At 62.4% G+C, this 55,955-nt stretch carries 54 protein-coding genes (2 of these 54 running past the window's edge); 22 read left to right on the top strand and 32 right to left on the bottom strand.

Annotation, left to right across the window (positions count from 1 at the left end):
• The 4 genes from H2509_RS15715 to H2509_RS15700 form a co-directional block, all read right to left on the bottom strand.
• Window positions 1–74: the 5' portion of a cyclase gene (locus H2509_RS15715; RefSeq protein ID WP_182166980.1), read on the bottom strand. 199 nt of this gene lie to the left of the window's left edge; only the first 74 of its 273 coding nucleotides appear in the window; its start codon is at window positions 72–74; its stop codon lies off the left edge, out of view.
• A 58-nt stretch (window positions 75–132) separates the two neighbouring features.
• Window positions 133–570: a translation initiation factor IF-3 gene (locus H2509_RS15710; RefSeq protein ID WP_182166978.1), complete on the bottom strand. Its 438-nt coding sequence runs from the start codon at window positions 568–570 to the stop codon at window positions 133–135.
• Between the two features lie 6 nt (window positions 571–576).
• A complete protein-coding gene (gene rlmN / locus H2509_RS15705; protein ID WP_182166976.1) occupies window positions 577–1,773 on the bottom strand; it encodes a 23S rRNA (adenine(2503)-C(2))-methyltransferase RlmN in 1,197 nt (398 codons plus the stop codon).
• 301 nt (window positions 1,774–2,074) lie between these two features.
• On the bottom strand, window positions 2,075–2,593 hold the full coding sequence (locus tag H2509_RS15700; RefSeq protein WP_182166974.1) for an invasion associated locus B family protein: 519 nt from the start codon (window positions 2,591–2,593) through the stop codon (window positions 2,075–2,077).
• 338 nt (window positions 2,594–2,931) lie between these two features.
• On the opposite strand from H2509_RS15700, the gene H2509_RS15695 reads away from it, so the two are divergent.
• Complete coding sequence (locus H2509_RS15695) at window positions 2,932–3,498, top strand: sigma-70 family RNA polymerase sigma factor (RefSeq protein ID WP_182166972.1); 567 nt, start codon at window positions 2,932–2,934, stop codon at window positions 3,496–3,498.
• 8 nt (window positions 3,499–3,506) lie between these two features.
• Here the strand turns inward: H2509_RS15695 and H2509_RS15690 are convergent, their stop codons facing one another.
• Window positions 3,507–4,052, bottom strand: coding sequence for an RNA methyltransferase (locus H2509_RS15690; protein WP_182166970.1), 546 nt, complete (start codon window positions 4,050–4,052; stop codon window positions 3,507–3,509).
• Between the two features lie 215 nt (window positions 4,053–4,267).
• On the opposite strand from H2509_RS15690, the gene H2509_RS15685 reads away from it, so the two are divergent.
• On the top strand, window positions 4,268–5,242 hold the full coding sequence (locus H2509_RS15685; protein WP_182166968.1) for an NADPH:quinone oxidoreductase family protein: 975 nt from the start codon (window positions 4,268–4,270) through the stop codon (window positions 5,240–5,242).
• A 43-nt stretch (window positions 5,243–5,285) separates the two neighbouring features.
• On the opposite strand, the gene H2509_RS15680 is transcribed toward H2509_RS15685, so the two are convergent.
• On the bottom strand, window positions 5,286–5,771 hold the full coding sequence (locus H2509_RS15680) for a GNAT family N-acetyltransferase (protein ID WP_209001998.1): 486 nt from the start codon (window positions 5,769–5,771) through the stop codon (window positions 5,286–5,288).
• Between the two features lie 39 nt (window positions 5,772–5,810).
• Window positions 5,811–6,614 carry an exodeoxyribonuclease III gene (locus tag H2509_RS15675; RefSeq protein ID WP_182166966.1) on the bottom strand — a complete coding sequence of 268 codons (804 nt, stop codon included), beginning with the start codon at window positions 6,612–6,614 and terminating at the stop codon, window positions 5,811–5,813.
• Between the two features lie 313 nt (window positions 6,615–6,927).
• On the opposite strand from H2509_RS15675, the gene H2509_RS15670 reads away from it, so the two are divergent.
• The 3 genes from H2509_RS15670 to H2509_RS15660 all read left to right on the top strand — a co-directional run bounded on the left by H2509_RS15670 (window position 6,928) and on the right by H2509_RS15660 (window position 9,444).
• On the top strand, window positions 6,928–7,665 hold the full coding sequence (locus H2509_RS15670; RefSeq protein WP_182166964.1) for a glycoside hydrolase family 25 protein: 738 nt from the start codon (window positions 6,928–6,930) through the stop codon (window positions 7,663–7,665).
• Window positions 7,666–7,768: 103 nt separating this feature from the next.
• A complete protein-coding gene (locus tag H2509_RS15665; protein WP_182166962.1) occupies window positions 7,769–8,482 on the top strand; it encodes an SH3 domain-containing protein in 714 nt (237 codons plus the stop codon).
• Between the two features lie 68 nt (window positions 8,483–8,550).
• Window positions 8,551–9,444 (top strand): transporter substrate-binding domain-containing protein, encoded by an 894-nt coding sequence (locus H2509_RS15660; protein WP_182166960.1) that lies wholly within the window; start codon window positions 8,551–8,553, stop codon window positions 9,442–9,444.
• A gap of 7 nt (window positions 9,445–9,451) precedes the next feature.
• On the opposite strand, the gene H2509_RS15655 is transcribed toward H2509_RS15660, so the two are convergent.
• Entirely contained in the window at window positions 9,452–11,506 is a 2,055-nt protein-coding gene (locus H2509_RS15655; protein WP_328805091.1) for a protein meaA, read from the bottom strand.
• A gap of 349 nt (window positions 11,507–11,855) precedes the next feature.
• On the opposite strand from H2509_RS15655, the gene ccrA reads away from it, so the two are divergent.
• The 4 genes from ccrA (at window position 11,856) to H2509_RS15635 (ending at window position 18,518) form a co-directional block, all read left to right on the top strand.
• Window positions 11,856–13,154 carry a crotonyl-CoA carboxylase/reductase gene (gene ccrA / locus H2509_RS15650; protein WP_182166956.1) on the top strand — a complete coding sequence of 433 codons (1,299 nt, stop codon included), beginning with the start codon at window positions 11,856–11,858 and terminating at the stop codon, window positions 13,152–13,154.
• Window positions 13,155–13,310: 156 nt separating this feature from the next.
• Entirely contained in the window at window positions 13,311–16,004 is a 2,694-nt protein-coding gene (locus H2509_RS15645) for a DUF3772 domain-containing protein (RefSeq protein WP_182166954.1), read from the top strand.
• Entirely contained in the window at window positions 16,001–16,510 is a 510-nt protein-coding gene (locus H2509_RS15640; RefSeq protein ID WP_182166952.1) for a CAP domain-containing protein, read from the top strand. The genes H2509_RS15645 and H2509_RS15640 overlap by 4 nt, the downstream gene beginning before the upstream one ends.
• Window positions 16,511–16,874: 364 nt before the next feature.
• A complete protein-coding gene (locus H2509_RS15635) occupies window positions 16,875–18,518 on the top strand; it encodes an AMP-binding protein (protein ID WP_182166950.1) in 1,644 nt (547 codons plus the stop codon).
• Window positions 18,519–18,828: 310 nt separating this feature from the next.
• Here the strand turns inward: H2509_RS15635 and H2509_RS15630 are convergent, their stop codons facing one another.
• From H2509_RS15630 to H2509_RS15615, 4 genes are all read right to left on the bottom strand, one after another.
• Window positions 18,829–19,029, bottom strand: a complete 201-nt coding sequence (locus tag H2509_RS15630) for a hypothetical protein (RefSeq protein WP_182166948.1) — start codon at window positions 19,027–19,029, stop codon at window positions 18,829–18,831.
• A 5-nt stretch (window positions 19,030–19,034) separates the two neighbouring features.
• Complete coding sequence (locus tag H2509_RS15625) at window positions 19,035–20,600, bottom strand: anti-phage dCTP deaminase (RefSeq protein ID WP_182166946.1); 1,566 nt, start codon at window positions 20,598–20,600, stop codon at window positions 19,035–19,037.
• 218 nt (window positions 20,601–20,818) lie between these two features.
• Window positions 20,819–21,970 (bottom strand): GNAT family N-acetyltransferase, encoded by a 1,152-nt coding sequence (locus H2509_RS15620; protein WP_182166944.1) that lies wholly within the window; start codon window positions 21,968–21,970, stop codon window positions 20,819–20,821.
• Complete coding sequence (locus H2509_RS15615) at window positions 21,957–23,363, bottom strand: lipopolysaccharide biosynthesis protein (protein WP_209001997.1); 1,407 nt, start codon at window positions 23,361–23,363, stop codon at window positions 21,957–21,959. Before H2509_RS15615 ends, H2509_RS15620 begins: the two co-directional genes overlap by 14 nt.
• A gap of 247 nt (window positions 23,364–23,610) precedes the next feature.
• Between H2509_RS15615 and H2509_RS15610 the strand changes: the two genes are divergently transcribed.
• The 3 genes from H2509_RS15610 to H2509_RS15600 are packed head-to-tail and all read left to right on the top strand — an operon-like array spanning window position 23,611 to window position 29,408.
• On the top strand, window positions 23,611–24,492 hold the full coding sequence (locus tag H2509_RS15610; RefSeq protein WP_182166942.1) for an ImuA family protein: 882 nt from the start codon (window positions 23,611–23,613) through the stop codon (window positions 24,490–24,492).
• A complete protein-coding gene (locus tag H2509_RS15605) occupies window positions 24,377–26,002 on the top strand; it encodes a Y-family DNA polymerase (protein WP_182166940.1) in 1,626 nt (541 codons plus the stop codon). The genes H2509_RS15610 and H2509_RS15605 overlap by 116 nt, the downstream gene beginning before the upstream one ends.
• 10 nt (window positions 26,003–26,012) lie before the next feature.
• Entirely contained in the window at window positions 26,013–29,408 is a 3,396-nt protein-coding gene (locus H2509_RS15600) for an error-prone DNA polymerase (protein WP_182166938.1), read from the top strand.
• 7 nt (window positions 29,409–29,415) lie between these two features.
• On the opposite strand, the gene H2509_RS15595 is transcribed toward H2509_RS15600, so the two are convergent.
• Complete coding sequence (locus H2509_RS15595; protein WP_182166936.1) at window positions 29,416–30,999, bottom strand: MBL fold metallo-hydrolase; 1,584 nt, start codon at window positions 30,997–30,999, stop codon at window positions 29,416–29,418.
• Window positions 31,000–31,214: 215 nt separating this feature from the next.
• On the opposite strand from H2509_RS15595, the gene H2509_RS15590 reads away from it, so the two are divergent.
• Window positions 31,215–32,981 (top strand): DEAD/DEAH box helicase, encoded by a 1,767-nt coding sequence (locus tag H2509_RS15590; RefSeq protein ID WP_182166934.1) that lies wholly within the window; start codon window positions 31,215–31,217, stop codon window positions 32,979–32,981.
• Here H2509_RS15590 and H2509_RS15585 read toward each other — a convergent pair.
• Together H2509_RS15585 and H2509_RS15580 are read right to left on the bottom strand one after the other, a co-directional pair.
• A complete protein-coding gene (locus H2509_RS15585) occupies window positions 32,978–33,331 on the bottom strand; it encodes a GNAT family N-acetyltransferase (RefSeq protein ID WP_182166932.1) in 354 nt (117 codons plus the stop codon). The genes H2509_RS15590 and H2509_RS15585 overlap by 4 nt on opposite strands.
• A 3-nt stretch (window positions 33,332–33,334) precedes the next feature.
• The gene (locus tag H2509_RS15580; protein WP_408022684.1) at window positions 33,335–33,748 is read right to left on the bottom strand and encodes a YchJ family protein; all 414 of its coding nucleotides are present in this window, start codon (window positions 33,746–33,748) and stop codon (window positions 33,335–33,337) included.
• Between the two features lie 78 nt (window positions 33,749–33,826).
• Between H2509_RS15580 and H2509_RS15575 the strand changes: the two genes are divergently transcribed.
• Window positions 33,827–34,792: an endonuclease/exonuclease/phosphatase family protein gene (locus H2509_RS15575; protein ID WP_182166930.1), complete on the top strand. Its 966-nt coding sequence runs from the start codon at window positions 33,827–33,829 to the stop codon at window positions 34,790–34,792.
• Window positions 34,793–35,070: 278 nt separating this feature from the next.
• Here the strand turns inward: H2509_RS15575 and H2509_RS15570 are convergent, their stop codons facing one another.
• Window positions 35,071–35,400 carry a c-type cytochrome gene (locus H2509_RS15570; protein WP_235975017.1) on the bottom strand — a complete coding sequence of 110 codons (330 nt, stop codon included), beginning with the start codon at window positions 35,398–35,400 and terminating at the stop codon, window positions 35,071–35,073.
• Between the two features lie 125 nt (window positions 35,401–35,525).
• Here H2509_RS15570 and ggt point away from each other — a divergent pair, with 125 nt between their 5' ends.
• Complete coding sequence (gene ggt / locus H2509_RS15565; protein ID WP_182166928.1) at window positions 35,526–37,265, top strand: gamma-glutamyltransferase; 1,740 nt, start codon at window positions 35,526–35,528, stop codon at window positions 37,263–37,265.
• Between the two features lie 12 nt (window positions 37,266–37,277).
• Here ggt and H2509_RS15560 read toward each other — a convergent pair whose 3' ends face one another.
• From H2509_RS15560 to H2509_RS15530, 7 genes are all read right to left on the bottom strand, one after another.
• Window positions 37,278–38,135 (bottom strand): class I SAM-dependent methyltransferase, encoded by an 858-nt coding sequence (locus H2509_RS15560; RefSeq protein WP_182166926.1) that lies wholly within the window; start codon window positions 38,133–38,135, stop codon window positions 37,278–37,280.
• 128 nt (window positions 38,136–38,263) lie between these two features.
• Window positions 38,264–38,797, bottom strand: a complete 534-nt coding sequence (locus H2509_RS15555; protein ID WP_182166924.1) for a dTDP-4-dehydrorhamnose 3,5-epimerase family protein — start codon at window positions 38,795–38,797, stop codon at window positions 38,264–38,266.
• Window positions 38,797–40,038, bottom strand: coding sequence for a class I SAM-dependent methyltransferase (locus H2509_RS15550; protein WP_182166922.1), 1,242 nt, complete (start codon window positions 40,036–40,038; stop codon window positions 38,797–38,799). The genes H2509_RS15555 and H2509_RS15550 overlap by 1 nt, the downstream gene beginning before the upstream one ends.
• Window positions 40,035–41,105 (bottom strand): CDP-glucose 4,6-dehydratase, encoded by a 1,071-nt coding sequence (gene rfbG / locus H2509_RS15545; RefSeq protein WP_182166920.1) that lies wholly within the window; start codon window positions 41,103–41,105, stop codon window positions 40,035–40,037. Before rfbG ends, H2509_RS15550 begins: the two co-directional genes overlap by 4 nt.
• 3 nt (window positions 41,106–41,108) lie before the next feature.
• A complete protein-coding gene (gene rfbF / locus H2509_RS15540; protein ID WP_182166918.1) occupies window positions 41,109–41,879 on the bottom strand; it encodes a glucose-1-phosphate cytidylyltransferase in 771 nt (256 codons plus the stop codon).
• Window positions 41,880–41,902: 23 nt separating this feature from the next.
• Window positions 41,903–42,676: a sulfotransferase family 2 domain-containing protein gene (locus H2509_RS15535; protein ID WP_235975029.1), complete on the bottom strand. Its 774-nt coding sequence runs from the start codon at window positions 42,674–42,676 to the stop codon at window positions 41,903–41,905.
• Window positions 42,677–42,885: 209 nt separating this feature from the next.
• The gene (locus H2509_RS15530) at window positions 42,886–43,635 is read right to left on the bottom strand and encodes a sulfotransferase domain-containing protein (protein ID WP_182166914.1); all 750 of its coding nucleotides are present in this window, start codon (window positions 43,633–43,635) and stop codon (window positions 42,886–42,888) included.
• 186 nt (window positions 43,636–43,821) lie between these two features.
• Between H2509_RS15530 and H2509_RS15525 the strand changes: the two genes are divergently transcribed.
• Window positions 43,822–45,051 carry a glycosyltransferase family 2 protein gene (locus tag H2509_RS15525; protein ID WP_182166912.1) on the top strand — a complete coding sequence of 410 codons (1,230 nt, stop codon included), beginning with the start codon at window positions 43,822–43,824 and terminating at the stop codon, window positions 45,049–45,051.
• Between the two features lie 70 nt (window positions 45,052–45,121).
• On the opposite strand, the gene H2509_RS15520 is transcribed toward H2509_RS15525, so the two are convergent.
• From H2509_RS15520 to H2509_RS15500, 5 genes are read right to left on the bottom strand one after another with little or no spacing between them, the layout of a single operon-like run.
• The gene (locus H2509_RS15520) at window positions 45,122–46,285 is read right to left on the bottom strand and encodes a methyltransferase domain-containing protein (RefSeq protein WP_182166910.1); all 1,164 of its coding nucleotides are present in this window, start codon (window positions 46,283–46,285) and stop codon (window positions 45,122–45,124) included.
• A 2-nt stretch (window positions 46,286–46,287) separates the two neighbouring features.
• Window positions 46,288–47,130, bottom strand: a complete 843-nt coding sequence (locus tag H2509_RS15515; protein WP_182166908.1) for a phytanoyl-CoA dioxygenase family protein — start codon at window positions 47,128–47,130, stop codon at window positions 46,288–46,290.
• Window positions 47,117–47,866 carry a WbqC family protein gene (locus tag H2509_RS15510; RefSeq protein ID WP_182166906.1) on the bottom strand — a complete coding sequence of 250 codons (750 nt, stop codon included), beginning with the start codon at window positions 47,864–47,866 and terminating at the stop codon, window positions 47,117–47,119. Before H2509_RS15510 ends, H2509_RS15515 begins: the two co-directional genes overlap by 14 nt.
• A complete protein-coding gene (locus H2509_RS15505) occupies window positions 47,863–48,384 on the bottom strand; it encodes a GNAT family N-acetyltransferase (protein ID WP_182166904.1) in 522 nt (173 codons plus the stop codon). The genes H2509_RS15510 and H2509_RS15505 overlap by 4 nt, the downstream gene beginning before the upstream one ends.
• 4 nt (window positions 48,385–48,388) lie before the next feature.
• Entirely contained in the window at window positions 48,389–49,135 is a 747-nt protein-coding gene (locus H2509_RS15500; RefSeq protein ID WP_182166902.1) for a cephalosporin hydroxylase family protein, read from the bottom strand.
• 123 nt (window positions 49,136–49,258) lie between these two features.
• Here H2509_RS15500 and H2509_RS15495 point away from each other — a divergent pair, with 123 nt between their 5' ends.
• On the top strand, window positions 49,259–50,395 hold the full coding sequence (locus H2509_RS15495; RefSeq protein ID WP_182166900.1) for a DegT/DnrJ/EryC1/StrS family aminotransferase: 1,137 nt from the start codon (window positions 49,259–49,261) through the stop codon (window positions 50,393–50,395).
• Between the two features lie 75 nt (window positions 50,396–50,470).
• On the opposite strand, the gene H2509_RS15490 is transcribed toward H2509_RS15495, so the two are convergent.
• On the bottom strand, window positions 50,471–51,151 hold the full coding sequence (locus H2509_RS15490) for a cupin domain-containing protein (protein ID WP_182166898.1): 681 nt from the start codon (window positions 51,149–51,151) through the stop codon (window positions 50,471–50,473).
• Window positions 51,152–51,336: 185 nt separating this feature from the next.
• Window positions 51,337–51,963 carry a glutathione S-transferase family protein gene (locus tag H2509_RS15485; protein WP_182166896.1) on the bottom strand — a complete coding sequence of 209 codons (627 nt, stop codon included), beginning with the start codon at window positions 51,961–51,963 and terminating at the stop codon, window positions 51,337–51,339.
• Between the two features lie 129 nt (window positions 51,964–52,092).
• Between H2509_RS15485 and H2509_RS15480 the strand changes: the two genes are divergently transcribed.
• Window positions 52,093–52,647, top strand: coding sequence for a TetR/AcrR family transcriptional regulator (locus tag H2509_RS15480; RefSeq protein ID WP_182166894.1), 555 nt, complete (start codon window positions 52,093–52,095; stop codon window positions 52,645–52,647).
• A gap of 152 nt (window positions 52,648–52,799) precedes the next feature.
• Complete coding sequence (locus tag H2509_RS15475; protein WP_182166892.1) at window positions 52,800–53,174, top strand: nuclear transport factor 2 family protein; 375 nt, start codon at window positions 52,800–52,802, stop codon at window positions 53,172–53,174.
• A 90-nt stretch (window positions 53,175–53,264) separates the two neighbouring features.
• On the opposite strand, the gene H2509_RS15470 is transcribed toward H2509_RS15475, so the two are convergent.
• Window positions 53,265–53,618 (bottom strand): winged helix-turn-helix transcriptional regulator, encoded by a 354-nt coding sequence (locus H2509_RS15470; protein ID WP_235975008.1) that lies wholly within the window; start codon window positions 53,616–53,618, stop codon window positions 53,265–53,267.
• A gap of 204 nt (window positions 53,619–53,822) precedes the next feature.
• Between H2509_RS15470 and H2509_RS15465 the strand changes: the two genes are divergently transcribed.
• The 3 genes from H2509_RS15465 (at window position 53,823) to H2509_RS15455 (ending at window position 55,522) form a co-directional block, all read left to right on the top strand.
• Window positions 53,823–54,200, top strand: a complete 378-nt coding sequence (locus tag H2509_RS15465; RefSeq protein ID WP_182166888.1) for a nuclear transport factor 2 family protein — start codon at window positions 53,823–53,825, stop codon at window positions 54,198–54,200.
• A gap of 81 nt (window positions 54,201–54,281) precedes the next feature.
• Entirely contained in the window at window positions 54,282–54,914 is a 633-nt protein-coding gene (locus H2509_RS15460) for a glutathione binding-like protein (RefSeq protein WP_182166886.1), read from the top strand.
• 89 nt (window positions 54,915–55,003) lie between these two features.
• Window positions 55,004–55,522 (top strand): GNAT family N-acetyltransferase, encoded by a 519-nt coding sequence (locus tag H2509_RS15455; protein ID WP_182166884.1) that lies wholly within the window; start codon window positions 55,004–55,006, stop codon window positions 55,520–55,522.
• A gap of 15 nt (window positions 55,523–55,537) precedes the next feature.
• Here the strand turns inward: H2509_RS15455 and H2509_RS15450 are convergent, their stop codons facing one another.
• Window positions 55,538–55,955 carry the 3' portion of a TetR/AcrR family transcriptional regulator gene (locus H2509_RS15450; RefSeq protein WP_182166882.1) on the bottom strand. It continues 164 nt past the right edge of the window, so only the last 418 of its 582 coding nucleotides appear in the window; the start codon falls outside the window, past its right edge; the stop codon is at window positions 55,538–55,540.

Raw genomic sequence — 55,955 nt, 5'->3', positions numbered from 1 at the left:
TTGCGGCCGGCGTCATACCCCTCGCGCCAGAGTTCGTAGTCCCTGACCGGGTGACGGACGATCATCCTGATCATCGCTTCCTCCGCTGTGGCGCCGCCCCAGCAGGCAGAGGATAGCACGATCCGGCCCCGGCTACTCGCGAGGACTCAAAATCCGCCACTTACCCGAAGTGCGCCCGGCGACAAGCCAGTAGGCGAGGCCTGCGGCAAAGCCGGCCGCGAGCGCGATGGTCGAACCGGGACGAAGCGCGGCCTCGCGCGCCGGATCGCCCAGCACCCAAAGGCCGAGGCCAATCAATCCGCCGGCAGCAATGTGGAAGATCACCGATTTCAGGCGCAAAAGCTCCGCCGCAAGGATCGCGGCAAAGGCGGGGATCGCGGCAATGCCGCCGATGACGAAGCCGGAGATCAGCCCGCTGCCGACCGTGGCTGCGAAGGCGACCGGATCGGCGTCGACGCCATGCGGCCTGAAAAATCCCCAGGAGAGAAACAACCCCGCCGCCGCCACCGCCACGGCATAACCGACGACGATCTTGACCAGTTGCCAGACAAGCCTGCCCGCATCCACCATCGAGAGTTACGCGCCCGCCTCGAGAGCTTCGCGCTCGCGCTTCCTCAGCCGCTCGGTCTCGGACTTGAGCTGGCCGCATGCGGCGAAAATGTCGCGGCCGCGCGGCGTGCGGATCGGCGAGGCGTAGCCCGCGCGGTTGACCACGTCGGCGAATTCCTCGATCCGCTCCCAGTCGGAACATTCGTAAGGCGAGCCAGGCCAGGGGTTGAAGGGGATCAGGTTGATCTTGGCGGGAATGCCTTTCAGCAGCCGCACCAGTTCCTTCGCCTCGGCAAGGCTGTCGTTAACGTCCTTCAGCATCACGTATTCGAAGGTGATGCGCTTGGCGTTGGACAGGCCCGGATAGGCGCGACAGGCATCGAGCAGCGCCTCGATGTTCCATTTTTTGTTGATCGGCACGAGTTCGTCGCGCAGGTCGTCGCGCACCGCATGCAGCGAAATCGCCAGCATGCAGCCGATCTCATCGCCGGTGCGCCCGATCATCGGCACGACGCCGGAGGTGGACAGCGTGATGCGCCGCCTCGACAGCGACAGCCCCTCACCGTCGGACGCGATCAGCAGCGCCTTCTTTACCGCGTCGAAATTGTAGAGCGGCTCGCCCATGCCCATCATCACGACATTGGAGATGAGCCGGCCCTCGGACGGCACGATGGCGCCCTGGGGCGTTTCCGCGTCGGGGAAATCGCCGAGCCGGTCGCGGGCGACCATGATCTGGGCGAGGATTTCCTCCGCCGTCAGGTTGCGCACCAGCGTCTGGGTGCCGGTATGGCAGAAGGTGCAGGTGAGCGTGCAGCCGACCTGCGAGGAAACGCAAAGCGTGCCGCGTCCTTCTTCCGGGATATAGACGGTTTCGACCTCGACCGGGCGGCCGGCGCCGCGCGGCGGAAAGCGAATCAGCCACTTGCGGGTGCCGTCGACGGAAATCTGCTCGGAGACGATCTCCGGACGCGCGAGCGAGAAGCCTTCGGCAAGCAGCTTGCGCAAATCCTTGGAGACATTCGTCATGGCATCGAAATCGGATACGCCGCGCACGTAGAGCCAGTGCCAGAGCTGGGCGATCCGCATCCGGATCTGCCGCTCCGGCACGCCGGCCGACAGAAGTGCGGCAGCGAGATCGTCGCGATCGAGGCCGATCAGCGACGGCGTTTCACTTGCTGGCTCAACCGGGGAGGACCGGTGCGCGATATCGAGCGTGACAGCCATTTCAGTTCCCGAAAACGGAGCCCGATGTCCGGCCCTGCAGCGGATGGCGGACGGAAGCCGCGCTCCTTCCGGCGCCCTTTCAAGGCATCGGCTCATCGGAGAGCGATTGCGTCATGGCCATCGGCAAGCGGCGCGAACAAACATTGCAAACGCGGAAACCCGCCCCGCGGCCGTTAACAGCCGCTGGCGGGATCCGCAATCACATCCATGTGGTCCGGCGACGGCCCGAAACCGGGGACACGCGAACCGCCGCGTCCCTATAGCGCAAATGCCGGCGCTTGTGATCCCCTAAAAGACCGGCTTATTGGCAGGCCTTATCGGCCGCATCGATTGCAGCCGTCACACCGGAAAGCGAATATTTGTAGCTCGTCTCGGTGTTGCGGCCGGAAACCGCCGATATCAGCATCTCGCGACCGGCCTTCATGGCGCCGACCAACTCACGCTCCTGGGCGGCGTTTTCCACCCACGCACCGTCGCCCTTGGTGAAGAGCGAGAACTTCTTGCCGTCGATATCGATCGTCACGGCAGAGCCTTCCTTGAACGGATAGCCGACCATCACCATCGGCTCGTTCGCGACGCCTTCGCCGGGCCTGTTCGACACGAAGAAGAACACGTCACCGTGATTTCTGTCGCTCGGCTTCATTTCCGTCGGCTTGGACAGGGCATAGCAGACCTTGCCCTTCGCGCCGCCGTAGGAATAGGCCGCCCAGTCCTTGAACTGGCTGATCAGGTTGGGCGTCTGAGCATTCGCCGCGGCGCCCGAAAGAGCGAGTGCCAGGATGGCCGGAACCAGGATTTTGACCGGGTTTCTTGCTTGCATCGTCTCCAAACCGCTTTTCTTGCGCTACCGATATGTATCGAACTTACGTTCGCCTATACACCTTGTTTTAAGGTTACCTTAAAGCGGGTTACCAAGGAGTTTACCGTCGCGCCTCGTCACAAAATGACCTCGCAGCGCAGCATGACCCGCCTGCCACGCAAACTCGGCCCAAACGCTGGCTGCAAAAATCGGGCGAGATTGTGACCCCATGCGGCAATGCGGCATCCGGCCGCCCTATCGTCTTGCGTTCTCTGCCCCATCCCCTTGAGGCCGCCGCGTTAATCTGCCACTGGTTAGAGCTCGACCATATCTTGGGCGGAAGCAAAACAGGATCTGCCGTGGCGGACGCGGACTATTTCAATCGCCTGATTCTCCAGGTGGCCGTGGCAAGGGACCAGGCCGCCTTCACGGCGCTGTTCGACCACTTCGCCCCGCGCATCAAGGCCTATCTCATGCGCCTCGGCGCGGATGCCGGCAGCGCGGAAGAACTGACCCAGGAAGTGATGATCGCGCTGTGGCGCAAGGCGGCGCTGTTCGATCCGGCCAAATCCTCCGCCGCGACCTGGCTGTTTCGCATTGCCCGCAACCGGCGCATCGACGCGCTGCGGCGCGACCGCTCCTCCGATCTCGACCCGGAGGACCCGGAGCTTCGCCCGGCCGCGCCCGAGGACGCAGACGAGGCCTTCGACGCACAGCTTCGCGAGGAACGCATCCGCGTCGCGCTCGGCGAATTGCCGGAAGAACAGGCCGCGCTCGTCCGGCTCGCCTTCTTCTCCGGCCAGTCGCACAGCCAGATCGCCGAGGTGACCAGCCTGCCGCTCGGAACAGTGAAATCCCGCATCCGCCTTGCCTTCGCGAGGCTTCGCAAGGCCCTGGAAGCGGACGACGCCGTCGATACCGAGTAGGAACCGGACTATCCCGGCAACCTGTGGCGGGCCGGGCGATAGTCGAGCTGGTCGCCGCGGTGGTTGACCCGCTCCTCGGTCGGGCCGCCGGAGCGAACCGGCCGCGGCGCGAACTGGCCATGGATGCGATAGCGGTCATACATGACGATGGCGCCGGCCATCGCCACGTTGATGCAAAACCGCGTCGGGATGCGGATGACGTGCTGGCAGCGCTCCAGCATCGCCGGCGACAAAGAACCCTGCTCGGGCCCAAGAACGTAGGCTGCCCGGAGCGGATGACCGAAGCTTGGCAGGTCGATGGCATCCTGGGTCAGCTCGATGCCCACGATCTGGCAGTCCTGCGGCAGGCTCATCTCCTCGATCCGGTCCCAGTGAAACAGCGGCAGATGGGAAGTGCTGCTGGACGTGTCGGATTTCGGCGCCTGCTTCAGCCGCTTGTGAGCATCCACTGTGAAGAAGAAGCTGGCGCCGAAGGCATGGGCCGAGCGCATGAGATTGCCGAGATTCATCGACTTGGAAATGCCTTCCGCGCCGATGGCGAAATATCCGCGCATGGGACCTCGCGATCAGTTTTCTGCAATTTCTTGCATATGTCTCAGGGATATGAAGCTCTTAACCCCGGCACCGGACGGACGCAACCCCGGCACCCGGTGCGCCTCCCCCAAATGGCCGATTTGCGCCCTTTTCACGGTTAACGGACCATGTTACGCCGCATTTCCCGGTGCAAGGCCGGGGCGGGGCGGTGCAACGAAGTGACGGGGGAATTCAGGTGAAGGCAGTCGTCTGCGAAAAACTCGGACCGCCGAGCGCGCTCGTCATCCGCGACCTCGAGGAGCCGATGGCCGGGCCCGGCGAAATAGTGGTGGCCGTGAAGGCGGCCGCCCTGAACTTTTTCGACACGCTGATCATTCAGGGCAAATACCAGTTCCGCCCGCAAATGCCCTTCTCCCCGGGCGCGGAGATGGCCGGCATCGTGGAAAGCGTCGGCGAGGGCGTCGAGCGCTTCAAGGCGGGCGACCGGGTGGCCGGTTACCTGAAATGGGGTGCTGCGCGGGAAAAGGTCCTTGCGACGGAAGACGATCTGGTTCCCCTGCCGGACGGCGTCGGCTTCGAGCAGGCGGCCGGCGTGACGGTCACCTACGGCACCACGCTCCACGCCCTGAAGGACCGCGCCAACCTGCAGCCCGGCGAGACGGTTGCCGTCCTGGGGGCCGCCGGCGGCGTCGGCCAGGCGGCGGTGGAGATTGCCGGCATCATGGGCGCCCGGGTGATCGCCTGCGCCTCCAGCGACGAGAAGCTTGCCTTCGCCAGGGCGAACGGCGCGGCGGAAACGATCAATTACGCGACCGAGGACCTGAAGACCCGCCTGAAGGAACTGACCAACGGCGAGGGCGTCGACGTGGTCTACGATCCCGTGGGCGGCGATCTGGCGGAGGCCGCGCTGAGGGCCACCGGCTGGCGCGGGCGCTATCTCGTCATAGGCTTTGCCTCCGGCGAGATCCCGAAGATCCCTCTCAACCTGGTGCTGCTGAAGGGCTGCGACATACAGGGCGTGTTCTGGGGCGAGGCGGTGGTGCGCGAGCCGGAAGACCACGCGGAGAACATGGCGCAGCTTCTGGGCTACATCCGCGACGGCAGGCTGAAGCCGCACATTCACAGGATCTATCCGCTGGAACAGACGGCGGCGGCGCTTGAAGAGATCGCCGGCCGCAAGGCGCTCGGCAAGGTCATCGTCCAGCCCTGACGGACCGGCATGGCGCGGGCGGGAAACCCGCGCCGGCTTGCCGTCATTTCGTATCCAGGCGGAACTTCAGGAAGGTGCTGCCGCTGTGGTCCACCTCTCCGACCAGCCTCGCGCCAAGGCGATCGAGGCCCTTGAGATGCTTGCGCGACGGCGGCAGCAGGAAGGTCACGAAGGGAATGCGCTCATCGCTTCGGGCGAAATCGAGCGCCTTGCGGGCGATCCGCGCGCCGAGGCCGAAGCACTCGGCCTTCAGCACCAGGCCGAAATCCCATTCCTCGCCTTCCTTCTGGAAGCCGCCCCAGCCGATATAGGCGCCGTCGCCAAGGATCGCCCAATGGCCCAGCCCGTCGCGCTGCCAGCAATCCTCCTTCATCCCGACGAACTTGCCGCAGAAGGCCTCATCCCAGACGAAGGTTGCAAGCGGCATATGCTCGGTGACACGAGGGTCGTTCATATGCGCGATGATCTCGTCCGGAGAAATTTCCGGCAGTCGCGTGAAGGTAATTTCGGGGTTGGAACGGGTTGTCACTGGTTTCAAATCCGCAAGAGAGAGGTAAGCCGGTAGACCTCAGCCCTCGAATTTCGCAAGGACGGGTACGTGGTCGGAAGGTTTTTCCCAGCCGCGCGCATCCCTTAGCACGCTGATGGAACGGGAAAAGGGTTCCAGATCCCGCGTCGCCCAAACGTGATCGAGGCGGCGCCCCTTGTCGGCGGCCGACCAGTCCTTCGCCCGGTAGCTCCACCAGGTGTAGAGTTTTTCCTCCATCGGCACGTGCTTGCGCATCAGGTCGACGAACGGGCCGGCTTCCCGCACCCTTTCCAGCTTCTCGCACTCGATCGGCGTGTGGCTGACGATCTTCAGAAGCTGCTTGTGCGACCACACATCATGTTCGTAAGGCGCGATATTGAGGTCGCCGACGATGATCGACGACGTCGCCGCATCGGCAAGGCAGTCGTTCATCTCGTCGAGAAAGTTCAGCTTGTGCTCGAACTTGTCGTTGACCGCCGGATCCGGTTCGTCGCCGCCCGCCGGCACATAGAAGTTATGGATGCGCAGCGTCGAGCCGTTGAAGGCGATGTCCGTGGACAGATGCCGGCTGTCGCCCTTGCCGCAGAAGCCCCTTTTCTCCTCCGCGAGGAAGGGACGGCGGGAAATCGTGGCGACGCCGTGATAGCCCTTCTGCCCGTTGACGGCGATATGCTCGTAGCCGAGCTTGCGCAGCGCCTTGAGCGGAAATTCGGCGTCCGGGCACTTGGTCTCCTGCAGGCAGAGAACGTCGGGCGCCTGTTCCAGGATCAGCTTCTCGACGATCGGCAGCCGCAGGCGTACGGAGTTTATGTTCCAGGTGGCGATCGTCATGCGGTCGGTCATCAAGGCCTCTTCAAAGCGAACGGGATTTCGGCAGACAGCCGGACCGTCAAGCTCATGCCAGTCCCCGCGCGAAGACGCAAGCAAGGGCAGGGACCGCGCGCCGGGCCGGCATTACGGGTGACCGGATTTCGCGGCGGGCCGGCTGCCCGTCGGGGCAATCGGGCGGCAATTGTCATTCACGTTTTCGTGATCATTGCCTGTGAGCCGGAAGCCCGCCGTTTTTTCGACAGGGTTCGCCCTAAGGTAACTTTCTGGTTAAGGGTTCTCGCTAATCTCCGTCCTGATCGGGGGGCGTCGGTCGGACGGGTAACTGATGTTAACGCGCGTGTTTGCTCTTTTGTGTTCCATTCTGCTGGCCGGATGCGCCTACTACGATTTCCCGGATCCAACTCCGGAGGATTTCGCGGTGCACGGCATCGACGTCTCCCGCTATCAGGGCGACATTGACTGGCTGGCGGCGAAAAACAGCGGCGTCGAGTTCGCCTTCATCAAGGCGACGGAGGGCGGCGACCATTCCGACCCCCGCTTCCTGGACTACTGGTATGCCGCCAAGGCTGCCGGCGTGCCGCGGGGCGCCTATCACTTCTACTATTTCTGCCGTACCGGCGCCGAACAGGCGGCGTGGTTTATCGAAAACGTGCCGAATGAGGAAGACGCGCTGCCGCCGGTCCTCGACATGGAATGGAACGGCCATTCCAAGACCTGCAAGAAGCAGCCTTCCCGGGACGAGGTCATCCGCGAGATGGCAGTGTTCCTGAAGACGGTGGAAGCGCATTACGGCAAGAGGCCGATCATCTATTCCTCCGTCGACTTCCACCGCGACCGCCTGGTCGGCGAGAAGCACGGCTATGATTTCTGGCTGCGCTCGGTGGCGAGCCACCCGAGCCGGAAATACGAAGGCCGCGACAACTGGCTGTTCTGGCAATACACGGCCGAAGGCCGGATTGCCGGCATAGACGGCAATGTCGACCGCAACGTCTTTTACGGTACCCGGTCGCAGTGGCGGAAATATCTGGAAGAAAAGAACGTTACCCGCACCGCCTCGCGGTAACCGCGGGCGCCTACGCGAAATTGCGTACTTCTCCGCAGTTCTAAATTCCGTCGCGTAATTATATAGTTCCCGCGGGCCCAGGGCGGCTCGCGGGAGAGACGGCATGCGTCAGATCGGGTTGCGCCGTACCCTGGCGCTCCTTCCAGTGCTCGTTGCAGCCGCTTTGCTGGCTGGATCGCGGCCCGCCGAGGCGCAATCGCTGGCGCAGACGACTGCGGCCGTGAACCTGAGGGCCGGGCCGGGCACGAGATACGAGGTCCTGACCACGGTTCCGGCGGGGGCGAGCGTTTCGGTCTATTCCTGCAATTCCGGCTATTCGTGGTGCGATATCGACTATGCCGGCCAGCGGGGCTACGTGGCCGGCAAATATCTCACATCAAACGCGCAAGGCGCCTATTACGGCTCGCCGCTGCCATCCGTCGGTGTCTATCTCGGCCTGCCGCTCTTCTGGGACTCCTACCCCGTCTATCGACCGGGATGGCCCGGCTATTACCCGCCAGGATACCGCCCGCCGGGCTGGCGTCCACCCGATTACCGGCCGCCGGGAAATCGCCCGCCAGGCTGGCGCCCGCCCGGTCAACGGCCGCCGGATGCAAGGCCTCCACGGCCGACGCCGCCGATCGCACGTCCTCCCGGCCAGCGCCCTCCCGGCGTAAGACCGCCGGGCCGGCCAAGGCCGCCTTCCGCGCGTCCTCCGGGCCAACGTCCGCCGAGTTTCCGGCCGCCCGGCGGCGGCAGGCCTGGAATGGGCCGGCCGGGTGGAGGCAGGCCGAGCGGAGGCCGGGGCGGTGGCGGCCGTGGCGGCGGGCGCCGCTAGGCGGTCGGGCCGCGGCGATTGGAGATGAAACGCATGACGGACGGTGCGGTGACCAGGGGTGTAGGACGATGAAAGGTTTCAAGGCAGCCCTGCGGTGGGCAATGGCCGTTTCCGTTGCCGCATTCCTGCTGGCCCTCGGCGGCCTGGCGGCAACGCCGGCCGTCGCAGGCGCCATGGAAGATGCCGTCAAACGCGGGTCGTTGCGCATCGGCATCGCGGAGGAGGATTTCCTGCCCTGGATCGGCCGGGATGCGGATGGCAACCGCATCGGCTTCGAGGTCGATGTCGGGCAGGATCTCGCCCGCGTGCTCGGCGTGACGCCCGATTTCGTGGAACTGCCCTTCGACGACCTGCCCTATCACCTGATCGCCGGCGATGTCGACGTCATCGTCTCCGCCCTCTCGGTCACGGCCGCGCGGGCGCGCACGATGCTGTTCTCCATTCCCTACGGCACCACGGACTACTGGCTCGTCGTCGACAAGGACACGCTGCCGGAAAGCGCCAAGGACGGCGAATACGACGTCGCCGGCTACAAGGTCGGCGTGATGGCGGGTTCGCTTGCCGAGATCGCGGCCGCACGCTTTTTCAAGCAGGCCGAGATCGTGCCGCTTGCCGACGAGGGCGCCGCGCGCGATGCCCTGGAGAACAGCGAGCTCAACGCCATCATCGTGCCTTCACCCTATCCCACCTACATGATGGAGCGGCGGCCCGACCGTTTCCTGCTTGGCAGCGACAGCCTGTTCTCGACGTCCGAAGCGGTTGCAGCGCGTCCGGATTCGCTCCGCTTCATCAATTTCGTCGACGCGTGGATCACCGAAAATCGCGGCAATGGCCGGCTCGACCAGGCCTATGACTACTGGTTCGGCTCGACGGACTGGATGGACCGCCTCGACAAGACACTCGGCGAGTCCGACGAACGCCCGGCCGGCGAAGCGCCGAAGCCACAGGAAAAAGCGCAATAGGCAGCCATCAGGCCGCCTTTAGCGCTCCTGCTTCCACGATGCGCACGACATCGGCCATGATGTCGGTGAGCTGGAAATCCTTCGGCGTGTAGACCGCGGCGACGCCCATGGCCCGCAGCGCCCTTTCGTCCTCCGGCGGGATGATGCCGCCGACGACGACCGGCACGTCGTCGAGATCAGCCGCCCGCATTCGTTCCATGACGTCGCGCACCAGCGCCAGGTGCGAGCCGGACAGGATCGACAGGCCGACCACGTGGACGCCTTCTTCGAGTGCGGCGTTGACGATTTGCGCCGGCGTCAGGCGGATGCCCTCGTAGACCACCTCCATGCCGCTGTCGCGGGCACGAACGGCGATCTGCTCCGCGCCGTTGGAATGACCGTCAAGACCGGGTTTGCCGACCAGGAATTTCAGCCGGCGGCCAAGTTTGGCCGACACCCCGTCGACCGCCTGGCGGACCTGCGCAAGCTGGCCGGCATCGTCGCGCGCCGCCTTGCCCACGCCGGTCGGCGCCCGGTATTCGCCGAAGACCTCGCGCAGGCAGGCACCCCACTCGCCGGTGGTGACCCCCGCCTTTGCCGCGACGACCGACGGCTCCATGATGTTGCGCCCTTCGGCCGCCGCGGATCTGAGCTCGGCGAGAGCCTGTGCGACCGCCGCGTCGTCGCGCTGCTCGCGCCAGGCCTTCAGCGCCTCGACGCATTCGGCTTCCACATGTTCGGGCACGGTAAGGATCGCACCGTTCTCGCCCGCGCCGAGCGGCGACGGCTCGCTCTCCGTCCAGCGGTTGACGCCGACGACGACCTGCTCGCCGCTCTCGATGCCCGCCAGCCGCAAGGCGTTCGATTCCACCAGCTTCTGCTTCATGTAGGAGGATTCGACGGCGGCGACCGCGCCACCCATCGCCTCGATACGGGCAAGCTCGGCACGCGCTTCTTCCTTCAGCGCGTCGACTTTCCTCCCGATCTCGCGCGAGCCGTCGAAGATGTCGCCATATTCGAGGAGATCGGTTTCGTAGGCGACGATCTGCTGCATCCTGAGCGACCATTGCTGGTCGAAGGGGCGCGGCAGGCCCAGCGCCTCGTTCCAGGCCGGCAGCTGCACGGCGCGGGCGCGGGCGTTTTTCGACAGCACCACAGCCAGCATCTCCAGCAGGATGCGGTAGACGTTGTTTTCCGGCTGCTGTTCGGTCAACCCCAGCGAATTGACCTGAACGCCATAACGGAAGCGGCGGAAACGCACATCCGTCACGCCGTAGCGCTCAAGGCAGATCTCGTCCCAGAGTTCGGCGAAGGCGCGCATCTTGCACATCTCGGTGACGAAACGCATGCCCGCGTTGACGAAAAAGGAAATGCGGCCGACAGCCTCCGGAAAATCCGCCTCGGATATGGCGCCGGACGCCTTCACCCGGTCGAGGATGGCAATTGCCGTGGCAAGGGCGAAGGAAAGCTCCTGCACGGGCGTCGCGCCCGCTTCCTGGAGGTGATAGGAGCAGACATTCATCGGGTTCCACTTCGGCATCTCGCGATAGGTCCACGAAATGACGTCCGTCGTCAGCCGCATGGAGGGCGCCGGCGGGAAGACATAGGTGCCGCGCGACAGATATTCCTTGATGATGTCGTTTTGCGTCGTGCCCGAAAGCAGCTTGCGGTCCGCGCCCTGCTCGTCCGCCGCCGCCACGTAGAGCGCCAGCAGCCAGGGCGCGGTGGCGTTGATCGTCATCGAGGTGTTCATCTTTTCCAGCGGGATCTCGGAAAAGAGCGCGCGCATGTCGCCGAGATGGCTCACCGGAACGCCGACCTTGCCGACCTCGCCGCGCGACAGGGCATGGTCGGGGTCGTAGCCGGTCTGCGTCGGCAGGTCGAAGGCGACCGAAAGGCCGGTCTGCCCCTTGGCGAGGTTCGAGCGGTAGAGCCGGTTTGACTCCGCCGCCGTCGAATGGCCGGCATAGGTGCGGAAGATCCAGGGACGGTCGCGCTCCCGGCCGGCAGCCTTGGCTTGGGCCGTGGACGGATTTCCTTGTTTCGTTTCGCTCATGTCGCTCCCTTCGTCCTCTTTTTTCACGTTCCGGCCGATCCGGGCGAAATTGCCCGTCCGAGGCGGAAATCCGCCGATCCGCGCCCCTCTCCCGCGCTTTGAAACGGCAAATTCGATGCCTGTTTTCGCACCAGCGCAGTGTGCAATGCAAAAAACACTCTTGGGTATCCGGCAAAATTAAGCAATAGTCTTATAGCGGGAGGCGTATAAATCGCACGATAATTTCGCGAAGGGCCGATTTCGACCCGAAACTATGACGCGATGCAATATCGAAAAGCGATGGACGCCATCCGATGATGCCGCCGGGCATGCGGGAGGAAACGCAGGGCCAGACGCGGCGGGCAACCGGTAAGGACAATACAAGGACGGGAATGGAATGAGCTCTGTCGCGCAAGCCAATGACAACCGCCCCGAGGAGACTGTGCCCTTGAAGGATCTCTACGAGGTTGGAGAAATTCCGCCACTCGGCCATGTGCCGGCGAAAATGTACGCCTGGACGATCCGGCAGGATCGCCACGGCCCCCCGGAAGATGCCATGAAGCTTGAGGTGGTGCCGACCTGGGAACTGGACAGCAACGAGGTGCTGGTGCTCGTGATGGCGGCGGGCGTCAACTACAACGGCATCTGGGCAGCGCTTGGCGAGCCGATATCCGTCTTCAACGTCCACAAGCAGGACCTGCACATTGCCGGTTCCGACGCCTCGGGCATCGTCTGGGCGGTGGGTTCCAAGGTAAAGCGCTGGAAGGTCGGCGACGAGGTCGTGGTGCACTGCAACCAGGACGATGGCGACGACGAGGAATGCAATGGCGGCGACCCGATGTTCTCGCCCACGCAGCGCATCTGGGGCTACGAGACGCCGGACGGCTCCTTCGCCCAGTTCTGCCGGGTGCAGTCGCAGCAGCTCATGCCGCGCCCGAAGCACCTGACCTGGGAAGAAGCGGCCTGCTATACCCTTACGCTCGCCACCGCCTACCGCATGCTGTTCGGCCATCAGCCGCACCAGCTTCGTCCCGGCCAGAACGTTCTGGTATGGGGCGCGTCCGGCGGCCTCGGCGTGTTCGGCGTCCAGCTTGCGGCGGCCGCCGGCGCCAATGCGATCGGCGTGATCTCAGACGAGGACAAGCGCGACTACGTGCTCTCGCTCGGCGCCAAGGGCGTGATCAACCGCAAGGATTTCAACTGCTGGGGCCAGATGCCCAAGGTCAACTCGCCCGAATACAACGAGTGGCTGAAGGAAGCCCGCCGCTTCGGCAAGGCGATCTGGGACATCACCGGCAAGGGCAACGACGTCGACATGGTGTTCGAGCATCCCGGCGAAGCGACATTCCCGGTCTCCACGCTGGTGGTGAAGCGCGGCGGCATGGTGGTGTTCTGCGCCGGCACCACCGGCTTCAACATCACCTTCGACGCCCGCTACGTGTGGATGCGACAAAAGCGTATCCAGGGCTCGCATTTCGCTCACCTGAAGCAGGCCTCGGAAGCGAACAACTTCGTCATCGAGCGACGGATCGACCCCTGCATGTCGGAGGTCTTCCCCTGGGCGCAGATCCCCAAGGCGCACACCAAGATGTGGAAGAACCAGCACGCGCCGGGCAACATGGCGGTGCTGGTGAGCGCGCCGACCACGGGACTGCGCACCTTCGAGGACGTGCTCGAGGCCTCGCGGAGGCCATAAAGGCATCGTGTACTGCACCTTCTGCAGCCTCGCTCGCCGGCCAGGGTCCCTGGCCGGCGCTTTTTCATTCGAGAGCGGCAAAATTCTTAGCGTCTTGCCGTCCGTGCGCGGAGAGCCGATAACGGTGGGATTGCTGACGCATCGAAAGGAATTCGCGTGCGGGTCGGAATGGTCAGGCCATGGATTTCGGGAACGCTGAGGACACTCGCCTTTCTGGCCGTCTTTTCGGCATTGGCCGGAACAATCCCAGGCGATAGGGCGCTGGCCGAGGGTGCCGGCAATCTTGGAACGCTGCAGCCCGACGGCACCATCTCCCGCGACACGAACACCGTGCCCCAGACCACGCCGGAGCCGCCATCCGATACCGCGCCCCAGGACGACGAGCCAAAACAGGCGGCCGCGGACGCCGACACGGATCTTTCCAGCATCGCCGGACTTACTCAATCGGGCGAAGGCAAGGCGGCACGGGAAGCCCTGCAACGCCGGCTCGTCGCCTGGGAATCCCGCCTTAACACGATAGAACTGGCGTTGACGCGCGGCGGCACGGACTATCGCGGGCTAGCCGGCCTGCAGTCGCGGATTTTCGACATCTTGTCGGAGATGGCGACAACGCTCGGCAAGCTCCGGCCGCTGCTGCAGTCGATCGAGCGGCGGTTGGCTGGCCTGACGCTGCCCGAGGACGGCGTCCAGGAAAGCGAAACGCTGGCCGAACAGCGCCGCCAGCTCACTCAGACCCGGTCCACGCTGACCAACTTCATCAAGCAGATCGAGGTGCTGGAGATCCAGGCCAACGACATCGTCAACCGCATTTCATCGCAGCGGCGCGAGCTGCTGCGCAACGCGCTCTTCGTCAAGACCGGCAGCCTGCTGAGCCCTTCCGTCTGGCGGGCGGCGATCGGCGAGATTCCCGAACTGGCGCGTGGCCTGACGCTTCTCACCCGCGACTGGCTGAGCCTGATCACCGAGCGCGAGGGGCCGATTGCCGCCGGGCTTTCGCTGCTGGTGGTTCTTGCCTCGCTGGTGCTGGTGTGGCCGATCCGCCGGCGGCTGCTGCGCTGGGGCGACCGGCCGAAGGAAGCGCTCGATCCGCCCGATGTGCGACGCACGCTGTCGGCCTTCGCCATCGTTTTGCTGGCCACCGTTCCGGTGCTCGCCATCTCGCTGGCCGTCTATCTGGGCTTCGTCTCCTTCGACCTCGCGCCGCCGCGGGTCGCGACGCTGCTTGGCGCGCTCTTCATTGGAGCGGTAGTCGTTGCCTTCTGCCAGGGCCTTTCGCGCGCCTTGCTGGCTCCCGGCCTGCCCAACTGGCGGCTTCTCGGCGTCGACAACGACGCCGCGCGTGATCTGACATGGATCGCGCTTGCGGCCGCTGTCCTGTTCGGCGTTTCCTTTCCCCTTGCCAGCCTGCTCAGGCTGCTGGAAGCCGATTCCCCGGCCAAACTGCTGCCGGCCGGTTTCCTCGCGATCGCCATATCGCTCCTGACGATGCGGATGTTGCGCGTCGCCGGCCGCGCCCGCAAGGGCGAGGAAACCACCCCCGAAGCGCCGGAAGGCTCCGGCCTCGCCATCATCTGGCGCTGGCTGGTGCCCCTTTTCTGGCTTGCCGCCCTCGTCGCGCTCGGGGCTCCGCTCATCGGCTTTATCTGGCTCGGCTGGTTCTTCGCCGTCCAGATCATGTGGACGCTCTTCGTCCTGTCCACGCTCTACCTGCTGCTTCTGGTGGTCGACACCAGCGTGACGGCCGGCTTCCAGCCGGGTTCGGCGCTCGGCAGGGGACTGACCGACGCCATGACGCTGAGCGGGCCGACGATCGAACAGATCGGCGTGGTGCTGAGCGGCGTCATACGGCTGATCCTGACCGTTCTTGCCGTCATCGCGGTGCTGCTGCCCTGGGGTTTCAGTACCGGCGACATGACCGGCATCGTACGCAACGCGCTCTTCGGCATCCAGGTCGGCTCGGTCACCCTGTCGCTGTCGGCGGTCTTCAGCGCCATCGCCGCGCTGGTGGTGGTCATCGCGATCACGCGCGGCCTGCAAAACTGGCTGGAAAACCGCTTCCTGCCGCGCACCCGCATGGATGTCGGGCTGAAAAGCTCGATCTCGACCTCATTCGGCTATGTCGGCTATATCGTCGCCGGGCTGCTGGCGCTGTCGATCGCCGGCCTCAACCTGCAGAACATCGCGCTGGTCGCCGGCGCGCTTTCCGTCGGTATCGGCCTTGGCCTGCAGGGCATCGTCAACAACTTCGTGTCCGGTCTGGTACTGCTCGCAGAACGGCCGATAAAGGTCGGCGACTGGGTGGTGGTCGGCACGGATCAGGGCTATGTGCGCAAGATCAACGTGCGCGCCACCGAGATCGAGACCTTCGAGCGCTCCACGGTGATCGTGCCGAACTCCAACCTGATCTCGGGCGTGGTGAAGAACTGGATGCACGGCAACTCCATGGGCCGGGTCGCCGTGCCGGTCGGGGTCGCCTATGACAGCGACCCGGACAAGGTGCGCGACATCCTGCTGGCCTGCGCGCGCCAGCATTCGAAGGTCCTCGCCTTCCCGGCGCCAAACGTATTCTTCATGAATTTCGGCGCAAGCTCGCTCGACTTCGAACTGCGCTGCTTTCTCGGGAATATCGATTATGCCCTGACGGTTGCCTCGGACCTGCGCTTCGAGATCTTCAAGCGGCTGAAGGAGGAGGGCGTCGAAATCCCCTATCCGCAGCAGGATCTCCATATCCGCGACGTCGAGAAGCTGAAGGCGCTGCTCGCCGCCCCCGCGAAGCCCGGCGACGACACGCCGCCGGCAACGCCTGACAAACCCAGTTCCCCGCCCTCTCCCGGATCCGATTCCGCATGACAAAGCTTCTTTCGCGCGCCGCGGCCCTCGTCTTTCTTGCTGTGCTGGCCGCCTGCGGCAGCAAACCCGAGCCCACGCCGCCCTTCTACCGCGACCTCGCCAGTCCGACGGCGCGGGTAGACGCGGCGACCGCGGCGCAGTTCATTTCCACCTACCGCATGCAGAACGGGCTGGGCGGGCTCACCCTCGACCCGGCGCTGCAGCGCGCGGCGGAGGCGCAGGCCGGGGCGATGGCGGCGGCCAACGACGTTAACGCCTCCCGCTCGGCGGAAAACAACCTCAAGGCCCGGCTTGCCAATGCGGGCACGGGCGAGGTCTACGCGGTGGAAAACGTCAGCGCCGGCTACCGGACCTTCGCCGAAGCCTTTTCCGGCTGGCGGGAGTCACCCAAGCACAACGCCGTCATGCTGGATGCGAGAGCCACGAGAATGGGTATTGCCACGGCCTACGTTCCGGGCTCGAAATACAAGGTGTTCTGGTCGCTCGTGCTGGCGACTGACAAATAGCTTGTAAAGATTATCCGCAAAATTAACCATATTGCCGCTAGGTTAGACTCAATATATGGTGCTCCACACGATGAGAGGAACAAGATCTACCCTCTCAATGAGCCGAAGGAGCATATTATGGGCAATCAAAGAAAGACTTTTGACGTTGGCCGTGATTCTGAGACCGGCAAATTTATTCCGGTTGAAGAAGCCGAACGACGTCCGGCTACGACGACTGTCGAAAGGATCCCGAAGCCAGGCCGCGGGGATACAAAAGGTGAACCCGACAGAAGGAAGTAAACTACTTTCCGCCCCTCAGAACTTTCTGTTTCTGAGGGGCTTTGTTTTTTATACGCTGTATCGATGATGATGCGGCGACCTTTTCATGTTGATTAAATCAACGAGTTATGAAGACCTGACCGCGCGCTTCCGCTGGGACCTGCCGGAGCGCTACAACATCGCCTGCGCGGTGTGCGACCGCTGGGCGGAGCGCGAGCCCGACCGGCTGGCGATCCTGCACCGCCACGAGGACGGGCGGCTCGATCGCATCTCCTATTCCCACCTGATGCGCTGCTCCAACCGGCTCGCCAACGCGCTGAAGGCGCATGGCATCGGCCGGGGCGACCGGGTGGCGCTGCTGATGCCGCAGGCGCCGGAAACGGCGATCGCGCATCTGGCGATCTACAAGATGGCCGCCGTCGCCGTTCCCCTTGCCGCCCTCTTTGGCGTCGAGGCGCTGCGCTACCGCCTCGCCAATTCCGGCGCCAAGGCGATCCTCACCAACCATGCCGGCCTTGCCAAGCTGGAGGAGATCCGCGACGACCTGCCGGACCTCAGGCTCGTCATCTCCATCGACGGCGCGGAGGGCCAGGCGCATGGCTTCGCCGCCCTGCTGGAGGACGGCTCCGACCGCTTCGAGATCGAGGACACGACGCCGCACGACCCGGCGCTGATGATCTACACCTCCGGCACCACCGGGCCGCCCAAGGGCGCGCTGCACGGCCACCGGGTGCTGCCCGGCCACCTGCCCGGCATCCAGATGGCGCATGAATTCATGCCGAAACAGGGCGACCTGTTCTGGACCCCGGCCGACTGGGCCTGGGCGGGCGGACTGTTGAACGCCCTGCTGCCGGCACTGCATTTCGGCGTGCCGATCGTCTCCTGCCGCTTCGAGAAATTCGACCCAGAGCGCGCCTTCGCGCTGATGGCCGACCTTGAGGTGCGCAACGCCTTCATCCCGCCGACGGCGCTGAAGATCATGCGCACGGTGGAGCGCCCGCGCGACAGCTACGACCTGAAGCTGCGCACCATCGGCTCGGCCGGCGAGGCGCTGGGGCGCGAGACCTACGACTGGACGAAGGCCACGCTCGGCCTCACGGTCAACGAGTTCTACGGCCAGACGGAATGCAACGCGGTGATCGCCTCCTGCGGCGAGATCGGCGTCAGCCGCGCCGGCGCCATCGGCAAGCCGGTGCCGGGCCACGACGTGGCGGTGATCGACTGCGACGGGCGCAAGCTGCCCGCCGGCGAACTCGGCCAGATCGCGGTGCGCGCGCCCGACCCCGTCATGTTCCTCGAATATTGGGGCCGGCCCGCCGCCACGCGCGAGAAATTCGTCGGCGACTGGATGATGACCGGCGATCAGGGCGTGGCGGACGAGGACGGCTATATCCATTTCGTCGGCCGCGACGACGACGTCATCACCTCGGCCGGCTACCGCATCGGCCCGGGCGAGATCGAGGACTGCCTGCTCGCCCACCCGGCGGTGGCGCTGGCGGCGGCGATCGGCAAGCCGGACCCGATCCGCACGGAAATCGTCAAGGCCTATATCGTCACCAAGGCCGGCATCATGCCCTCGCCGGACCTTGAGGCCGATATCCGCCTTTGGGTGCGCAACCGCCTTTCGGCGCACGAATATCCGCGCGAAATCGCCTTCGTGGACACCATGCCGATGACCACGACCGGCAAGGTGATCCGCCGCGTCCTGCGCGACCGGGCAAGGCTTGAGGCGGGTATTGCGGAGGAGTGAGGAGGGGCGGATGTCGCCCACGCAAAGTAGGTGCATAACGCACTAAAGGAATGATATATGGTCAGGCAGAGGATTACACTTTTGCCCGGGACATATAAATTAATACCTAACGTAATATAAGAGAGCGAGATTCACAGAATTAAAGACTAAATCATATTAATAAGTCTCCTGTGCAATGAAATGAAACTTGAGATACGCACTGAACCAACTTACGCAGTATGAATTTAATTATTTTATTGCACGCAATATTAAAAACTCGAACTTTGTCATAACAAATTCGTCCAAAGCAAATTTATACTTACTTAAAGATTTAGCATCCAAACTCTCGAAGTTCAGCAATTAGCTTTTTTCTCGCCGCCTTTGCTTCGTCGCTGACTAAGTTAAATTGCCGTAAACTTATCTTTTGGTCTTTATCATCACCCTTCACCACGGTTTGTCTGCTTGCAGGTTTTGAGTTTAATACAAACATAAACTCGCGTTGTTCCTTGCTACCAGCCTTACCTTTGCCCATGCGCTTTATCCCATTGCAGTGGCGCCTATAGACCTTTTCTCCACGCTCTCGAGATGATCTATAACCCGTTTTTCGTGCGTAGTGAATCCATCCATTGGCGGCGGCAATACAGGTTGCGCCGTTTTTTTCTCAACGGCACGTGCCTTGCCGCCTTCTTTGCGTTCAATCCCATGGTGAAACAGCTTTAACGCGCTATCGGGTCCAACCCCCTCGTATTGAAGAAATGCAACCTTGTTATCTTCCCCATCCCTCACATCTATGGCGTCACTATGAAGCTCTAAAGCCAGACTTTTTGCATAAGGTTCGACGTAATACACTTTAGCTATCCCCGCCGCGACAATATGCCTGGCGCAGTTATGGCACGGAAATGTTGTCGTATATAATGTCCCTCCGACCATACCAATCTTTCCCGCTCGACCTGCCGAAACTATAGCTTCCATTTCTGCATGAATCGATCGGCTATATTCAATTAGGTCTTTGACAGGAGTCTCAATTAACGCAGACCGCAGCTTTACGTTGCTAACACCTTTTCCTAATAAGTTATTTTCTTTCATCTTTTTGAAAATTTTTTCGTAAAGCTCCTCCTTCTTACGGTCATTGTGGCAATGCTTCTCTCCCCAAAGGTAACAACGATGGTCACCGTCATGATCATTAGATGAATACAAACCACCGTGTGCCTTTGGGACGTCATTCCAACCGACACTAATCAACTCGCCATCAGCCGAAAATATAGCCGCGCCGACCTGTCGTGAAAGGCAAGCCGACTTGCTGGCGGCGGAAACCGCTGCATACATACCTGCCTCGTCAGCTGTTGGTGTATGCACCGATATATTGAAGATAATCTCTAAATACCTTTCAATTACCGCAGTCAGTCGTGCGTCATTTTCCCCGTCATTTCTAATAAAAAAATCTGAAAGATAGGCCGTCCTACTAACCTTCTGACCGTGATCTCCTTCTTTATCGTTTTCATCTCTTGTAAAAATTCCAGGCAACTGATCTTTTTCAATACCAAGCCTTCTAAGTCTACCCTCTCGAACAGATTCAGGGGAAAATACTGTAAATTGCCAGTATATTCCCCCATAAACCCTCCTGAAGAGGTATGTTTCCTTCGGATGTTTCAATGAATCAACAATTGTTGCTTGCCTTAATCGTTTCGGCTGCGGAACTTTTTTGCTTTCGTCGTACCCGCCTTTAGTTTTTCTTTGCACAGCGATCCTCTCAATTACTTTCGCCGCTATATAATCTTCACCAAACTTATCCCTTAATTCCGTGCCTACAGCTTGTAATTCTTTGATACGATTTGCCCCCTCCTTCTCGGGGTTTGAATTACTAGTTTTATTCGCATTCTCACGAATTAGATCACTTGCCTTAATGATCTCGACGCTGTATCCATAGTCTCTCTCAAGTATCCTTTTTAATTCAACTGAAGCTCTTGAGACGCCAGCGCCCACGGCTCCCACCATGCCGACAATTAGCTCCTCAGTCGGTCGGGATATCTCCTCTGAAGGCGCGATAGACTCAAATTGATCTATGGCGGAAGGCAGTTTAGTTACAGTAGTCTTTTTAGACATTCTCTAACACGCCCAATTGGAATTTAATTTTATTATATAAACTCACCCTAATGCAAAGTAAGCATAATTTATGAACTATTCATATTGTAATAACTGCCTAAAGGTAGGTATACTTAACGGTATAGGCGGGGTAGACTTTTTGTTGCAACTGATTAAATTTCTGCATTGAACCAAAGCTCCCATTTTGCCTCTCGCCCCTGCCTATCAAGCCATTTCCCTCACCCCCTCACCCTCTTGACCACCGCCTTGGCGGCCTGTTTCAGGCGGCGGCGGGCAGCCATGTCGGCGGCAAGGCGGGCGGCGCCCGCTTTCGAGGTCGCGACGATGGCCGTGGCATAGGGCACCGCACCCCGCCACAGCGGCGAGATCATCGGGTGGCCGGGAATGGCAAGGGAATCGCCGTCCCGCCCGTCTTCCGTGGCAGGTTCTTCGGCAAGGGTGAGCCGCATCGCCTCGCGCGCCAGTTGGGCACCGGGAGAAAAGCGGGCGAAGGCCTCGTCATAGGCGGTTTTCCAGGCAAACAGGCGGGCGCCGTCGCGGATCGACACCAGCATGGCGACCGGCTGGCCGGCATGGATCAGTTCGTCGATGCGCAGGGCACCGCGCGCGGCGGCGGCCGCCACGAAGGCGCGGGCGAAGGCGGCGGTCTGAGCGCTTGAGGAAAGCGCGCTGCCGCGCCCGCCCTTCCATCCCTTAGCCTCCAGGTGCAGGAAACGCTCGAAGGCCTGCGGGAGTTCGGCGGGGTCGGAGGTGCCGGCGAAGCGCGTCTCGGCAAGGTCGGACAGGCGACGGAACTGGCGACCAAGCTCCTTCAGCCGGCCTTTCGCCACGCTTTCGAACTGGGCGCGGCCGGCCTCGCCCGCGGCATGGCCGGCGCGGACCTGCGGATCGTCGAAGGCAAGGTGCCAGCCGCGCGCGCCTGCCGCCTCCGACAGGCTGGCGGCGACGGCATCGTCGGTGCGCAGATAGGGAAAGACGACAATTTTCTTGCGGAAATGGCCGGCCGCCGCCTCGACCAGCAGCGCCAGCGCCCCGGCCAGCGCATCGGCCGGCGCCCCAGCCAGCGCACCGGGCGCAAGAAGCGGGGTGCCGAGCGGGCCGTAGTCTCCGGCGGCGGCGGTGGCCGCGCCGATCAGCAGGCCGGGACGGCGATGCTGGAAGGGAGCGGCGGCGAGGAGCGCGTCCGCGCCCTTTTCCCGCACGGCGACGAGCACCGCGGGGCGGCGGTCCAGATGGGCGAGATAGGGCAGCAGGAAGGACGGCGCGAAGAAGGGATTGGGCGCGACCGCCCGCTCGGCCAGCGCCTGCCAGGCGGGGGCCATCGCCCCGGCCTCCTGCGGCTTGAGGATGAGCGCCTCAAGCCCGCTCATGAGCCTGCCGGCGCCAGACGAAGGTGTGCAGGTCGAGCCGGGCCTGCGCCTGATGGTAGAGGGCGGCGGCCTCGAAGACCATCGCCGAGGCCGTGGCAAGCCCGGCCCCCATGATGCCGAACAACGGGATCAGCGCCAGGTTCAGCCCGACATTGAGGGCGAAGGTGAGCGCGTAGATCGCCGCGCAGCGGTTCTGCTCGCCGGCCATGGTCAGCAGCGCGTCGACCGGGCCGACGGAGGCGCGCGCCAGCACCCCGGCCAGCAGCACCAGCAGGATCGGGTAGCCGGCCATGAAACCGGGGCCGAACAGCGACAGCAGCAGCGGCCCGGCAAGGGCAAGCAGCAGCGCGATCGCCAGCGTCGGCCAGAAGGTCCAGCGCGCGGTATCGGCGACGAGGGCGGCAAGGCCGTCGCGGTCGCCGGCCTGATAAAGGCGCGAATAGCGGTGGGCGGTGGCCGAACGCACGGCGAAATAGACGAAATGGGCGAGCGCCAGCGTTCTTGCGGCGGCGAAATAGACCGCCACCTCGTCGGGCGGGCGGAAGAAGCTGACCATGATCACGTCGGCGCTGGTGATCAGCTGGAAGAAGCCCTCCACCAGCAGGATCGGCACGGAAATGGCGAGCCAGCCGCGAAAGTCGAAGGCGGGCGGGGCTTTTTCGGTGACGCCCTTCAGCCTGCGCCGCAGCCGCAGCGTCTGGACGGCGGCGACGCCCCAGGTGGCGGCGATGGCGGCGATGCCCGCCGTCGTCGCGGTGGCCGGCGCGCCGAGGACGACCGCAAGCACCATGGCGACGAGGATGGCCAGCGGCCGCCAGACGAAGGTCGGCAGCATGGCGTCGAACGTCCAGTCATGCGCCCGGGCGATGCCGTCCTGGATGCTGCCGAGGGTGAAGAGCGGCAGGCAGACGGCGCCGAGATAGAGCGGCAGGACGTAATAGGACGTGATGAGGCCGGAAAAGACGGTGATGCCGACACAGCCGACAAGCGCGATGGCCGTGGCCGAGGCGAGGCCGAACAGGCGGCTGCCGAGAAGCACGCCGTTCAGCCCGGCATGATCGGCGCGGGCGCGGCATTCGGGAATGAGCCGCAGCACGGAGGAGGAAAAGCCGAAGGGGGCGAAGATGCCGAAGACGACCACCAGCGTCCACACGACGACGAAGATGCCGTATTCGTGCCCGCCCATCAGCCGGGCGAGAATAACCTGCGAGACATAGGCGAGAAACGCCCCGAACACCCGGATGGCGAAGACGATCAGCGCCATGCGCCGCGCGCCGTCGCGGTCCTCCTCGCCGGTGAAGAGGGCCTCCAGCCGGGCAAGATGCGGTCGTGCCCGCCCGTAGAGGGGCGACGGCAGCAGGCGTTCGGCCCAGGCCATCGGGGTGAGGCGCAATGTCCCCGGCTCCTCTTGTCTTCCCGTCGGCCATGGCCTGCCGCAATGGAAGGTGGCCGGTGTAAAAGGTAAGGAAAGCTACCCTCAGAGGGCTTAATTTTCCGTACTTCTGCGCGGCAATCCGGACGATTCCGCGTTATCGGGCCGCCCTTTCGCCCCACCCTTCCCTCCGGGCGGCGAAAATCACGGCTTGACTCCGGGCCCGGTTGGCGGAATCAATAAGAACATAACAGGAACAAATACGATCATGACTGCCGTGGAACACGTTTTCCCGGAACGGCCTCGTCTTGCCGAGCTGCGCCGCCGCGTTGCGGCCATGGAGGGACGCCTCACCCCCGAGGCGCAGCTTGCGCCGGCCCCTGCCATCGCCGCGACCCGGCAGGGGCCGGCCCGTCTTCGCACGGGCATGGAGGCTTTCGACCGGCTGTTCGCCGCTCCCGGCCTTGCCCGCGGGGCGCTGCACGAGATCACGGCGGCCGAGACCCGGCAGGCGGGCGCGCTTTCAGGCTTCGCCGCGGCCCTGGCCGCACAGCTTGCCGAACGGCATGACGGGGACCTGCTATGGGTCGTCGATCCGCAGGTCGCCCGGGAGGCGGGCGTGCCCTTTGCCGACGGCCTTGCCGCCTTCGGCCTCGACCCGGCGCGCATCCTTCTCGTCACGCCCCGCCGGATCGAGGACTGCCTGTGGGCGCTGGAGGAAGGCGCGCGATCGTCCGCCCTTTTCGCGGTGATCGGCGAAATCCACGGCGCGCCGAAGGCGCTGGACCTCACCGCAACCCGCCGCCTGTCGCTGAAGGTGCGGGCCAGCGGCACCACCTTGTTCCTGCTGCGCCACGCCTCCCGGGACGAGCCGACGGCGGCCCTGACCCGCTTTTGCGTGAGCCCCCGCCAAAGCCGCCCAGCGCAAGGCGGGAGGGCGGGAAGGCCCGGCCTGGTCGGCGCTCCCGCCTGGCGCGTGCGGCTGGAGAAGAACCGCGACGGGCGGCCGGGCGAAGTGGAGTTGGAGTGGGATCATGTGCGCCGCAGTTTCACCGCGCCAGCGGATCTTGAGCCTCTGGTTTCCGGAGCTTTCGACCGACCGGATCGAGCGGCGGGAGGCGGGGAGGTCGTGGCGTTCGCGCGGCGCTGACGTTCCCCCGCGCGCCGTCACCCGCAAGGTGAAGGGCGCCGAGCGGCTGGCCGGCCTCAACGCGCCCGCGCGCGCCCTCGGCCTTGCCAGGGACGAGCCGCTTGCCGACGCGCGCGCCCGCATCCTGAAACTCGTCACCGAACCCTGCGACGAGGCGGCCGACGCCGCCCTGCTCGCCGCCCTGGCCGACTGGTGCGACCGCTATACGCCGCTTGTCGCCATCGACGGGAGCGACGGGCTTTTCCTCGACATCACCGGCTGCGCGCATCTTTTCGCCGGCCCGCAGGACAACGCGGGCGAGGCTTCGCTGCTGGCCGATTGCCGCGCAAGGCTTACCGCCCAGGGCTTCGCCGTCTCGGCGGCGATCGCCGACACGCCGGGGCTGGCCTCGGCCGTCGCCCGCTTCGGCTCGGGCGGCAAGGACGGCAACGTCGCGGCAATCGTGCCGCCGGCGCAGGGAGGCGACTGGCTGAAGCCGCTGCCGCTCGCCGCCCTCAGGATCGGGAACGAAACGGTCGCCATGCTCGAAAGGGTCGGACTGAAGCGGATCGAGGATATCGTCGGGCGCCCCCGCGCGCCCCTTGCCGCCCGTTTCGGCACGCTGCCGATCCGCCGCCTCGACCAGGCGCTCGGCATCGAGGGCGAGCCGATCTCGCCACGCCTTGCCACGCCCGCGCTGATCGCCGAGCGTCGCTTCTTCGAGCCTGTGTCGCGCGAGGAGGACGTGCGCTCCGTCATCGCGGCGCTGGCCGGCCATCTGGCGGAGGCGCTGGAGCGGCGGGGCGAAGGCGGGCGGGCCTTCGAGCTGGCGCTGTTTCGCGTCGACGGCGCCGTCAGCCGCGTGGTGGTGGGCACCAGCCGCCCCTTGCGCGCGCCGCGTCGCGTCCTCGGCCTGTTTGCCGAGAAGCTTGCAAGCCTGCGCGACGAGCTCGACGTCGGCTACGGCTTCGACCTGATCCGTCTCGGCGTTCTCGAGGCACAAAGGGAAGACGCCACGCAGATCGACCTGCAGGGCGCGGATGCGTTGGAAAGCGACCTTGCCGACCTGATCGACCGGCTGGGTGCCCGTCTCGGCCTTGCCCGCATCGCCCGGTTCCTGCCCTGCGACCGTCACCTGCCGGAGACCCGGCAGGCATTGGTGCCGGCCGCCACCGTCAGGAACGACGCGCTTGTCTGGCAGGCGGAAGCCACGAGCGGCGAGCCGCCGACCCGCCCCCTGCGGCTCATTAATCCGCCCGAGCCGGTGGAGGCGGTGGCGATGGTTCCCGAAGGGCCGCCCTTGCGCTTTCGCTGGCGCAAGTCGCTGTACGAGGTCGCCGCCTCCGAAGGGCCGGAACGGATCGCGCCGCCCTGGTGGTCGGCGGAATACGGGCCCGGGCAGCCGGACCTGACGCGCGACTATTTCCGCGTCGAGGACGGCGCCGGACGCCGGTTCTGGCTCTATCGCGAAGGGCTTTACGAATTCGAGACGCACAGCCCCCGCTGGTACCTGCAGGGGCTTTCAGGCTGAAGGGGGACCGATGGCTTATGCGGAACTCGGCACGGCCAGCAATTTTTCCTTCCTGCGCGGTGCTTCCCATCCGGAGGAACTGGTGCGGCGGGCGGCGGAGCTGGGGCTTGCGGCGGTCGGCGTCGCCGACCGCAACTCGCTGGCCGGCGTGGTGCGGGCCCATATGGCGGCGAAGGAAGCGGGCCTGCGTTTCGTCGTCGGCTGCCGGCTCGCCTTTATCGACGGCACGCCCGACATCCTCGCCTTTCCGCGCGACCGGGAAGCCTATGGCCGGCTGACGCGGCTGCTGACGATCGGCAACCGCCGCGCCTCGAAGGGAGACTGCCACCTGACGCTTCAGGACCTGCTTGCCTGGGGCGAAGGGATCATCCTTGTTCCCCTTGCCCGACCGGAAGAGGAAGACCGGCTGCCGGAACTGCTTGCAGAGCTCGTCACGGCTTTCGGGAAAGCGGTGCGCCTTGGCGTGCAGCTAGCCCATGGCGGTTCCGACCAGCGCCGGCTGGCCCGGCTTTCGGCAATCGCACAGGCCGCCGACGTACCGCTTCTGGCAACCAACGACGTTCTCTATCACCTGCCCGAGCGACGCCCCCTGCAGGACGTCCTCACCTGCATCCGCCTGCACGAAACGCTGGAAAGCGCCGGTCGCCGGCTGCTACCCAATGCGGAGCGGCACCTGAAGGGCGAAGACGAGATGGCGAGGCTTTTCCGCGCCGCGCCGGGCGCCCTTGCCGAAAGCCTGCGGATCGTCGGCGAAATCACCTTCTCCCTCGACGAACTCAAATACGAATATCCGGAGGAAGATTGCGGGCCGAGCGCCACGCCGCAGGAGGAGCTGGAGCGGCTGGCGCGCGACGGCCTTGCCCGACGCTACCCTGCAGGCGCGCCGAAGAAGGTTCTCGATGCGGTTGCCCATGAACTGGCGCTGATCGAGGAGCTGCAATACGCGCGCTACTTCCTGACCGTCAACGACATCGTCCGCTTCGCCCGCTCGCAGGGCATCCTCTGCCAGGGTCGCGGCTCGGCCGCCAATTCCGCCGTCTGCTTCTGCCTCGGCATTACCGAGGTCGATCCGGAGCGCGCCGACCTTCTCTTCGAACGGTTCATCTCGCCCGAGCGACGCGAACCGCCGGACATCGACGTCGATTTCGAGCACGAGCGGCGCGAGGAGGTGATCCAGTACATCTACCGCAAATATGGCCGCGACCGCGCAGGCCTCGCCGCCACCGTGATCACCTACCGTTCCCGCTCGGCCATCCGCGAGGTCGGCAAGGTGCTGGGCCTGAGCGACGATGTGCTGGGCCATGTCGCCGGCACCATCTGGGGCTGGTCGTCCGGCGGCGTGAACGAGCGGGAACTGAGGGAAGCCGGCCTCGACCCGGCTGATCCGCGCCTGCTGCAACTGGCAAGGCTTTGCCGGCAAATCATCGGCTTTCCCCGCCACCTGTCGCAGCATGTCGGCGGCTTCGTCATCACGCGCGGGCGGCTGGACGAGGTGGTGCCGGTGATGAATGCGGCAATGGAGGACCGCACCAACATCGAGTGGGACAAGGACGACCTGGAATCGCTCGGCATGCTGAAGATCGACGTGCTGGCGCTCGGCATGCTGACGGCGATCCGCAAGTCGCTCGACCTGCTGAAAGCGCATTACGGGGAGGAATACAGCGTTTCCAGCATCCCGGCGGAGGAACCTGAGGTCTACGACATGTTGTGCGAGGCCGATTCCATCGGCGTCTTCCAGGTGGAAAGCCGGGCGCAGATGACCATGCTGCCCCGGCTCAGGCCGCGGAATTTCTACGACCTCGTCATCGAGGTGGCGATCGTGCGGCCCGGCCCGATCCAGGGCGACATGGTGCATCCCTATCTCAGGCGCAGGCAGGAGCTCGAGACCGTCACCTACCCCAAGAAGGAGCTGGAGGAGGTGCTCGGCAAGACGCTTGGCGTGCCGCTCTTCCAGGAGCAGGCGATGAAGATCGCCATCGTCGCGGCCGGTTTCACGCCAGGCGAGGCCGACCGGCTGCGGCGCGCCATGGCGACCTTCAAGCGGGTCGGCACCATAGCCACCTTCCAGAAGAAGATGGTGGAGGGCATGGTCGCGCGCGGCTACGAGCGCGATTTCGCCGAGCGCTGCTTCCGCCAGATCGAGGGCTTCGGCGAATACGGCTTTCCCGAAAGCCATGCGGCGAGCTTCGCGCTACTGGTCTACGCCTCGGCCTGGATCAAGGCGCGCTATCCGGACGTCTTTCTCGCCGGCATGCTGAATGCCCAACCGCTCGGCTTCTATGCACCCGCCCAACTGGTGCGCGACGCGCGCGACCACGGCGTCGAGGTGCGCGAGGCCGATATCAACCTGTCGAACTGGGATGCGACGCTGGAACCCGGCGTGCCGGCGGCAGGCCGCCTGCATCCGCTTCATGCGAAGATGCGCGGCACGGTGCGCTCGCATATGGCGGTGCGGCTGGGCCTGCGCCAGATCAAGGGTTTGAAGGAAGGCGATGTCGAGCGCCTGATCCGCCACCGGGGCAAGGGCTACGATTCCGTGCGCGACCTGTGGCTGCGCTCCGGCCTGTCGCGGATGGCGATCGAGCGGCTGGCGGAGGCCGACGCCTTCCGCTCGCTGGGGCTGGACAGGCGCACGGCGCTCTGGGCGGCGCAGGGACTGGAGGCGGGCGGCCTCAAGGAGAGACTGCCGCTTTTCGACACGACGGGAGGCATGGAATTGCGGCGGGAGCCGGATGCCGACCTGCCGCCGATGCGGCCGGGCGAACAGGTGATCGCCGACTACCGGACGCTTACCCTGTCGCTGAAGGCGCACCCCGTCTCCTTCGTGCGCAAGTCGCTTGCCGCGGGGCGCATCCGGGCCTGCGGCGAGTTGCGCGGCATGGCCAATAACGGCTGGACCAGCGTTGCCGGCCTCGTGCTGGTGCGCCAGCGGCCGGGCACGGCAAGCGGCGTGATCTTTATGACCATGGAGGACGAGACCGGGGTCGCCAATGTGGTCGTCTGGCCGAAGGTGTTCGAGCAGTTCCGCGCCATCGTGCTCGGCTCGCGCTTCGTCAAGGTGACGGGCAAGGTGCAGTCGCAGGACGGCGTGATCCACCTGATCGCCACCCGGCTGGAGGACATGACGCCGCTGCTTTCCGACATCAGCGGCATGCCCGCCGGGCAGACGGACCTGAAGGATGCCGGCCTGTCGCGTGCCGACGAGGTGAAGCACCCCGTCTCCGAGGACCGCCGCAAGCCGCATCCGCCCGCCGCCCTTGTGCGTCTCGTCCGAGAGGTGCCGGAAATCGCCGCCGATATTCCCCGGCTCGAGGATATCAAGCCGGCAAACGATGCTTTCATCGCCAGACGACCGTCGCAGCAGGACACCGTGCTCGCCATGCCGCGCGGCAGGAACTTTCATTAGCCTTGGATCAATCGGCGAGAGCGCGGGAAAGCTTCGCGATCAGTTTCTGCCGTTCCCTGGCACTCGCCGTCGCCTCCAGCCTGTTCGACAGGGCAAGCGTGAAGGCCGCATAGTCGTTGTACCAGTCGTGCTCAAGCGCGACATCGTCGATACGGCTCGCGGCACGCCCCTTCGATTGCGCGGTGCCGGCGACAAGCTCGAAGCTCTCGTCGAACATCGGCAGCAGGATCTTTTCCAGCTCCATCCCCTTCTTGCCCAGCAGGTGGCGAAGCTCGATCCGCGCTTCCTGCTCGCCGTGATTGAGGAAGAGGTTGCCGGAGATCGGCCGCCGCTCCAGGATCCAGTCGATGAGCTCGCGCTGGTCGGCATGGGCTGAATAGTTGCCGATCTGCCGGATGGTGGCGCGCACCTTGAACTCCTGGCCGAAGATACGCACGTCCTTGCGGCCCGAAAGGATGATCTGGCCAAGCGTGCCGGGCGCCTGATAGCCGACGAACAGCACCGTCGCATTCGACCGCCAGATATTGTTCTTGAGGTGATGCTTGATCCGCCCGGCCTCGCACATGCCGCTGGCCGAGATAATGATCGCGCCGCCGGAGATCAGGTTGATCGCCTTGCTTTCCTCCACGCTCTCCACCATGCGGAAATGCGGATCGCGGAACAGCGTGGCCTCGTCGACCTCGATATCGTCGAAACTGGCGGCATGGCGACTGAACACCTCCGTCACCTTGCGTGCCAGGGGCGAGTCGAGAAAGACGGTGGCCGGCGGGATCTCGCCGCGCGCAAGCAGCGTGCCGATATCGTGTAGAAGCTCCTGGCTACGCTCCACCGCGAAGGAAGGGATCACGACATTGCCGCCGCGCTGAAGGCCCTCGACCAGTTCCTGGCGCAGCGCCTCACGCCGCGTGGCAAGCGTATAGTCCTCCCGGTCGCGGTCGCCGTAGGTGCTCTCGCAAATCACGTAGTCGAAGCCTTCGTCGGCATCCGGCTCCGGATGGAAGACCTTTTCGTCCGGACCCAGGTCGCCGGAGAACAGAAGCCGCAGCGTCCTGCCGTCCGCCTTCGCTGAGATCGTCACTTCCGCCGATGCCGAACCCAGGATGTGGCCGGCGTTCCAGAAACGCACCCGGACACCCGGCGCAGGCTCGAACCATTCGCCATAACCGTGCGGCTCGATCCGCCTGAGCGCCTCGTCGGCATCCTCACGGCGGTAAAGCGGCTCGATGGGCGGGGCGTTCCGCCGCTGCTTGCGCCGCGTGAGGCGCTCGGCATTGGCTTCAACGATGGAAGCGGAATCCGGCAGCATGAATTCCAGCAGGTCGCCCGTCGCCGGCGTCGCATGGATCGGCCCTTCGAAGCCGTACCGGGTGAGCTTCGGCAGCAGGCCGGAGTGGTCGATATGCGCATGGGTGAGAATGACGAAGTCGACCGTCCGCGGGTCGAAGGGAAACGGTTCGAAATTCAGTTCGCGCACCGAACGGTTGCCCTGGAACATGCCGCAGTCGACGAGAAACCGAAAACCCGCCGCTTCCACCATCGAACAGGAGCCGGTGACCGTTCCGGCCGCGCCGAAAAAGGTGAGCCTCGCCATCGCGTCCCGTCTCCGCAGCCTGTTTCCGATCCCCTGCAAGCTTGCGCCGGAACGCGGGCGAGGGCAATGCGCATCGCATGGCTTGCATTGACGCGGGCCCGCCCAACCGATACAAGCGCGCCCTTACGAGCAGGTCCTGCTGATGGTGTATCGGGGTCGGCTTCAAACGGGCCCGGGATTGCCCGTTCCAATCTTTTCCCTGAAAGCAGGACACGATGACCCTTTTCGAAGGCGCCCATCCGGCGCTCGCCTCCGCGCTTGAAAAGCGCGGCTATGAAGCCCTTACCCCGGTTCAGGAAGCGGTGCTCCAGGACGACACGCAGGGGATCGACCTCCTCGTCTCCGCGCAGACCGGCTCGGGCAAGACGGTCGCTTTCGGCCTCTCCATCGCGCCGACGCTGCTTGGCCATGCGCAGACCTTTGCCGCCGCCGAGCTCCCGCTCACCCTCGTCATCGCGCCGACGCGCGAACTGGCGCTTCAGGTCGCCCGCGAATTCGAATGGCTCTACGGCGAGACCCGCGCCCGTATCGCGACCTGCGTCGGCGGCATGGAAATGCGCAAGGAGCGCCGCGCGCTCAGCCAGGGCGCGCACATCGTCGTCGGCACGCCCGGCCGGCTTCGCGATCATGTCGAGCGCGGCTCGCTCGACCTCTCGGCTCTTCGGGTCGTGGTGCTCGACGAGGCCGACGAAATGCTCGATCTCGGTTTCCGCGAGGATCTGGAGTTCATTCTCGACGCCGCGCCCGCCGACCGGCAGACGCTGCTTTTCTCGGCGACGGTTCCCCGGCCGATTGTCCAGCTCGCCAAGCGGTTCCAGAAGGACGCGCTGCGCATCTCCACGATCGAGGATCGCGAACCGCATGGCGACATCGAATATCGCGCCTATGCGGTGGCCCCGAGCGACCGGGAAAACGCCATCATCAACGTGCTGCGCTATTTCGAGGCGGAAAGCGCCATTGTCTTCTGCGCAACGCGCGAAGCGGTGAAGCACCTTTCGGCACGTCTCGGCAACCGAGGCTTTTCCGTCGTCGCGCTGTCCGGCGAACTCAGCCAGAGCGAGCGCACGCATGCCCTGCAGGCCATGCGCGACGGCCGCGCCCGCATCTGCGTGGCGACCGACGTCGCCGCCCGCGGCATCGACCTGCCCAACCTTGATCTCGTCATCCATGCCGATCTGCCGACGGGCCGGGCGACGCTCCTGCATCGCAGCGGCCGTACGGGCCGTGCGGGGCGCAAGGGAACCAGCGCGCTGATCGTGCCCTTCACCCGCCGGCGTTCGGCGGAGCGCCTGTTCGGCGGCGCCGGCGTCGACATCCACTGGAGCGAGATGCCGCAGGGCCACGAGATCCTCGCCCGCGACCGCAAGCGCATCCTGGAACGCGCGGCAGCGGCGGCCATGCCGACGGACGAGGACATGGATCTCGTCTCCGAATTGCTGGTCGTCTGCGGGCCGGAAAAGATCGCCGCCGCCTATCTCCAGCAGATCAAGGCCAATCTGCCGGCCCCCGAAGACCTGATCGAGGCCCAGCCGATGGAGGCCTCGCGCCCGAGGGAGCGGCGCGAGGACTTTTCGGGCGGCGTCTGGTTTCGCGTCTCGCTCGGCCGCAAGCACCGGGCCGATCCGCGCTGGCTACTGCCGCTGGTCTGCCGCGCCGGCCATATCACCAAGCGCGATGTCGGCGCGATCCGCATCCTGGAGGCGGAAAGCCGGGTGGAAATCTCGCCGGCGGTCGCCGAACGTTTCGCCGATACGATCCTGCGGCAGGGAACCGGCGAAAAGAACGTCACGATCACGCTCGCCGAAGGCGGCGATTTCGAGTCCGACCATCGCGGCCCGCGCAAGAGCAGCGCTCCGAGGCACCGCAAGCATGGCCGCGAAGACGAAGGCAGGCCTCATCGCCGCCCGGTCCGCAGGGACAACGACGGCAAGGGCGCACCCTTCAAGGGCAAGCGGGAAGGCAAAAAGTCGCGCGACGGCTAAAAAAGCTTTCGCAGGAAAGTGCGGCTCGCCCCCCCGGGGTGGTCGGGCAGATGCCCGAACACCTCATAGCCGAGGCCCTTGTAGAAGCCCGGCGCCTGGAAATCGAACGTATCGAGCCAGGCCCCGACGCAGCCGCGCTCCTTCGCCGCCCGCCCCGCCTCGCCCATGGGCCTGCCCCACAACCCGCCAAGGGTATTTCCATCATCGTCGCGGATGAGCACAGCGAAGGGCGCGAACCCGGCGGGGCCGCCGGCAGCTTCATTGTAGGCGACCAGCCCGGCCACGATCGCCTGCCTGTCGGCTTCGTGCGGCATGTCGGGCGTAACGATGACGATGGGCGACCTTGCCATCCCCTAGTCCTTCAGTGCCTCGACGTAGTACCAACGGCCGGCCTTGCGCCTGAACAGGCTGTGTTCCCGATGTTCGCGCAGTTCGCCGCCCGCGAGATAGCGTGCAATGAAGCGCACGGTGCCGCGGCTGTCGCGCGCCCCGCCCTCGCGCGTCTCAAGCACGGTCAGGCCGATCCAGTGGTTTTCCGCGGACCAGGCAGCCGTCGCCGCGCGGTCGAAATGCCGCTGCAGGGCGGGCCAGAGCGTTGCTTCGAGATAATCGATATCCTGAGCGACATAGGCCGAATAGCGCGAGCGCATCAGCTGCTCGGCCGTTTCCGGCAGCGCATCGCGTGCCAAAAATGGGCCGCAGCATTCGCCAGTCGTCTTCCTTGAACCGCAGGGACAGGCCGCCATGATTGTGTCCGTCAACTCCATACATCCCGATCCGGTTGCCGCCGCAAGGCGGTAATGGCGTAATAGCTGCCGACTGGCAAGGAGACAGAGCCCGCCGCCATGCGCATCGCAACATTCAATCTGGAGTCCTTCGGCGGCAATCGTCTGGACATTGACGAGCTTGCGCCGCGCATCGCCGTGCTGAGGCCCCAGCTCCTTGCGCTCGATGCCGATGTCCTTTGCCTGCAGGAGGTCAATGCCCAGCACTCGCCGGGCCGCGATGAGCGCATCTTCGCTGCGCTGGACCGTTTGCTGCAAGACACGCCCTACGAGACGTTCCATCGCGTTGCGAGCCATCGCGAAGGAAGCGACAGGCCGGCCGACCGCCACAGTATGGTCGTGGTTTCCCGGCTCCCGCTCGATCCGCCGCGATCGATCTGGATGCAGCGCGTCCGGCCACCGCTGTTTTTGCCTCGACATAGCGAACCGCCGGCCGGCAAGCCCCAGGAGGTCACGCTCGACCGGCCCATCCTGCAAACGGCGCTTCGTTTACCCGAGAACGGTTGCCTGCATCTCTTCGTGGTGCATCTGAGAGCCCCGATCGCCGCAGCCCTGCCCGGCGCCAAGGAGAGCGCGGAAAGCTGGAAATCGGTGGCGGGCTGGGCAGAAGGGCTTTTCCTATCCGCATTGAAGCGGACAAGCCAGGCGCTCGAATTGCGGCTCGCGCTTGAGGAGATATTCGAACAGGAAGCCGAGCCGCTGATCCTGGTTGCCGGCGATTTCAACGCCGGGACGGTCGAGCCGGCGCTGCGCATCGTCGCCGCCGACCCGGAAGAAACGGGCAATCCTGCCCTGCGGGCGCGGCGGATGGAAATTCTCGACCGAAGCATTCCGGATGCGGACCGCCACAGCGTGCTCCATCACGGACGTGGCCGCATGCTCGACCACCTGATCGCCAGCCCCGCACTCGCCGCACGCCTTCGCGAAATAAAGGTGATGAACGCCGGGCTTCGCGATGAAGCCGACGAAAAGGGCGGAACGCAGGGATCTTTTCACGCCCCGCTCATCGCGGAATTCGATCTCTAGGGCCAATCGACATTCAGGATTTGGCGTGCGGTATGAGCAAAAATTGCACAGATTTAGGAGCGAAACCGCAGGAAGGAGCGGCCCCTTTCAAGGTTTCGCGACGCCAAGATGGGTGATTTTTACCATATCCCTTCGGGACGCGGCGGATTTCGGCCCTGAATGCGTTGAAGAGCCCTTGTAGTGGCCTGCATCACGGCGGCCTCTTCGCCTGTTCAGAGCCGAAATCCGGCACGCGCCGCACCCGAAACCTGAATGTCGATTGGCCCTAGAGGGAAAGCCTATTTCTTCTGGTTCAGGATATAGGCGACAAGATCGGCAATTTCGCGCCTGGAAAGGTTCATGTCAGGCATCTTCGGATGGGGATCGACGAGAAAGACCTGCAGATTTTCCTCCGTGCGGCCCGGGCTTGCCGCGATCGCGGCGAAGCTTGGCACCGCCTCCGACCCACGCTGCTGGTCGTCGGCAACCACATGGCACGCCGCGCACCAGGTCCTTGCCAGCTTCTCCCCCTCGAACGCATCTCCAGCCGCCAGCGCAGGCAGAGCTGCCGGCGCTGTTGAAAAAGCGGCCAGGACCATGAGGGTCTTCAGCTTTCGCGACAATGTCATCTGCCTGCGGCCTCCGTTCAAATCGATGCTGCGCCATTTAACGTAACCGCTGCCCGCGCATCGCGACAGGCTGGAATTTTGCGGATACGATCCCGGCCATATTGTTTGAATCAGGAGATTTCGCCATGACCATCGCCTTTCGCAGGATCGCGGCCGCCGGTGTCGTTCTCGGCTCGCTCATCACCAGCGAAGCAGCCTTGGCGCAGGCCGCGCCGATCCTGTCCGACCTTGATCGCTTCCACCCGGTGATCGCCGAAAACGGCATGGTGTCGAGCCAGGAAGCGCTGGCCAGCCAGGTCGGCGTCGACATCCTGAAGGCCGGCGGCAATGCCATCGATGCCGGTGTGGCAGTCGGCCTTGCGCTTGCGGTCACCCTGCCGCGGGCAGGCAATCTAGGCGGCGGCGGCTTCATGCTGATCCACAAGGCCGACAGCGGCGAAACACTTGCCCTGGACTACCGGGAACTGGCGCCAGCCCGGGCATTCCGCGACATGTTCCTTGACGACAAGGGTGAAGCGGACAGCCAGAAGTCGCGTTTCTCCGGCCTTGCCGTCGGTGTGCCGGGAACGGTGGCCGGCCTCTATGAGGCCCACCGGCGGTTTGGCGGCGGCACGCTGAATTTCGCACAGGTCGCGGCACCGGCGATCCGCTTGGCGCGCAACGGCTTTCCGGTATCGGAGGATCTGGCGAATTCACTGGAGAGCGTCGCCGATTCGCTGTCGCAGGACGAAGCCGCCCGCGCTGTCTTCTACAAGACGGATGGAAGCTTCTATCGCCCGGGAGAAATCCTCCGGCAGCCGGACCTCGCCAATACGCTGGAACGGATCGCCAATGAGGGACCGAAGGCCTTTTACGAGGGGCCGGTCGCGCAGGCGATCGCCGAAAGGGTGACCGCAGGCGGCGGCCTGATGAGCACGGATGACCTTGCCGGCTACCAGCCGGTCTGGCGGGACGCCATCACCGGCACCTATCGCGGCTATACGGTCGCTTCCATGCCGCCGCCCTCCTCAGGCGGCATCCACATCGTGGAAATCCTCAACATGCTGGAACCGCACGATCTGGCGGCGAGCGGCGCCAATTCGGCGGCGACCATCCACGTGATGGCGGAAGCCATGAAACGGGCCTATGCGGACCGCTCCGAATATCTGGGCGACCCGGATTTCGTCAAAGTGCCGGTCAAGGCACTGACGTCGAAGGAATATGCAATTGCCCGGATGGCCGATTTCGATCCGGAGAAGGCCGCCAATTCGGCCGAAATCAAGCCGGGCGACGTCGTTCCGTACGAAAGCGACCAGACCACGCATTATTCGGTCGTCGACAAGGCCGGCAACGTCGTCTCCAACACCTACACGCTGAATTTCTCCTATGGCGTACGCATGATGGCGCCCGGCACCGGCGTTCTGCTGAACAATGAACTGGACGATTTCTCCGCCAAGCCCGGAGTGCCGAACGCCTACGGGCTGATCGGCGGCGACGCCAATGCGGTGGAACCGCGCAAGCGCCCGCTTTCATCCATGAGCCCGACCATCGTCTTTCGGGACGGAAAGCCTTTCCTGGTCACCGGATCGCCGGGCGGCAGCCGCATCATCACAACGGTGCTGCAGATCATCCTCAACGTCGTCGACCACGGCATGAATATCGCCGAGGCGACCGCCGCTGCGCGCATACATCATCAGTGGCTGCCGGATGAAATCCGCGTGGAGGAGGGCATTTCCCCCGATACCGTCCGCCTGCTGGAAAGCCTCGGCCACAAGGTCGCGGTCAAGGATACGATGGGCTCGACCCAGTCCGTGCTCATCGCGGAGGACGGGCTTCGTGGCGCAGCGGATCCGAGACGGGAAGGCGCGCTAGCTGTGGGATATTGATCGACTGTCCGGTCAGCGGCCCTTTGTACGCAGCCATATGCTGGCGCCGGTACGTTCGCCAGCGGGCAATGCTCCCATGGCTGCGGCCACCTCATCCGCCATGCGGGTTCCGGCATAGTGGCTACTGAAGACAACATCACAGGCGTAGAGCCACCCGGCGAGCCCGGATTGTTCCGTGTAGGCGCGATGCGACCACGATAACGGATAAGGGTCCGGCAGAAAGATGTCATGGAAATGCACAAGCACACCCGGTTTCAGCGCCGGGAGAATGCGGTTGAAGATGATATCGACGTCCGTTCCCTGAAAGAGAATATGGCTTGAATCGAAAAACGCGACATCGCCCGCCTCAAGCCGGCGGAAGAGTTCGACATGGCCCTCACCCAGCACAGCCTCGACCCAACGAACGCCGAGCGCCGAAATGTCGGCCCGCGGCACCGGGTCTATGCAGGTGATTTCGGGTCTTACCGAAAGGCCGGCCGAAGCCGCGCTAAGAACATGGGTCGAACTGCCGGATCCAACTTCGATGACCCGTCTCGGCCGCCCTTGGCGGACCACGGCCCAGGTCGCCGAAGTATCGAGCGCGCCGAAATAGCCGCGGGTCCAGTGATCGCCCAAAGCATTCGCGGCTGCCGAAGCCAGTTCGCTGCTGTCTGCCTCGATCCGGCCAAGAAGATGCTGGAAGTCCGCCCGAAGCCCGGCGAAATGCTCTTCGATCGCATCGTATGCCGGGGGAACGTCCTGGATCGATCCGGCATATCTATAGGGGATGTAGAAACCGCGATTCGCCAGCCCCAGGAGCGTCAGGACGCCTTCGATCCGCTTCTTGAGGCTGATCCTTTTTCCGCCTTTCCTGATCGTAACGATTCCCATCGCTTGCCCTCTTCGTTCAGCGGATATCGGATCGGGTCGACAATACCCGGTATCAGTCCAAGATCACCTGAAGACCCGCCTGTGAGCACCTTCAGACCGCTCTTTACTTTTGCGCATGCGCCACCTGGTCAAGGCGCAAATGCAGGCCAATCGAGATCTGCTTGCGCTATGACCGCGGGAGGGGCCGGCCATGCGATGGCAAAGGCCGGGTCATCGTATCGATACCCGGCGGCGTACCCGGGTTCGTAGACCCGGCTCATCTGGTAAAGGATGTCGCAGTCCTCACGCAATGTCAGGAAGCCATGCGCACAGCCTTCGGGCACAAACAATCCGAGCCTGTTCTCGCGCGAAAGCTCGAACGCCTGATGTCCAAGATAGCTCGAACTCTCCGGGCGGAGATCCACAATGACATCATGGATCGCACCATTCAGGCAGCGAACGAACTTCGCCTCCGCATGCGGTTCAGGCTGAAAATGCAACCCCCGTAGCGTATGGCGATGCGGGTTGGCGGACAGGTTGATCTGCGTCGATGAAAAGTCGATTCCGGCTCGCTTGAATTCCTCCGGACAATAAAGCCTGGAAAAACCTCCACGTTCATCTCGATATTCGTCGGTCTCGACCAGAAAAGCACCGGCAATCTGGGTTTCCGCGAACCGGAGCATCACAGCACCCGCGTCTCGGGTATCGCCGTCACGAAGCGTGTACCGCTGCCTTCAAGGACCTTGAGCTGGCTTCGGACTTCGCTCGCCAGGTTCCAGGGAACGATGACGACATAATCCGGGCGCGTCTCGATGAGGCTTTCAGGCGAAACAATCGGAATATGGCTACCGGGCAGGAACTTGCCCTGCTTGGCGTGGCTGCGGTCGGCGATCAAGGGAATGTCGGCAGCCGTCACGCCACAAACATTGAAAAAGGTATTGCCCTTGGCCGCGGCGCCATAGGCGGCGACCGTCTTGCCTGCCGCCCGCACGTCAGTGAGGAACCGCCTGAAGCTCGCCAGGCAATTCTCGATCCTTGCAGGGAAGCCCGCATATCCCCCGATGCTATCGAGCTTCGCTTCGCGCTCCTTGGCCCGCATCGCTTCGACGGCCGGCGTTTCGCCGTGGCGAGCCTCGAGCCGGCAGGCAAAAAGCCGCAGGGAGCCGCCGTGAGTGGGCAGTTCCTCCACGTCGAAGACCCGCAAGCCGGCCCTTTTGAAGATGCGCTCGATAGTCAACAGGCCGAGATAGGAAAAGTGCTCGTGATAGATCGTGTCGAACTGAACATCGCGGATAAGGTTCAGAATATGCGGAAACTCGAAGGTTGCGACGCCGTCTTCCTTCAGCAACTCACGGAATCCTGCGGAAAAATCGAGAATATCCGGTACGTGGGCGAGTACGTTGTTGGCGGCGATGAGATCGGCTTGCAGCCCCTCTTCGGCAAGCTGGCGGCCGAATACATTGCCGAAATACTCGATCCTCGTCGGGATGCCCCTGGCGATCGCCGCATTCGCGGTGCTTGCCGTCGGCTCGATACCAAGCACCGGGACCCCGGCGGCGTGGAAATGCTGCAGCAGATAGCCGTCATTGCTGGCAACTTCGGCAACCAGCGACGATGAGGTCAGCCCATAGCGCTCTGTCATCGCACGGGCGTATCGGCCGGCATGGGCAACCCAGCTATCGGAATAGGACGAGAAATAGGTGTAGTCAGCGTCGAAGATTTCCGCGTGGCGGACCACTTCATCGGCCTGGACGAGAAAGCAGACCTCGCAGACCCGAACCACCAGCGGATAGGACCGATCCCGGCCCGCCTCGATATCCGCCCTGGTGACATAAGAATTGGAAAGAGGAGTCGATCCAAGGTCGGCGAACACCGTTTCAAGCCTGCTGCCGCAGAAGCGGCACTTGCAGTTGTCGTCCGTCATCCCTTTGCGGCCTTTTCCATATAGGTCTCGATCTGCCGCAGGCTTTCCGCCCGCATATCCGCGCCTTCAGCCAACGCCTTGTACCAGTTGGCCGTCCAGTCGAGATGTTCGGGATAGGCGAGGCTATCCCTCCATCCAAGGGTGGTACGGGCAAGCGAGCTGTCGAGCGAGAGCTTCATCATCTCGCGCGGCATTTCCCGGTTGTCGGCGTGCCAGCCGTTATCGCCATGAATGGCGGCAAGCATATGTTCGGCTATTTCCTGCACAGTCGCCCGTATATCGGTATCGGGCCCGAAATTCAGCGCATCCGGTGTCTCCACCTTTGTCGCCATCGCCTCAATGAAAAGCAAATACCCGTTGAGGCAATCGAGAACGTGCTGCCATGGTCGTGTCGCAGCCGGATTGCGCAGTTCCAGCGATCTGCCGGAACGGATGGACCGCCAGATATCCGGAATGATCCGGTCCTTCGCGAAGTCGCCGCCGCCGATGACATTGCCCGCGCGCGCCGAAGCAAGCCGCATCCCGCACTGCCCGGCGAAGGAATCGCGCCAGCTCGCGACGAGGATCTCGCAGGCAGCCTTCGAAGCCGAATAAGGATCGTGGCCGCCAAGCGGTGCATCCTCCGCAAAGGCCATGCCCGTCTCGTCGTTCCGGTAGACCTTGTCAGAGGTGACGGCGAGAACCGTTGCCTCCGGCGCTTCCGCCTTCAGGCACTCCAGAAGGTTCAGCGTGCCGAAGACATTGCTTTCCCACGTCGCGATCGGGTCTTCATAGGACGCAAGAACCAGTGCCTGCGCCGCCATGTGAAGCACGATTTCGGGCTTTGCTTCGGCGACAGCCTTTTGCAGGGCTTCCCTGTCGCGAATATCGACGACATGATGGGAAATCCCCTCCTCGACGCGGGCCAGCGAAAACAGGCTTTCCCCCGGCAACGCCTCAAGCGCGAGGCCTGAAACATGGGCGCCAAGACGCTTCAACCACAGAACCGCCCAGCTGCCCTTGAAGCCGGTGTGTCCGGTGACGAGAACCCGTCTGCCCCGCCAGAATTCAGCATCAGGGGTACGCATGGCCTACCAGATCTTCCAGGGAGCGTGGCCGTCGTTCCACAAGCCTTCCAGATGATTCTTGTCCCGCAGCGTATCCATGGCATGCCAGAAGCCTTCATGCCGCCAGGCCATCAATTCCCCGCGGGCGGCCAACGTCTCGAGCGGCCCCGCTTCAAAGGAAGTCGCAGGGCCCGCGATGAGGTCGAGAATATCGGGCTGAAGCACGAAGAAGCCGCCATTGATGCGAGCATTATCGCCAGGTGGCTTTTCGGTAAACCGGTCGACCCGGTCGCCAGTGGTCATCAGTGCCCCGTAGCGACCGGGCGGTACGACGCTTGCGACGGTGGCCAGCTTTCCGTGGCGGCGGTGAAAAGCCACTTCGCCGGCAATATCGATATCGGCAACGCCGTCGCCATAAGTCAGGCAGAAGGGCTCATCCTTCTCCAGGTAACCGGCAACAGCCTTCACCCGTCCGCCGGTCAGCGTCTCGGCCCCGGTCTCAACCAGCGTCACCCGCCATGGTTCGGCGGTGCTCTGGTGATAGATGACCTCGCCGCTGCGGGCATCTATCGTAACGTCAGATGCGTGCAGAACGTAGTTGGCGAAGTATTCCTTGATCATATAGCCGCGATAACCAAGGCAGATGACGAAGTCCGAGATGCCGTGCGCAGCATAGATCTTCATCACGTGCCACAGGATCGGCCTGCCGCCGATCTCGATCATCGGCTTGGGGCGTAGATGGCTTTCTTCGGAAATGCGGGTCCCAAGACCACCAGCTAGGATCACGGCTTTCATACCGAGGATATATCCTGCGGTGCTCAGACAAGTCCAGCCTTCGCCGTCCCACCCCGGAACATATCGTAAAGCTCTTGATCCAGCTCCACGAACGGTTTTGCCAATGCGATCGCAGCGGGGGTGAGATCAGGCAAATCGGCCGAGACTCCGCTTCTCCGCATTTCCTGCAGGGAGGTGTTGACCGCCCTGATGCTGGCGGGGCGATCCATCCTCAGTTTGTCGAGAATGGCGCGCATATGTGTGTCGTAGTCTTCGACAATTCCGACATGGTCGAACCCGGACAACCGCCGGATAGCCAATTCGAGCCAGCGCTCGCGCGGCACACGCATAGCATCTTGATAATCGACAGCTACTGCCAGCTGGCGAACCTGAAGGTTGTCTGCCGCCTGCAGAACGTCAGCAGTAGGTGCATCCAGAAATTCTTCAAAGCTGTTCGCGCAAAGCCGTCTATCCGGATGACGAAAGGCCGAGGAATAGACAAAAGTTGAGATCAGACGTTCCAGCGGGCTGCGAATAAAGGTGAATACGAAGGCATCCCCGCGAATCGCGTCCAGCGTCTCGCCGCCGAAATGCCCCCCCACGAAACGCGCGCTGCGCGCCTGCGCCAATCTCGCTTCCCAATCGGTGCCACGTTCCGCATCATTGAGAAGGATTACCCGGCCACTGTCGCCCGACCCAAGGCGAGTCTTGAAATAATCATTGACTGTGGAGCCACCGCACCTCGGGATGTGAACGAAAATTACTCGCCTCGACGCGCTACCCTCGAACAATTCCCGGATTCGGTATCGGATCCGCATATACCGCTTGGTTATGGCTTTCCGCGCTGACTGCATAGATCACTTCCCTCCGCGGCATATAGATTCCGCCAGGGAAGTATTTCTTTTTATCGATACGATCAACCGCTAAGGTGCGGCAATTGGCCGAGCATTCGATATATCCCAATTCAATCAAAGAAATAACCAAGAGAAGAACTGTAAGTTTACGACCATAAAAGTAAGATGCCGCCTTATTTTGCTCCAATCCGCTGGAAATCGATATTCCGATAATGGGAAAAAAGCCTGCAGACCCACTCCCTTGCTTCCGGAGAAATGTTTTCCCCTCGGCCGGAAGCGCCAACGTTGAAGCGCCGCCGCTCGGCCTTCGCTGCGGCAACAGCCTGCTCGATCGACGCACCGGCATTGATTCCGGAGAACTCCGAGATTTCTTTAAGAACACCTTCGGGATCAGTACGAACCTGATCGTAAGTTACCCAAAGCGCATTCGGACAATGCTGCCAACTCACGTAAAAATTGACGTACCAGGGCATGACAAGGTCTGCAATCAAGCACTCCAGTTCAGCGTCATTGTAGTTCGCACAGGCAGGATCGAGCCACGCCATGGGCATTTCCGAGCTCTCGTTTCTTACATGGTCACGGATGCTTGGTATGATGTCAAAGAGATTTCGAGTGAGAACTATGGGCCGAATATCGAATTTAGACAGAAGTCGCCCGGTTTCTTCGCTGTACTTGATATGCTGCTGAGCTACGTAGTTTCTGTTTGCCTTGCGAGCCAGGATGTGCAAGTCAAGCTCCTGTTCCCGATGGCGAGATGAGAGGGACAGGCTCGTCTGTCGCATACCCGGCAACCTGGAAATGGCGTCAGCAAGAAACGACGATCCTGACTTCGGCATGCATGCAAGCAGAATATGGCTTCGTTTCAACGGGCTGAGTTTAGCCACAGACGCCAGGATGCCAGCCCTGAAGAGATCAAAGATCATGCTTGGTCCCTAAGATAAAGCTATGAAAAGAAAATCCTGCAAACTCTCGAAGAATTCAGGAATTTGCATTTTGCGGCGAAGCCTCATCCATAGGGCACCCCCCACACAACATATTTTTGACAGAACGCGCCAATTTCACACAACTTATAGCGTTGGTTAACGAGACCACGAAGTAGAGAGCCCAACTTGCGCATCAGCATCATCGTTCCGACACGCGAAAGAGCGCATTATCTGTCGTCGTGCCTGGACAGTTGCCTGGCCACCGATGATCCGGACCTGGAGATCGTCGTCAGCGACAACGCAAGCCAGGATGATACGGCAGCCGTTGTCGCATCGAAGAACGACGCCAGGATCGTCTATACGAATACCGGCCGGCGCGTCAGCATGCGGGCCAATTTCGAACACGCGCTCAACCATGCAAGCGGCGATTACATCGTCTATATCGGCGATGACGACGCTGTACTTGCATCCGGCTTGCGAACTCTGCGCAGCCTGATCGAACGCTGGCAGCCGGATGCGATTGGCTGGCGGCTCATCCATTATCTCTGGCCAGCGGAGGACGGATCCCGGCCGGGCCGGCTGGAGATCCCGTTAAAATCCATATATGGCGAACTCAGGCAGAAAGACCCTGCGGCAATCCTGAGAAATTTCGCGGCGGCGAAAGTGCGGTCCTATAAGGACGGCGCCAATCTCTACCACGGCTGTGTTTCCAGGAAGGTAATCGAAAAAACGCGCAGCAGGGATGGCGTCTATTTTCATTCGCTATCGCCGGATGTCTACGCCTCGATTGCAAATCTCGCGCATATCCAGACCTTCCTTTGGCTTCGGCATCCGCTGACCCTGGGCGGCGAGAGCGACAGAAGCAACGGCCGCGCTTTTTCGAACAGAATGCCGTCAAATAAACTCAGCGAAACTAGCGCTCAGATATTCATGAGCGAGGTGGAAGGCGATCCTTACGGCGGAGAAATCGATGCTAAGGTTTTTTCGATAGATGCACATATCCACGCAACGATGATACTTGCAAATGAAGTAACATTTAGAGGAAACCTAGCGATCGACCATGGAGCCTGGGCTCGGCGCGTTCTTCGCACAACGCAGAACATCCAGGGTGATCGTATCGAAGAAAGCCTCCTGCTTTATAAGAAATTCCTTAAGAGCCACTCGCTCCCAGAGGCCATCGCGGAACTGGATAAACGGCCGTTTGCGCAAGGTGATCGAGCTCTGCGTAACGGCGAAAGACGGAAAGCTTTTTTGCTGCCCAGCTCAGGTTCGGAGTTACCAAATGTTGCGGCTGCAGCGAAGGCCGCCGACAGTGCACTATGTAGCTATTGCCCCGCCAAGGCAGGCGGTGCACGTTTCAGCTTGAGGGGCTCTGCCTTGCTTTTCCGAGCGATTGCGCGGGCCATAGCTGCGTAAGAAGCGCAACATAAGCCGGTTGACGCGAGCATTCCAATATTTGCATTGATTTCTGTATCGAACGGGGAAGCTACCGATCAAGCGCATCGAATATATAGGCAAATTCAAATCGCCCTTTCGCCAGCGCTTGGTTGCAGGAAATTATCCGCCTGGCATGGATCGGATTGAGACCAACAAAAATGACCGCGATATCGGCCGGCACATCCGATGGAGAAATCACGGGAATTCCAAAAATGCTGGAACCTTGCAAGTGCTGATTTGAGTCGATGAAGTAGGCTGGCCGAGGCGCGACGTGCTTCAATCTCTGGGCGATGAAAGAGCCGTAGAAACCTGCACCATAGATCGCCATCTTCTTGCCGGAATGCATCTTCGCCGCGCTCTCGATCCGACTGGCAGCTTCAGTCCAACTATCGGCAATTTCTTTAGCTGACGCACAACCGATCGACGGGTCGAAATTGGCTTTCTCCACCGTATCGGCTCTCTGCGACGCCGTCACAAGATATGCGCCGCGGAAACTTTCTGCGTCGAGGCCAGTCAGCGAGAGACCAGATCTGCGGACTGCCTCCGCCAACGACGCCTCGGTGAAATGATTAAGGTGATCGACGACCAGCAGATCGCCCGGATTTCCCTGAAATGATGGAACAGTAAAGAATATTCTACCATCAGGTTTGATGAGGCCCGCCATTTCCTTGAGGATCGATACGGGATCAACAAGATGCTCCAGAACAAAATGCGCTGTCACGAGATCAAACTTCCCACGCCATCCGCCCGGCACGGAATAGAGTGCCTGATGGTCCGGGGCGAGCCATTTATCCCAGTGAGACTTATAATCCGAGGATACATCATAGACATAGGCGTCAATATCTGGGCGCAGCAACAAGATCTTTGAAAGAGTCGCAGCTTTAGCGGCCCCGTAGTCCAGCACTGAGGCGCCGTAGCTGAGCTTCAAGTTTTCAAGGATAAGCCTTGCCTGTTCGTCGGTTCTGTAGACGGGCAAGCCGTCCCTCACTTCATAAAGCTGATCAAAATCATCCGACTGAAGTGAGATTCGATAGTCCGTATCATAGAAGCTCTGCACGTCCGGAAGATCCGGCCCTTGTACATGACCACATACTTCGCAGGCATATAAATCGGTCGCCACATCTATTTGACTGGAAATAGACGTCAGCGCGGGCGCGTCGGCATGGTAGATCAGTCGAGGAAGATCGGCATCGCAAATCCTGCAAACCTTCATTGTTAGTCCCGCCCGGAGTTTTGGACCAGCTGCGGTAAAACATCGGAGAACTTCTGCCCGGCGGCGAAGGAACCTTTCCAGTCGATGCTTTGGCCAACCTGATCGGCAAAATTAAAAAATCTGAACTGGATCGACCAACGAGGGCAGTCGGAGACGTTTTCCCCAGAGCGATGCAGGGTCAGAAAATCCATCGCCACAAGATCACCTGGATTAGTTAGAGGTGCTACTTGAGAATATTTTTCTAGGCGCTCTGTTTCGCGATCAAGCCTCAAGGAATAGGCTCCACTTTTACCGATGCCGCCGTCATCTTCATAGACTGGTACAAGGCCCTCTTTATGGGAGCCTTCCGCTATCACAACCGGCCCCATCTCACATGACACAGGAAGCAGTGGCGTCCAGAACACTACTCCATCCACAGAGCGCAGCTGCGCAGGAAACTCCTGATGCCAAGGCGCCGAGAATTTCGCTTCCCCAGGATTGTCTATCCTTATGCCATACCCACCCGCCGCCACACCCGGAATGGATCCCGGCCTCAACTCCCGAAAGAGATCAATGTTTTTGCTGTGCCCGACAAGGGCGATGAAATCAGGGATTTGTTTGACTGCGTCATATACGATCCCGCCCCAGGCCCTATTGCGGGCGATAAGCGCCGGATAGGCCCGCGTCATTGCCTCTTCGGGAGTGTCACAACGCACATCAACTTCAAAGCGTTGGCACAGCAATTCAACGATGGAGCGGATCCCCTGCTGTATCGGCGAAATAAGGGCTTCTACATCATAGAAGCCGGGGGCCAGTAGGTATCCATCCCGCGCGAAGCGGTCAAAAAAGGGGCTACGTTCCATCATTGCCTCTGACACCCGTCTTATCCAGCCTCTGCTCAACAAACCGTCGCCACGGCATCGAAGCACCACGTAGGTGATGTCGCGCTTCGCTGGCCCCCACCGATGCAATCAGATCCAGCACCGTGACGTAGGGCGTAAACTCGCCATCCGGCTGAGGCCAGGGCAGAGGCCTATAATCCATGTAGTCAACTTCGATTCCAGCTTTCTCGAATTCTTCATGATCGAGGTAGTTTGCTGCGCCATGCCCCGTGAGATAACGCGTGCCGCCGAGCTTGCGTACAATGTCCAACACCCTTTGCGAGGAATGACCACTGGTAGGCATATCCGAAGAACGAACGATATGCGCGGGCAAGACGTCCATCGCCGCGGCTGGTATTTCAGCAGAAGCAATGAGAAAGTCACAAAGCGGAGATATCTCAATCGCACGCACATAGAGCTCCAGGGCATCGGAGAGGCGAGTGCGTCGGGCCAGCGAAGCTTCCAGCAAAGCTTTGTGCGAGCGGCGCCAGTCATTCCCACTCGATTTGAGATCGCAGATCGGCGTGAAACTCCCCTTGCCGGCCAACGGGATGGACATCCATTTGCGCTGGTTGCCGATTTTCACCTGAATCCGGTTTGTAAATGACCCCTTGGAGAATTGAGCATCATCCAACCAAACATAGATATCCGCCAAGGCCATTTGTTCGAAGAAGCCCACCCAAGGGAAGTACATTGGCTGCGAAATGACAACAGTGGTCAATGGCGGCCCTCCAGATCACGCTCCATGAGCACGACATCGTGGTATTGCCGGCCATCGAAATAGTGCCTGCTCAGCGTTCCGATCAGGCGGAAATCCGCTGATTTATAGAGCGAGATCGCTGCTTCATTATCGCTGCGAACATAGAGCATAAGCTTGCGCAGCCCAAGATCGGTCCGGGCATGTTCGAGAATAGCCAGCAGTCCCGCGCGACCGTATCCTTTCCCCCAATATGGACGAGCGACGGCTATGCCGAGAAAACCATACCCTCCCAGCCGATGGATATCCGCGATCTGAACAAAACCAACCGCTTCGCCGTCCAAAAGAGCCAATACCTTGAAGACCGTGCTCTCCGCCCGCTGACGGCGGGCCAACCATTCGGCGGCATCATCCACACGGGGGGATTTCGGATAGGCGAGCAATTGGTGCTGGAGTGCAGCGTCTTCACGGATATTCTGAAAAAGCTTCAAATCGCTTGCTTCGGGAGCCCGCAGGGTGATCGCAGCGCCGGCTTCTCCCATCTCTCTATTTCCTGATAAGATAGCCACCCGGAGAAGAGCAAAGCACAAGCTTGCCATTCAGTTCAGCATCGACTTCGAATTCATCCGTCGCGCCCAGAAAATCGGAGACGGCGGCAAGAGGTTCGTTGCCCTTAAACCAAATCTTGGAGCGTTTGGTGGGCGCTCGGTTAGCGTCCAGGTAGCCAACCGCGGTATCCGCAACAACCATGTAGCAGCCCTTCGTCACGAGCGGACCATAGGCCTTCAATTCCGCCAGAACGTGATCCCGGGAATGGTCGGAATCCAGCACCACCATAACGGACGCGCCGTCGGGAATGAGGGAGCGAACCTGGTCGAGCGTCTCCTGCGCCACGGACGATCCTTCGATCAATTCGATACGCTTGGACATCGGATGTGTTTCGATCGTTTGCCGATTATGCGCCCGAATGTCGATGTCGACGCCAATGACCACTCCCTTGCCGATCACCTCCAGCAAGGATGCCATAAAGATCACGGAACCGCCCCGGGCCACGCCGGTCTCGATGATGACATCGGGCTTGGTTTTCCAGATCACTTCCTGCGTTGCCATCACATCCGCAGGGAGTTGAATGATCGGAACTCCCATCCAGCTCCACAGGTAGCTGTAGTCGTACCGGTCCAGCGTGACAAGCAAATCGAGGGCCTGATCGAAGGCAGCCTTGTCCTTGCCGAGCGCCAGCGCCTGCGCCCGTTTATTCGCCTCGAATTCGGCGCGATCGTCCTTCATTGGCATCCCCTGCTATTTCCGGCGAGAACCTAGCCGCGAGGAACCCGATGGCCAAGGCGAAATTTTGGCGCGTTGCGAATTCGACGCCAGCTGTGGCAAAAGCGAACAAATGTGACGCACGGAGCAAACATGGCTGCAAGTGACGATTTCATTCCTGTAGCGGGCCCTTCGATAACCGACCGGGAAGTCGAATATGCAGCGGATGCGGCGCGCAATGCCTGGTATCAGAACCACTATTCCTTCAACGCTCGCTTCGAGACCCTCTTTGCCGAAACCATCGGTGTCGCCCATGCGGTGAGCCTGCCGCACTGCACAGCCGCGATCCATCTTGCCCTCGCTGCTCGGGGAATTGGTCCCGGCGACGAGGTCATTGTTCCCGACGTCACCTGGATCGCCTCGATTGCCCCCGTCGACTATGTCGGCGCGACGCCCATCTTCGTGGACATCCTGCCGGATACCTGGTGCATCGATCCGGATGCCGTCGAGGCGGCGATTACAGACCGCACGAAGGCGATCATTGCCGTCGATCTATACGGCTCCATGGCCGATTGGCGACGCCTGCGGAAAATTGCAGATCGCCACGGCCTGTTTCTGCTGGAAGATTCCGCCGAAGCGCTTGGGTCCACATATGACGACCGGCAGGCGGGCAGCCATGGCGACGTCGGCGTCTTTTCATTCCACGGATCAAAGACTGTCGCCACAGGCGAAGGCGGTATGCTCGTTACCGGCGATCCTGCGCTGTTCGCCCGCGTGATGACCCTGCGCGATCATGGCCGGCCGCCCGGCGACCGCTTTTTCATCAACACCGAGGTTGCCTTCAAATACAAGATGAGCGCCGTACAGGCCGCTCTCGGCCTTGCCCAAATGGAGCGTTTCGACGAACTGATCGCAGCAAAGCGGAAGATCTTCGCCAGCTACAAGGAGAGGCTCGGCGATCTTCAGGGCGTGGCATTCAACGCTGAGCCGGAGGGTACCGAAAATTCATTCTGGATGGTGACGGTGATCCCGGATGCCGAATACGGACTGGATAAATTCGCGATCATGGAAGAACTGAAGGCGCGGAATATCGATTCCCGACCTTTCTTCTCACCCTTGTCTACGATTCCGGCCTATGAAGGACGCCAGCAGAGCAAGCGGTTCCTTCCTGCACAGCCAAAGGGTCATGCGATAGCCAATTACGGCGTAAATCTTCCTTCTGGCTATCACATGGACGAGGCAAAGATCGACCGCGTAGCGAAGGCGTTGAGTGACATCTTGCGGAAGTGAACACGCAGCGAGTGCAACGCAAATGGCGCGCCGCAGCTGCGGCGCGCCAAAGAACCCAGGTTCATAGTACGGGCATCACCCCGCCTTCGGCGGTTCAACGAAGCGCAGGCCGCCGGTCTTGATCCAGACCTTGGCGCCGTCCGGCCCGGCCTTGGCGACGACCTTGCCGCCGATAGGAACGCGCAGCCAGGAGTGGCGGGCAAAAGATTCCCCGGATTCCTCGAAACCGCCTTCGAGAACCAGAAGCTCGGCACCGCCGTCGACATCTACGGTCACGTCGGCGCCCGGCGCCCAATGTTCCAGACGCACATCCTCGCGCTCGTCCTTGAACAGCGGCGAAACGGATACGCCCGGACGGCCCTGCACCGGCACGGCGCCCAGCTTGTTCATGTCGATGCGGATATGCGTGCGATCCTTGGGATCGAACTGCCAGAGTTTCACGAAGATCACGCAGCCCGGTTCGGAACCCGGCGTGTGCTTCGATTCCGGCGGGTTGCGGATATAGGAGCCCGCGGGGAAGTCCCCGTGCTCATCCTGGAACACGCCTTCCAGAACGATGAATTCCTCGCCGCCCGTGTGAACATGCGCGGAGAAATGGCTGCCCGGATCGTAGCGGACGATCGTCGTGGCGCGCGCCACTTCGCCGCCGATGCGGTCGAGCATGCGGCGGCTCACACCCTTCATAGGAGATTCCTTCCACTCCAGCATTTCCGAGTGGACAGAAGTTCTCTTGTCGAAGTCGGTATTTATCTGCATGACACATTGTCCTTCTTGACATTCAGCGGTGATTACCAGGGCCAACTCACGCAAATAAATACAAACAATTGTGAGCGATGCCCTGAATCAGCCATCAGTGCTTGATGGTCGATCCAGAGCATCCGATCTCACTTCAATCAACCAGTGTTAATACTTACTTCAACCCTGATTGATCGGCAATTTAATTACGCGGCAACAGCTGCGCTGGGACGCGAGAAGACGCGACCCTTCCAGGCGGCCAGGTTCTTCAGCTCGGCCGGGGTCTCGACCTTGACGAAGTCGCAGAAGGCGAAGCCGGCCATGCCGGTGATGTCGGCGACGGTGAACTTGTCGCCGGCCAGATATTCGTTGCTGGCGAGGTAGTCGTCCATGGCCTTCATGGTCTTCAGAACGACCGACTTCTGGTACTCGCCCCACTCCTTGTTCTTGTGGGCGTAGTTCTGCGGGCCAAGACCATCGGTCGCATGATGGAAGTAGTGACCGATCGCCTCAAGCAGGCCGGATTCAATCTTGCGCTGACGCATATGAATGTAGGCACGCTCCTTGGCGCCCTTGCCCGTCAGGGTCGGCTCGCCGGCGGACTGGTCGAGATACTCGGTAATCGCGGTGCTCTCGGAGATCTGAGTGCCGTCGTCAAGCTCCAGGACCGGCACGACGCCGGACGGGTTCTTGGCAAGGAACTCCGGGGTGCGGTGCTCACCGGCCGGAACGTTGACCTGGATGAACTCCACTTTGTCGAACAGGCCTTTCTCGGCCAGTGCGATGCGAACGCGAGCCGGGTTGGCGAAACCCTTGAACTCATAAACCTTCATGATGCTCTCCTGAATTCGGCTTGGGATCGACGGTAGGGGAGCGCATTCGCCTTTCTACCTATCGATAGGTAGGTGATGACGTGTTATGTTTTGCTTGTCAACTCCTATCAAGTGGTAGATAGGTTAAGAATGGGCACAACACAGTTTGCCGGGAAGGCTTCCGAAATCCTGGATGTCGCGGAAGCGCGCATGCGGGCGGGCGGCTTCGACGCCGTGAGTTTCCGCGACATTGCGGCGGATGTCGGCATCAAGAGCGCAAGCGTCCATTATCATTTTCCGCAGAAGGTCGACCTGGGCGAGGCGGTCATCAAACGCTACCGGGAGCGTTTCGCCGAGCGACTGGGCGCGCCGGACGATCCGGACGAAAGCGTGCGCCGGCGCATCGAACGCCTGTGCGGCGGCTATCGGCAATCCACCGTCAAGGAAGGCAAGGTGTGCCTAGCCTGCGTACTCGGCGGCGAGGCGCTCAACCTTCCCGCTCCCCTTTCGCAATCCGTCGGCTCCTATTTCGACTGGCTGCTGGAATGGACCGACAGGGCGCTCAGGACATCCGCCACCGCCGCACCGGCCATACCGGCGAGCGTGGTGATCGGCAGCCTGCAGGGATCGATGATCCTTGCGGTGGCGACCCACGATCCGGATGTATTCCTTGAAACCGAACGCTGGATTCTGGCTTCGCTGTAAGGCGGAAAACGGCCGGGAAGGGGGACGGTCTCCTAGTTTCTGCCCGGAAACCTGATTCAACCGGTATCACAAGGATATCAGGTTTACATTGTGAATTTGCGCCACTAGCTCTGCCGCAGACTTTTCCGATCGGATCGAAGAGGAGATCTGCAATGAGCAATGCCTATTCGGAAGTTCTCGAAGCACTCGAGGTCTATCTCGACGCCCTGTATCACGCGGACGAAAAGCGGATTAACGAGCTTTTCCATCCAGCGGCGCTCTATGCGATGTCGACGGATGCCGGCGGTATCATGACCCGCACGACCGCAGAATATGTCGACGTGCTGTCCAAGCGCGAATCTCCGGCTTCCAAGGGCGAGACGAAGAACGGCACGATCCACTCGATCGAGTTCGGCGGCCCGTCGACGGCGATCGCACGCATCAGCGGCGTGCTCGGCTCCACAGCCTATGTGGATCTGGTCACGCTGATGAAGGTGGAGGGCCGCTGGCGCATCCTGACCAAGATCTTCCACACCACCCCGGCCTGAAGCCCGGCCGTCCGGGCGGACAAAAAATCAGGGCCCGCGCCGCAAGGCGCGGGCTTTTTCCGTTCAGCGCGGCCGGAGCCCCCTGGAAGCTCAAACCGCCCGCTTGCGCTCGACCGGCGCATCGGCGCCCTCGTCTTCGGCGGCCTGGGCGGAGCTGCCATACGCCGCGTTCTCGTGCTTGAGCTTGTGACCAACGTCGACGATCGCCTCGATCGCCGGCACAAGGCGGGCGCCCAGCGGCGTCAAGGAATATTCGACCGAGGGCGGCGAGGTCGGCTTGACCTCCCTGACGATCACGCCGCGCTGCTCCAGTTCCCTCAGCCGGGTGGTCAGAACCTTCGGCGAGACCGGCGGAATGTCGATGCGCAACTCGCTGAATCGCCTGGGCCCAGCCCTCAGGCTCCAGATGACATTCGTGGTCCAGGCGCCTCCGATGATTGCCATGCACTCGGTCAAAGCGCAGGTCTCGGGCGGCTCCGGGCTGTGATTCTTCCGTATTTTCAATGGCATGACTGCAGACCTCGCGAGTAACGAAGTATCCAATTGGTAATCATATTTGCAAGTATCAGATAGATATCACGTTTACAATCGAAATTGCACTGACTAGCTAAACCCTGGATTTCCGGCACAACAGCTAAGGGTATCACCATGGATCCGAGATACGCCGAAGTCGCGGAAGCAATGGCGATCTATTTCGACGGCCTCTACCACTGCGACACCAAACGCCTCGGCCAGGTGCTGCACAAGGACGCCATCTACGTCTGCGCGACGGAGACGCCTCTCCTGCAGCTTTCGATGGCGGAATATTTCCCGATCGTGGAGCAGCGCGAGTCGCCGGCAAGCCGCAACGAACCGCGCGCCGACGCGATCGACGAGATCACCTTCGGCGCGCCGGACATGGCCTTCGCCCGTGTGCGTTGCTCCGCCGGACCGAAGGACTTCATCGACTTCCTGACCCTGGTGCGGATCGACGGCCGCTGGCAGATCGTATCCAAGGTCTTCCACTACGACCTCAGGCAGGCCTGACGCTGCCGGGTCCGGAACTGGCAACAGGGCCCGCAGGACGTGCGCATGCGCACCGGCGTGCCCGCATTTTCGGAGTTTCAAATGATCGACCTCTACAGCTGGATGACCGGCAACGGCCGCAAGGTGACCATTGCACTGGAGGAAATGGGTCTCCCCTACAACGCTCATCCGATCAATATCGGCAAGGGCGACCAGTTCGGTGAAGAGTTCACGAAGCTTTCGCCCAACAACAAGATCCCGGCGATCGCCGACCGCGAATCCGGCCAGACGCTGTTTGAGTCGGGCGCCATCCTGCTCTACCTCGCCCAAAAGACCGGCCAGTTCATGCCCAAGGACGAGGCTGGCAAGTGGAACGTCATGCAGTGGCTGATGTGGCAGATGGGCGGCGTCGGCCCGATGTTCGGCCAGGCCATGCATTTCCTGCATTACAATCCCGGCAAGTCGGACTATTCGGCCGAGCGTTACGGCACCGAGGTGAAGCGGCTCTACGGCGTCCTCGACCGCCGGCTTGCGGAGGTGCCTTTCGTAGCCGGAGAGGCCTACACGATCGCCGACATGGCGATCTGGCCCTGGGTGTCGCGTCACCCGATGCAGAAGATCGATCTCAACGATTTTCCGAACGTAAAGCGCTGGTATGTCGAGATTGCCGAGCGTCCTGCCGTTGGCCGCGCATGGCTTGTCTACGGCGATACCTCGCCGATCCCGATGCCGTGAAGCGGCAGTCCTGAAAAACTGTGCCACTTTGCCCCGGCCGGTGCGAACCGTGCCGGGGTTTTCTTTTTTGGGCGTTGCGAGCCGGCGACATGCGCGAACTGAATATCCGACCCTTTCACCCCCACGACACGGAAGCCGTGATCGGGCTGTTCGTCGCCGTGAACCGCGAACTGGCCCCCTCAGGCAGCGAAGACGCCTTCGCCCGCTACATCGACCTGTCGATCGCGGAGGAGATGGGGCGCCTGGAAGCCTATTACGGGGAAAGGGGCGGCAGCTTCCACGTCGCCATGTTCGACACCGGGCTTGTCGGCATGTTCGGACTTGAGCCCGCGGGGCCGGGCGAGCTTGAACTCAGGCGCATGTATGTGGCAGCCAAGGTCCGCCGGACGGGAATTGCACGGGAAATGCTTGCGCGGGCGGAGGAGATAGCCCGCAGGCTCGGTGCCGCCCGGCTCGTCCTCAGCACGTCGGAACTGCAGCAGGCCGCGCTCGGCTTCTATCGCAGCGCGGATTATATCCTCGTGCGCGAGGAGGTGGCGGAAACCGCCAGCAACAAGACGATCGGCGGCGGCATCCGACGCTTCCACTTCGAAAAGCTGCTCGGCTGATCCGGCCGAACCGCGCTACTTGCCGATCACCTCGTCCAGCATGCGCAGCACCTGGGTCAGGCAATCGCGCGCGATATTGTTGTCGAGCCCTGCCGTGCCCAGCACTTGCAGGCCGAAATAGCTGACAACGAGCGAGCGGGTCGTGCTTTGCAGCACGTCGGGCGACAATGCCGGCCTGTCTTCCTGGAGAGCGTGGCGGAAACCGCCTTCCAGCCGCCTGATCATGTCGTTGACCCGCGCCTCGACTTCAGGATCGTGCGGTGCCCGGTCGATTGCGGCATTGCAGAGAAAGCATCCGTCACGCCCATCAGCGGCGGCAAGCCGTGTAAAGAGATCGGCGATCCTGTCCCTGCCCCGGCCGTTGGAGCTGTCCGTGAGATTGCCCACGGTGACGCCTACCCTCGTTTCCTCGTAGCGCTCCAGCGCCGCGAAA

It is taken from the genome of Stappia albiluteola (assembly GCF_014050225.1).
GTDB classification, from domain to species: domain Bacteria; phylum Pseudomonadota; class Alphaproteobacteria; order Rhizobiales; family Stappiaceae; genus Hongsoonwoonella; species Hongsoonwoonella albiluteola.
This window is presented reverse-complemented; position numbering and strand designations above follow the sequence as displayed.

What these genes read in the sequence shown, in the direction of transcription:
- H2509_RS15710 (WP_182166978.1), bottom strand. Translation starts at nt 570, where the DNA reads ATGGTGGATGCGGGCAGGCTTGTCTGGCAACTGGTCAAGATCGTCGTC.
- rlmN (WP_182166976.1), bottom strand. Translation starts at nt 1,773, where the DNA reads ATGGCTGTCACGCTCGATATCGCGCACCGGTCCTCCCCGGTTGAGCCA.
- H2509_RS15700 (WP_182166974.1), bottom strand. Translation starts at nt 2,593, where the DNA reads ATGCAAGCAAGAAACCCGGTCAAAATCCTGGTTCCGGCCATCCTGGCA.
- H2509_RS15690 (WP_182166970.1), bottom strand. Translation starts at nt 4,052, where the DNA reads ATGCGCGGATATTTCGCCATCGGCGCGGAAGGCATTTCCAAGTCGATG.
- H2509_RS15675 (WP_182166966.1), bottom strand. Translation starts at nt 6,614, where the DNA reads ATGACCGACCGCATGACGATCGCCACCTGGAACATAAACTCCGTACGC.
- H2509_RS15670 (WP_182166964.1), top strand. Translation starts at nt 6,928, where the DNA reads ATGTTAACGCGCGTGTTTGCTCTTTTGTGTTCCATTCTGCTGGCCGGA.
- H2509_RS15665 (WP_182166962.1), top strand. Translation starts at nt 7,769, where the DNA reads ATGCGTCAGATCGGGTTGCGCCGTACCCTGGCGCTCCTTCCAGTGCTC.
- H2509_RS15660 (WP_182166960.1), top strand. Translation starts at nt 8,551, where the DNA reads ATGAAAGGTTTCAAGGCAGCCCTGCGGTGGGCAATGGCCGTTTCCGTT.
- ccrA (WP_182166956.1), top strand. Translation starts at nt 11,856, where the DNA reads ATGAGCTCTGTCGCGCAAGCCAATGACAACCGCCCCGAGGAGACTGTG.
- H2509_RS15640 (WP_182166952.1), top strand. Translation starts at nt 16,001, where the DNA reads ATGACAAAGCTTCTTTCGCGCGCCGCGGCCCTCGTCTTTCTTGCTGTG.
- H2509_RS15635 (WP_182166950.1), top strand. Translation starts at nt 16,875, where the DNA reads ATGTTGATTAAATCAACGAGTTATGAAGACCTGACCGCGCGCTTCCGC.
- H2509_RS15630 (WP_182166948.1), bottom strand. Translation starts at nt 19,029, where the DNA reads ATGGGCAAAGGTAAGGCTGGTAGCAAGGAACAACGCGAGTTTATGTTT.
- H2509_RS15625 (WP_182166946.1), bottom strand. Translation starts at nt 20,600, where the DNA reads ATGTCTAAAAAGACTACTGTAACTAAACTGCCTTCCGCCATAGATCAA.
- H2509_RS15620 (WP_182166944.1), bottom strand. Translation starts at nt 21,970, where the DNA reads ATGAGCGGGCTTGAGGCGCTCATCCTCAAGCCGCAGGAGGCCGGGGCG.
- H2509_RS15610 (WP_182166942.1), top strand. Translation starts at nt 23,611, where the DNA reads ATGACTGCCGTGGAACACGTTTTCCCGGAACGGCCTCGTCTTGCCGAG.
- H2509_RS15605 (WP_182166940.1), top strand. Translation starts at nt 24,377, where the DNA reads ATGTGCGCCGCAGTTTCACCGCGCCAGCGGATCTTGAGCCTCTGGTTT.
- H2509_RS15600 (WP_182166938.1), top strand. Translation starts at nt 26,013, where the DNA reads ATGGCTTATGCGGAACTCGGCACGGCCAGCAATTTTTCCTTCCTGCGC.
- H2509_RS15595 (WP_182166936.1), bottom strand. Translation starts at nt 30,999, where the DNA reads ATGGCGAGGCTCACCTTTTTCGGCGCGGCCGGAACGGTCACCGGCTCC.
- H2509_RS15590 (WP_182166934.1), top strand. Translation starts at nt 31,215, where the DNA reads ATGACCCTTTTCGAAGGCGCCCATCCGGCGCTCGCCTCCGCGCTTGAA.
- H2509_RS15585 (WP_182166932.1), bottom strand. Translation starts at nt 33,331, where the DNA reads ATGGCAAGGTCGCCCATCGTCATCGTTACGCCCGACATGCCGCACGAA.
- H2509_RS15580 (WP_408022684.1), bottom strand. Translation starts at nt 33,748, where the DNA reads ATGGAGTTGACGGACACAATCATGGCGGCCTGTCCCTGCGGTTCAAGG.
- H2509_RS15575 (WP_182166930.1), top strand. Translation starts at nt 33,827, where the DNA reads ATGCGCATCGCAACATTCAATCTGGAGTCCTTCGGCGGCAATCGTCTG.
- H2509_RS15570 (WP_235975017.1), bottom strand. Translation starts at nt 35,400, where the DNA reads ATGACATTGTCGCGAAAGCTGAAGACCCTCATGGTCCTGGCCGCTTTT.
- ggt (WP_182166928.1), top strand. Translation starts at nt 35,526, where the DNA reads ATGACCATCGCCTTTCGCAGGATCGCGGCCGCCGGTGTCGTTCTCGGC.
- H2509_RS15560 (WP_182166926.1), bottom strand. Translation starts at nt 38,135, where the DNA reads ATGGGAATCGTTACGATCAGGAAAGGCGGAAAAAGGATCAGCCTCAAG.
- H2509_RS15555 (WP_182166924.1), bottom strand. Translation starts at nt 38,797, where the DNA reads ATGCTCCGGTTCGCGGAAACCCAGATTGCCGGTGCTTTTCTGGTCGAG.
- H2509_RS15550 (WP_182166922.1), bottom strand. Translation starts at nt 40,038, where the DNA reads ATGACGGACGACAACTGCAAGTGCCGCTTCTGCGGCAGCAGGCTTGAA.
- rfbG (WP_182166920.1), bottom strand. Translation starts at nt 41,105, where the DNA reads ATGCGTACCCCTGATGCTGAATTCTGGCGGGGCAGACGGGTTCTCGTC.
- rfbF (WP_182166918.1), bottom strand. Translation starts at nt 41,879, where the DNA reads ATGAAAGCCGTGATCCTAGCTGGTGGTCTTGGGACCCGCATTTCCGAA.
- H2509_RS15535 (WP_235975029.1), bottom strand. Translation starts at nt 42,676, where the DNA reads ATGCGGATCCGATACCGAATCCGGGAATTGTTCGAGGGTAGCGCGTCG.
- H2509_RS15530 (WP_182166914.1), bottom strand. Translation starts at nt 43,635, where the DNA reads ATGATCTTTGATCTCTTCAGGGCTGGCATCCTGGCGTCTGTGGCTAAA.
- H2509_RS15520 (WP_182166910.1), bottom strand. Translation starts at nt 46,285, where the DNA reads ATGAAGGTTTGCAGGATTTGCGATGCCGATCTTCCTCGACTGATCTAC.
- H2509_RS15515 (WP_182166908.1), bottom strand. Translation starts at nt 47,130, where the DNA reads ATGATGGAACGTAGCCCCTTTTTTGACCGCTTCGCGCGGGATGGATAC.
- H2509_RS15505 (WP_182166904.1), bottom strand. Translation starts at nt 48,384, where the DNA reads ATGGGAGAAGCCGGCGCTGCGATCACCCTGCGGGCTCCCGAAGCAAGC.
- H2509_RS15500 (WP_182166902.1), bottom strand. Translation starts at nt 49,135, where the DNA reads ATGCCAATGAAGGACGATCGCGCCGAATTCGAGGCGAATAAACGGGCG.
- H2509_RS15495 (WP_182166900.1), top strand. Translation starts at nt 49,259, where the DNA reads ATGGCTGCAAGTGACGATTTCATTCCTGTAGCGGGCCCTTCGATAACC.
- H2509_RS15490 (WP_182166898.1), bottom strand. Translation starts at nt 51,151, where the DNA reads ATGCAGATAAATACCGACTTCGACAAGAGAACTTCTGTCCACTCGGAA.
- H2509_RS15485 (WP_182166896.1), bottom strand. Translation starts at nt 51,963, where the DNA reads ATGAAGGTTTATGAGTTCAAGGGTTTCGCCAACCCGGCTCGCGTTCGC.
- H2509_RS15480 (WP_182166894.1), top strand. Translation starts at nt 52,093, where the DNA reads ATGGGCACAACACAGTTTGCCGGGAAGGCTTCCGAAATCCTGGATGTC.
- H2509_RS15475 (WP_182166892.1), top strand. Translation starts at nt 52,800, where the DNA reads ATGAGCAATGCCTATTCGGAAGTTCTCGAAGCACTCGAGGTCTATCTC.
- H2509_RS15470 (WP_235975008.1), bottom strand. Translation starts at nt 53,618, where the DNA reads ATGGCAATCATCGGAGGCGCCTGGACCACGAATGTCATCTGGAGCCTG.
- H2509_RS15465 (WP_182166888.1), top strand. Translation starts at nt 53,823, where the DNA reads ATGGATCCGAGATACGCCGAAGTCGCGGAAGCAATGGCGATCTATTTC.
- H2509_RS15460 (WP_182166886.1), top strand. Translation starts at nt 54,282, where the DNA reads ATGATCGACCTCTACAGCTGGATGACCGGCAACGGCCGCAAGGTGACC.
- H2509_RS15455 (WP_182166884.1), top strand. Translation starts at nt 55,004, where the DNA reads ATGCGCGAACTGAATATCCGACCCTTTCACCCCCACGACACGGAAGCC.